This window comes from Thiobacillus sp., from assembly GCF_013693775.1.
Lineage (GTDB): Bacteria > Pseudomonadota > Gammaproteobacteria > Burkholderiales > Thiobacillaceae > Thiobacillus.
In genome coordinates, this window is the sequence record NZ_CP059257.1 from 691,837 (window position 1) to 749,507 (window position 57,671).

General features: G+C 61.3%; 53 protein-coding genes, 1 tRNA gene and 6 pseudogenes (1 of these 60 running past the window's edge). 24 read left to right on the plus strand and 36 right to left on the minus strand.

Annotated elements, in window-relative coordinates; genetic code table 11:
* Window positions 1-89 precede the first annotated feature (89 nt).
* From HZY77_RS03440 to HZY77_RS03455, 4 genes and pseudogenes are all read left to right on the plus strand, one after another.
* Window positions 90-1,061: pseudogene (locus HZY77_RS03440) on the plus strand (integron integrase); the annotation flags it as partial.
* Between the two features lie 28 nt (window positions 1,062-1,089).
* Entirely contained in the window at window positions 1,090-1,542 is a 453-nt protein-coding gene (gene tadA, locus HZY77_RS03445) for a tRNA adenosine(34) deaminase TadA (RefSeq protein WP_296818765.1), read from the plus strand.
* Window positions 1,539-2,033, plus strand: coding sequence for a L,D-transpeptidase (locus tag HZY77_RS03450; protein WP_296818767.1), 495 nt, complete (start codon window positions 1,539-1,541; stop codon window positions 2,031-2,033). Before tadA ends, HZY77_RS03450 begins: the two co-directional genes overlap by 4 nt.
* 272 nt (window positions 2,034-2,305) lie before the next feature.
* Entirely contained in the window at window positions 2,306-3,541 is a 1,236-nt protein-coding gene (locus tag HZY77_RS03455; protein ID WP_296820769.1) for an ISL3 family transposase, read from the plus strand.
* On the opposite strand, the gene HZY77_RS03460 is transcribed toward HZY77_RS03455, so the two are convergent.
* The 5 genes from HZY77_RS03460 to dapC all read right to left on the minus strand — a co-directional run bounded on the left by HZY77_RS03460 (window position 3,513) and on the right by dapC (window position 7,135).
* Window positions 3,513-3,794 carry a GIY-YIG nuclease family protein gene (locus tag HZY77_RS03460; RefSeq protein ID WP_296818769.1) on the minus strand — a complete coding sequence of 94 codons (282 nt, stop codon included), beginning with the start codon at window positions 3,792-3,794 and terminating at the stop codon, window positions 3,513-3,515. The two genes, HZY77_RS03455 and HZY77_RS03460, sit on opposite strands and share 29 nt — an antisense overlap.
* A gap of 10 nt (window positions 3,795-3,804) precedes the next feature.
* Entirely contained in the window at window positions 3,805-4,143 is a 339-nt protein-coding gene (locus HZY77_RS03465) for a hypothetical protein (RefSeq protein WP_296818771.1), read from the minus strand.
* The gene (locus HZY77_RS03470) at window positions 4,143-4,919 is read right to left on the minus strand and encodes a M48 family metallopeptidase (RefSeq protein ID WP_296818773.1); all 777 of its coding nucleotides are present in this window, start codon (window positions 4,917-4,919) and stop codon (window positions 4,143-4,145) included. The genes HZY77_RS03465 and HZY77_RS03470 overlap by 1 nt, the downstream gene beginning before the upstream one ends.
* 31 nt (window positions 4,920-4,950) lie before the next feature.
* A complete protein-coding gene (gene dapD / locus HZY77_RS03475; RefSeq protein ID WP_296818775.1) occupies window positions 4,951-5,775 on the minus strand; it encodes a 2,3,4,5-tetrahydropyridine-2,6-dicarboxylate N-succinyltransferase in 825 nt (274 codons plus the stop codon).
* 163 nt (window positions 5,776-5,938) lie between these two features.
* Window positions 5,939-7,135 carry a succinyldiaminopimelate transaminase gene (gene dapC, locus HZY77_RS03480; RefSeq protein WP_296818777.1) on the minus strand — a complete coding sequence of 399 codons (1,197 nt, stop codon included), beginning with the start codon at window positions 7,133-7,135 and terminating at the stop codon, window positions 5,939-5,941.
* Between the two features lie 41 nt (window positions 7,136-7,176).
* On the opposite strand from dapC, the gene HZY77_RS03485 reads away from it, so the two are divergent.
* The 3 genes from HZY77_RS03485 to HZY77_RS03495 all read left to right on the plus strand — a co-directional run bounded on the left by HZY77_RS03485 (window position 7,177) and on the right by HZY77_RS03495 (window position 9,330).
* Window positions 7,177-8,079: a DMT family transporter gene (locus HZY77_RS03485; RefSeq protein ID WP_296818779.1), complete on the plus strand. Its 903-nt coding sequence runs from the start codon at window positions 7,177-7,179 to the stop codon at window positions 8,077-8,079.
* Window positions 8,072-8,449, plus strand: coding sequence for a VOC family protein (locus HZY77_RS03490; RefSeq protein WP_296632750.1), 378 nt, complete (start codon window positions 8,072-8,074; stop codon window positions 8,447-8,449). The genes HZY77_RS03485 and HZY77_RS03490 overlap by 8 nt, the downstream gene beginning before the upstream one ends.
* Before the next feature lie 137 nt (window positions 8,450-8,586).
* The gene (locus HZY77_RS03495) at window positions 8,587-9,330 is read left to right on the plus strand and encodes a ferredoxin--NADP reductase (protein WP_296818782.1); all 744 of its coding nucleotides are present in this window, start codon (window positions 8,587-8,589) and stop codon (window positions 9,328-9,330) included.
* 161 nt (window positions 9,331-9,491) lie between these two features.
* Here HZY77_RS03495 and HZY77_RS03500 read toward each other — a convergent pair whose 3' ends face one another.
* From HZY77_RS03500 to queF, 3 genes are all read right to left on the minus strand, one after another.
* Window positions 9,492-9,824 carry a cupin domain-containing protein gene (locus HZY77_RS03500; RefSeq protein ID WP_296818784.1) on the minus strand — a complete coding sequence of 111 codons (333 nt, stop codon included), beginning with the start codon at window positions 9,822-9,824 and terminating at the stop codon, window positions 9,492-9,494.
* A 59-nt stretch (window positions 9,825-9,883) separates the two neighbouring features.
* On the minus strand, window positions 9,884-11,170 hold the full coding sequence (locus HZY77_RS03505) for an FGGY-family carbohydrate kinase (protein ID WP_296818787.1): 1,287 nt from the start codon (window positions 11,168-11,170) through the stop codon (window positions 9,884-9,886).
* Between the two features lie 4 nt (window positions 11,171-11,174).
* Window positions 11,175-11,594: a preQ(1) synthase gene (gene queF / locus HZY77_RS03510; RefSeq protein ID WP_296632760.1), complete on the minus strand. Its 420-nt coding sequence runs from the start codon at window positions 11,592-11,594 to the stop codon at window positions 11,175-11,177.
* A gap of 97 nt (window positions 11,595-11,691) precedes the next feature.
* On the opposite strand from queF, the gene smc reads away from it, so the two are divergent.
* Together smc and serS are read left to right on the plus strand one after the other, a co-directional pair.
* A complete protein-coding gene (gene smc / locus HZY77_RS03515; protein WP_296818790.1) occupies window positions 11,692-15,189 on the plus strand; it encodes a chromosome segregation protein SMC in 3,498 nt (1,165 codons plus the stop codon).
* Window positions 15,190-15,259: 70 nt separating this feature from the next.
* Window positions 15,260-16,606, plus strand: a complete 1,347-nt coding sequence (gene serS / locus HZY77_RS03520) for a serine--tRNA ligase (RefSeq protein ID WP_296818793.1) — start codon at window positions 15,260-15,262, stop codon at window positions 16,604-16,606.
* Between the two features lie 15 nt (window positions 16,607-16,621).
* Here serS and mltF read toward each other — a convergent pair whose 3' ends face one another.
* Window positions 16,622-17,998 carry a membrane-bound lytic murein transglycosylase MltF gene (gene mltF / locus HZY77_RS03525; RefSeq protein ID WP_296818797.1) on the minus strand — a complete coding sequence of 459 codons (1,377 nt, stop codon included), beginning with the start codon at window positions 17,996-17,998 and terminating at the stop codon, window positions 16,622-16,624.
* A 105-nt stretch (window positions 17,999-18,103) separates the two neighbouring features.
* On the opposite strand from mltF, the gene HZY77_RS03530 reads away from it, so the two are divergent.
* A tRNA-Ser gene (locus HZY77_RS03530) sits at window positions 18,104-18,193 on the plus strand.
* A gap of 247 nt (window positions 18,194-18,440) precedes the next feature.
* On the opposite strand, the gene HZY77_RS03535 is transcribed toward HZY77_RS03530, so the two are convergent.
* From HZY77_RS03535 to HZY77_RS03550, 4 genes and pseudogenes are all read right to left on the minus strand, one after another.
* Window positions 18,441-19,979, minus strand: a complete 1,539-nt coding sequence (locus HZY77_RS03535; protein WP_296818800.1) for a SpoVR family protein — start codon at window positions 19,977-19,979, stop codon at window positions 18,441-18,443.
* 1 nt (window position 19,980) lies between these two features.
* Window positions 19,981-21,225 (minus strand): annotated as a pseudogene (locus tag HZY77_RS03540) (YeaH/YhbH family protein); the annotation flags it as partial.
* A 24-nt stretch (window positions 21,226-21,249) separates the two neighbouring features.
* Window positions 21,250-23,169 (minus strand): PrkA family serine protein kinase, encoded by a 1,920-nt coding sequence (locus HZY77_RS03545; RefSeq protein ID WP_296818803.1) that lies wholly within the window; start codon window positions 23,167-23,169, stop codon window positions 21,250-21,252.
* Between the two features lie 237 nt (window positions 23,170-23,406).
* Window positions 23,407-23,817, minus strand: coding sequence for a hypothetical protein (locus tag HZY77_RS03550; RefSeq protein WP_296818806.1), 411 nt, complete (start codon window positions 23,815-23,817; stop codon window positions 23,407-23,409).
* A 195-nt stretch (window positions 23,818-24,012) separates the two neighbouring features.
* On the opposite strand from HZY77_RS03550, the gene HZY77_RS03555 reads away from it, so the two are divergent.
* Window positions 24,013-24,897, plus strand: coding sequence for an ADP-polyphosphate phosphotransferase (locus tag HZY77_RS03555; RefSeq protein WP_296818809.1), 885 nt, complete (start codon window positions 24,013-24,015; stop codon window positions 24,895-24,897).
* A gap of 23 nt (window positions 24,898-24,920) precedes the next feature.
* Here HZY77_RS03555 and HZY77_RS03560 read toward each other — a convergent pair whose 3' ends face one another.
* Both HZY77_RS03560 and HZY77_RS03565 read right to left on the minus strand, forming a co-directional pair.
* Window positions 24,921-25,124, minus strand: a complete 204-nt coding sequence (locus tag HZY77_RS03560; protein WP_296818812.1) for a hypothetical protein — start codon at window positions 25,122-25,124, stop codon at window positions 24,921-24,923.
* Between the two features lie 431 nt (window positions 25,125-25,555).
* Window positions 25,556-26,587 carry a L,D-transpeptidase family protein gene (locus tag HZY77_RS03565; protein WP_296818815.1) on the minus strand — a complete coding sequence of 344 codons (1,032 nt, stop codon included), beginning with the start codon at window positions 26,585-26,587 and terminating at the stop codon, window positions 25,556-25,558.
* A 65-nt stretch (window positions 26,588-26,652) separates the two neighbouring features.
* On the opposite strand from HZY77_RS03565, the gene HZY77_RS03570 reads away from it, so the two are divergent.
* Window positions 26,653-27,210, plus strand: coding sequence for a L,D-transpeptidase (locus tag HZY77_RS03570; RefSeq protein WP_296818818.1), 558 nt, complete (start codon window positions 26,653-26,655; stop codon window positions 27,208-27,210).
* 106 nt (window positions 27,211-27,316) lie between these two features.
* Here the strand turns inward: HZY77_RS03570 and HZY77_RS03575 are convergent, their stop codons facing one another.
* The 6 genes from HZY77_RS03575 to HZY77_RS03600 all read right to left on the minus strand — a co-directional run bounded on the left by HZY77_RS03575 (window position 27,317) and on the right by HZY77_RS03600 (window position 32,452).
* Window positions 27,317-27,781: an alanine-zipper protein gene (locus HZY77_RS03575; protein WP_296818820.1), complete on the minus strand. Its 465-nt coding sequence runs from the start codon at window positions 27,779-27,781 to the stop codon at window positions 27,317-27,319.
* Window positions 27,782-27,858: 77 nt separating this feature from the next.
* Window positions 27,859-29,379 carry a DHA2 family efflux MFS transporter permease subunit gene (locus HZY77_RS03580; RefSeq protein WP_296818822.1) on the minus strand — a complete coding sequence of 507 codons (1,521 nt, stop codon included), beginning with the start codon at window positions 29,377-29,379 and terminating at the stop codon, window positions 27,859-27,861.
* A gap of 4 nt (window positions 29,380-29,383) precedes the next feature.
* Entirely contained in the window at window positions 29,384-30,214 is an 831-nt protein-coding gene (locus HZY77_RS03585) for an HlyD family efflux transporter periplasmic adaptor subunit (protein WP_296818824.1), read from the minus strand.
* On the minus strand, window positions 30,154-30,525 hold the full coding sequence (locus HZY77_RS03590) for a biotin/lipoyl-binding protein (RefSeq protein ID WP_296818826.1): 372 nt from the start codon (window positions 30,523-30,525) through the stop codon (window positions 30,154-30,156). The genes HZY77_RS03585 and HZY77_RS03590 overlap by 61 nt, the downstream gene beginning before the upstream one ends.
* A complete protein-coding gene (locus HZY77_RS03595) occupies window positions 30,522-31,946 on the minus strand; it encodes an efflux transporter outer membrane subunit (RefSeq protein ID WP_296818829.1) in 1,425 nt (474 codons plus the stop codon). The genes HZY77_RS03590 and HZY77_RS03595 overlap by 4 nt, the downstream gene beginning before the upstream one ends.
* Window positions 31,943-32,452 (minus strand): MarR family transcriptional regulator, encoded by a 510-nt coding sequence (locus HZY77_RS03600; protein ID WP_296818831.1) that lies wholly within the window; start codon window positions 32,450-32,452, stop codon window positions 31,943-31,945. The genes HZY77_RS03595 and HZY77_RS03600 overlap by 4 nt, the downstream gene beginning before the upstream one ends.
* 435 nt (window positions 32,453-32,887) lie before the next feature.
* Here HZY77_RS03600 and dsrA point away from each other — a divergent pair, with 435 nt between their 5' ends.
* On the plus strand, window positions 32,888-34,192 hold the full coding sequence (gene dsrA, locus HZY77_RS03605; protein WP_296818834.1) for a dissimilatory-type sulfite reductase subunit alpha: 1,305 nt from the start codon (window positions 32,888-32,890) through the stop codon (window positions 34,190-34,192).
* A 126-nt stretch (window positions 34,193-34,318) separates the two neighbouring features.
* Here the strand turns inward: dsrA and HZY77_RS03610 are convergent, their stop codons facing one another.
* The 6 genes from HZY77_RS03610 to HZY77_RS03635 all read right to left on the minus strand — a co-directional run bounded on the left by HZY77_RS03610 (window position 34,319) and on the right by HZY77_RS03635 (window position 40,020).
* Window positions 34,319-35,032 carry a (5-formylfuran-3-yl)methyl phosphate synthase gene (locus HZY77_RS03610; protein WP_296818836.1) on the minus strand — a complete coding sequence of 238 codons (714 nt, stop codon included), beginning with the start codon at window positions 35,030-35,032 and terminating at the stop codon, window positions 34,319-34,321.
* Complete coding sequence (locus HZY77_RS03615; protein ID WP_296820812.1) at window positions 35,029-35,595, minus strand: DUF447 domain-containing protein; 567 nt, start codon at window positions 35,593-35,595, stop codon at window positions 35,029-35,031. Before HZY77_RS03615 ends, HZY77_RS03610 begins: the two co-directional genes overlap by 4 nt.
* Before the next feature lie 2 nt (window positions 35,596-35,597).
* Entirely contained in the window at window positions 35,598-37,001 is a 1,404-nt protein-coding gene (locus HZY77_RS03620; protein ID WP_296818838.1) for a DUF6513 domain-containing protein, read from the minus strand.
* Window positions 36,977-37,534, minus strand: a complete 558-nt coding sequence (locus HZY77_RS03625; RefSeq protein ID WP_296659504.1) for a flavoprotein — start codon at window positions 37,532-37,534, stop codon at window positions 36,977-36,979. The genes HZY77_RS03620 and HZY77_RS03625 overlap by 25 nt, the downstream gene beginning before the upstream one ends.
* Window positions 37,535-37,550: 16 nt before the next feature.
* Window positions 37,551-38,045 carry a 6-carboxytetrahydropterin synthase gene (locus tag HZY77_RS03630; protein WP_296818840.1) on the minus strand — a complete coding sequence of 165 codons (495 nt, stop codon included), beginning with the start codon at window positions 38,043-38,045 and terminating at the stop codon, window positions 37,551-37,553.
* 4 nt (window positions 38,046-38,049) lie between these two features.
* Window positions 38,050-40,020 carry a sigma-54-dependent Fis family transcriptional regulator gene (locus HZY77_RS03635; RefSeq protein ID WP_296818843.1) on the minus strand — a complete coding sequence of 657 codons (1,971 nt, stop codon included), beginning with the start codon at window positions 40,018-40,020 and terminating at the stop codon, window positions 38,050-38,052.
* A 306-nt stretch (window positions 40,021-40,326) separates the two neighbouring features.
* Here HZY77_RS03635 and HZY77_RS03640 point away from each other — a divergent pair, with 306 nt between their 5' ends.
* From HZY77_RS03640 to folE2, 4 genes and pseudogenes are all read left to right on the plus strand, one after another.
* The gene (locus HZY77_RS03640; RefSeq protein ID WP_296818845.1) at window positions 40,327-40,875 is read left to right on the plus strand and encodes an SCO family protein; all 549 of its coding nucleotides are present in this window, start codon (window positions 40,327-40,329) and stop codon (window positions 40,873-40,875) included.
* 22 nt (window positions 40,876-40,897) lie between these two features.
* A pseudogene (locus tag HZY77_RS03645) lies at window positions 40,898-41,237 on the plus strand (GTP cyclohydrolase, FolE2/MptA family); the annotation flags it as partial.
* Between the two features lie 58 nt (window positions 41,238-41,295).
* Window positions 41,296-42,551: pseudogene (locus HZY77_RS03650) on the plus strand (IS256-like element ISMaq7 family transposase).
* 29 nt (window positions 42,552-42,580) lie between these two features.
* A pseudogene (folE2, locus tag HZY77_RS03655) lies at window positions 42,581-43,155 on the plus strand (GTP cyclohydrolase FolE2); the annotation flags it as partial.
* 44 nt (window positions 43,156-43,199) lie between these two features.
* Here the strand turns inward: folE2 and folK are convergent.
* The 6 genes from folK to HZY77_RS03685 form a co-directional block, all read right to left on the minus strand.
* Window positions 43,200-43,757, minus strand: a complete 558-nt coding sequence (gene folK / locus HZY77_RS03660) for a 2-amino-4-hydroxy-6-hydroxymethyldihydropteridine diphosphokinase (RefSeq protein ID WP_296818847.1) — start codon at window positions 43,755-43,757, stop codon at window positions 43,200-43,202.
* Entirely contained in the window at window positions 43,754-43,990 is a 237-nt protein-coding gene (locus HZY77_RS03665; RefSeq protein ID WP_296659487.1) for a formate dehydrogenase subunit delta, read from the minus strand. Before HZY77_RS03665 ends, folK begins: the two co-directional genes overlap by 4 nt.
* A gap of 7 nt (window positions 43,991-43,997) precedes the next feature.
* Window positions 43,998-44,807 (minus strand): formate dehydrogenase accessory sulfurtransferase FdhD, encoded by an 810-nt coding sequence (gene fdhD, locus HZY77_RS03670; RefSeq protein WP_296818849.1) that lies wholly within the window; start codon window positions 44,805-44,807, stop codon window positions 43,998-44,000.
* The gene (fdhF, locus tag HZY77_RS03675; protein WP_296818853.1) at window positions 44,804-47,653 is read right to left on the minus strand and encodes a formate dehydrogenase subunit alpha; all 2,850 of its coding nucleotides are present in this window, start codon (window positions 47,651-47,653) and stop codon (window positions 44,804-44,806) included. Before fdhF ends, fdhD begins: the two co-directional genes overlap by 4 nt.
* On the minus strand, window positions 47,650-49,212 hold the full coding sequence (locus tag HZY77_RS03680) for a formate dehydrogenase beta subunit (protein ID WP_296818855.1): 1,563 nt from the start codon (window positions 49,210-49,212) through the stop codon (window positions 47,650-47,652). Before HZY77_RS03680 ends, fdhF begins: the two co-directional genes overlap by 4 nt.
* Window positions 49,209-49,634 carry a formate dehydrogenase subunit gamma gene (locus HZY77_RS03685; RefSeq protein WP_296818857.1) on the minus strand — a complete coding sequence of 142 codons (426 nt, stop codon included), beginning with the start codon at window positions 49,632-49,634 and terminating at the stop codon, window positions 49,209-49,211. The genes HZY77_RS03680 and HZY77_RS03685 overlap by 4 nt, the downstream gene beginning before the upstream one ends.
* Window positions 49,635-50,068: 434 nt before the next feature.
* On the opposite strand from HZY77_RS03685, the gene HZY77_RS03690 reads away from it, so the two are divergent.
* The 7 genes from HZY77_RS03690 to HZY77_RS03720 all read left to right on the plus strand — a co-directional run bounded on the left by HZY77_RS03690 (window position 50,069) and on the right by HZY77_RS03720 (window position 56,675).
* Window positions 50,069-51,457 carry a selenium-binding protein SBP56-related protein gene (locus HZY77_RS03690; protein ID WP_296818860.1) on the plus strand — a complete coding sequence of 463 codons (1,389 nt, stop codon included), beginning with the start codon at window positions 50,069-50,071 and terminating at the stop codon, window positions 51,455-51,457.
* Between the two features lie 64 nt (window positions 51,458-51,521).
* A complete protein-coding gene (locus HZY77_RS03695) occupies window positions 51,522-52,208 on the plus strand; it encodes an SCO family protein (RefSeq protein WP_296818862.1) in 687 nt (228 codons plus the stop codon).
* Window positions 52,205-53,410, plus strand: a complete 1,206-nt coding sequence (locus HZY77_RS03700) for a cytochrome c peroxidase (protein WP_296659452.1) — start codon at window positions 52,205-52,207, stop codon at window positions 53,408-53,410. The genes HZY77_RS03695 and HZY77_RS03700 overlap by 4 nt, the downstream gene beginning before the upstream one ends.
* A 107-nt stretch (window positions 53,411-53,517) precedes the next feature.
* On the plus strand, window positions 53,518-54,057 hold the full coding sequence (gene fae / locus HZY77_RS03705; protein ID WP_296818865.1) for a formaldehyde-activating enzyme: 540 nt from the start codon (window positions 53,518-53,520) through the stop codon (window positions 54,055-54,057).
* Between the two features lie 141 nt (window positions 54,058-54,198).
* Entirely contained in the window at window positions 54,199-54,375 is a 177-nt protein-coding gene (locus tag HZY77_RS03710) for a (4Fe-4S)-binding protein (protein ID WP_296818867.1), read from the plus strand.
* Between the two features lie 198 nt (window positions 54,376-54,573).
* A complete protein-coding gene (locus HZY77_RS03715) occupies window positions 54,574-55,893 on the plus strand; it encodes an FAD-dependent oxidoreductase (protein WP_296818869.1) in 1,320 nt (439 codons plus the stop codon).
* Window positions 55,894-56,039: 146 nt separating this feature from the next.
* A complete protein-coding gene (locus HZY77_RS03720; protein WP_296818871.1) occupies window positions 56,040-56,675 on the plus strand; it encodes a Rieske 2Fe-2S domain-containing protein in 636 nt (211 codons plus the stop codon).
* Window positions 56,676-56,776: 101 nt separating this feature from the next.
* On the opposite strand, the gene HZY77_RS03725 is transcribed toward HZY77_RS03720, so the two are convergent.
* The 3 genes and pseudogenes from HZY77_RS03725 to lpdA form a co-directional block, all read right to left on the minus strand.
* Window positions 56,777-57,172, minus strand: coding sequence for a rhodanese-like domain-containing protein (locus HZY77_RS03725; protein WP_296818873.1), 396 nt, complete (start codon window positions 57,170-57,172; stop codon window positions 56,777-56,779).
* A gap of 30 nt (window positions 57,173-57,202) precedes the next feature.
* Window positions 57,203-57,597 (minus strand): annotated as a pseudogene (gcvH, locus tag HZY77_RS17730) (glycine cleavage system protein GcvH).
* Window positions 57,578-57,671, minus strand: the 3' end of a protein-coding gene (gene lpdA / locus HZY77_RS03740; RefSeq protein ID WP_296818881.1) for a dihydrolipoyl dehydrogenase. It continues 1,322 nt past the right edge of the window; the window shows 94 of its 1,416 coding nt (coding positions 1,323-1,416); its start codon lies off the right edge, out of view; its stop codon occupies window positions 57,578-57,580. The pseudogene gcvH and the gene lpdA overlap by 20 nt, the downstream one beginning before the upstream one ends.

Below are 57,671 nucleotides of genomic sequence, written 5' to 3' on the forward strand. Positions count from 1 at the left end.
ATATATAGTCTCAAACAAGGTGTATAAAACCGGCATTGATTTCATGATCTCTTTGATTTTTTGAGTTCCCATTATCAATAGGGGGATATATGTCGCAAGAAGATGCACCTTCCTCTCCGGCTCCGAAATTGCTTGACCAGGTGCGCGACAGGATCAGGGTCAAGCATTACAGCATTCGCACGGAGACGCAATATGTGCAGTGGATCCGGCGTTTCATCCTGTTTCACGGCAAACGCCATCCACGCGACCTTGGGGCGTCTGAAGTCGAAGCGTTTTTGACGCATCTGGCGGTGGAGGGCAATGTGGCGGCGGCGACGCAGAATCAGGCCTTGTCGGCGTTGATCTTTCTATACCGCGAGGTGCTGGGTATCGAGTTGCCCTGGTTGGACAAGGTGACGCGCGCGAAGCGCCCGCGCCATTTGCCGGTGGTGTTGACACGCGATGAAGTGCGGGCGATGTTGGGGAAAATGGAAGGGGTGTACGGCCTGCTGGCGCGGCTGCTCTACGGCACGGGAATGCGCTTGATGGAGGTGATCCGGCTGCGGGTGAAGGACGTGGAATTTGCGCGGAGCGAGATCGTGGTGCGCGATGGCAAAGGGGCGAAGGATAGGGTGACGATGCTGCCCGAGTCGGTGAAGGCCGATTTGCGGGCACATTTGGCATGGCGGCGCGATGTGTTCGAGCAGGACAAACTGGCGGGCAAGGCCTCGGTCTACTTGCCGGACGCGCTGGCCCGCAAGTACCCGAACGCACCGACGGAGTGGGGCTGGCAATATATCTTCCCGTCGGGCAGCTATTCTATTGATCCGCGCAGCGGCGAGGAGCGGCGGCATCATCTGGACGAAAAGCTGCTGCAGCGGGCCGTGAAGCGGGCGGTGCAGGCGGTGGGCCTGGTCAAGCCCGCGACGCCGCATACGTTGCGGCATTCGTTTGCCACGCATCTGCTGGAGCGCGGCCAGGACATCCGCACGATTCAGGAACTGCTGGGCCATAAGGATGTGGCGACGACGATGATCTACACCCATGTATTGAACAAAGGCGGGCACGGGGTCCTCAGCCCCTGGATATGTGATGACGGACGAGGACTACATGCGCGTCGCGCTCGAACTGGCGCGCCAGGGGCGGGATGCCGGCGAGGTGCCGGTGGGGGCGCTGGTGGTGTGCGGCGGCGAGATCGTCGGGCGCGGATTCAACCGACCGATCTCCAGCCACGACCCCACGGCGCATGCCGAGGTGATGGCGCTGCGCGATGCGGCGGGGCGGCTGGGCAACTACCGGCTGGTGGGCTGCACGCTCTACGTAACGATGGAGCCGTGCGTGATGTGCGCGGGAGCGATCCTGCATTCAAGAGTGGCGCGGGTCGTGTATGGCGCGAAGGAATATAAGACCGGGGCGCACGGCAGCATCATCGACGTGTTCGCCGAGCCGCGCCTGAACTACCATTGCGACATCGCCGGCGGGGTGCTGGCGGACGAGTGCGCGGCGATGATTTCGGGGTTCTTCGAGTCGCGCCGGCAGCAGAAGAAGGAGACGGCGCAATGAGCGAGCTGTTCATCGAGGTGGACATGCGCCTGCAGCAGTTGTATTTGTGGGAGCCTTTTCCGGACGGCGATCTGCTCATCCGGCAGTATCCGGTTTCCACGGCGGCGAACGGGGCAGGGGAGCAGAACGGCAGCTATTGCACGCCGCGCGGCCGCCACCGCATCGCTGACAAGATCGGCGCCGGGGCGCCGCTGTGCGCCGCCTTCAAATCCCGTGAGCCGACCGGCGAGATCTGGACGCCGGAGCTGGACGCCGAAAACCCGGGGCGCGACTGGATCCTGACGCGCATCCTGTGGCTGGACGGCCTAGAGCCAGGCAGGAACAAGGGCGGGACGGTGGACACCCATAACCGCTACATCTACATCCACGGCACCCACGAGGAACACCGGATCGGCACGCCAGCATCGCACGGCTGTATTCGCATGAAGAATGCGGACGTGGCGGAGCTGTTCGATCTGGTGAAGGTGGGGACGGAGGTGAGGATTTCGTAGGGTTGGGGCGGGTAGCCCTTCGACAAGCTCAGGGCGAACGGGCTGAAAGTTGGGTGCTTGGCTGAATCCATTGGTAAGCCTGGATTAGGCTACTGGTCTTTGTTCCGTTCGTGGTGAGCCTGTCGAACCACCTCTCGGCAATGCTTAATCCTTTTTATCGGATCTGTTCCTGGCCAGCCTTGATACCTCCTCCCAGTCACCCTTTATGCCTCTCTTGAAATCCGAGTGGGTAAGCTGACGTCATATTGACCNNAACCTGGATGAGTGAATTCATGACTGCCAAGCTGTTTGAAACTGCCCTTGGAATTGCCCCGCCGTGGACGGTGGCGTCGGTCGACTTCGACGAGTCGGCCAGGACCTTGACCGTGCTGATTGACTTCAAGGCTGGCAGCCGCTTCAAGGTCTCGGGCCATGAAGGCGTGCATCCGGTGCACGACACCGTGACCAAGACCTACCGGCACCTGAACTTCTTCCAGCATGAGTGCCATCTGCAGGTGCGCACGCCGCGAGTGAAGCTGCCCAATGGTTCGGTGCGACTGGTCGAGCCTGACTTTGCCGGGCGGCTGAATGGCTTCACGCTGCTGTTCGAAGCCTTCATCCTGATGCTGGCGCGCCAGATGCCGTTTGCCGCCGTGGCGCGCATCGTGGGCGAATCGTCCCACCGGGTGCTGGCGGTGTGCCAGAAGTACGTGGAGATGGCCTGCGGCCTGGCGGATCACTCCGGTGTCACGGCGCTGGCCATTGACGAGACCTCGCGCGCCCGAGGCCACAGTTATGTCACCCTGGCCGCAGACGCCGAGGCCAGGCGCGTGCTGTTCGTCACGGAAGGGCGCGACGCCCAGACCATTGCGCAACTGGCCGAGTATCTGGGCGACCATGGCTGCCCGGCCGGGAACATCGCCTCGGCGAGCATCGACATGTCGCCAGCCTTCATCGCCGGAGTCAGCCAGCATCTGCCCAATGCCCGCATCACCTTCGACAAGTTCCACGTCATCGGCCACGCCAGCACGGCGGTGGACAAGATGCGCCGCATCGAGCAGCGCACCGACAAGTCCCTCAAGGGCATGCGCTGGACGCTGCTCAAGGATGCCTCCCGGCTCAAGCCCGAGGCTGCTGCCGATCTTGACGCACTGATTGCCAGGATGACTGTCAAGCGCACGGCGCGCGCCTGGGTCTACAAGGAGCAACTGCGCGAAATCCTTGATCGCAAACAAATCAACGTCGTGCGCGCCATGCTGGAACACTGGTGCACTTGCGTCATGCGCTCCAAGGTCGAGCCGATGAAGGAGGTTGCCCGGATGATCCGATCCCATCTGGAAGGAATCGTGGCCTGGGCTCAGACACGGCAGACCAATGGATTTCTGGAGGCGATCAACGGCTTGTTCCAGGCCGCCAAGCGGCGTGCCCGTGGCTTCACCCGCATCGACACAATCAAAACCGTCATCTTCCTGATCGCCGGCCGTCTCGATTTCCACGCCATTAACCCTCATGCAGAACAACCCACTTGAAATTCAACAGAGCCCCCTTTATCAACGCCTCTTTCTTCGCGCGGCTCCAACCCTTGATCCGCCGCTCGAATGTCAGCGCCTCGATACGTGTGGCGCACGCCTGGCTCCAAACCAGTTCAACCGGCAACCGGGTCACGGTATATCCGCCGCAGACACCGGCCACGTGTTCGCCAATGCGTTTGTCCAGATCGTCGGTATGGCCCGCGTAGTACGAGCCATCCGCGCAGCGCAGCAGATAGGCCCAGAATGCCATGCCTACAACCCTACAACGGCATCGGCTTGCCGTCGTTGAGGTTGAGCCAGCCCTTGGCGATGCGGTAGATGAACCAGATGCAGGCGACGCCAAGGACGACCCAGCCGATCAGGATGATCCAGGTGAGCCCGCCGAGGACGAACCACACCAGGCCCCACCAGAAGGTGCGGATCTGCCAGCGGAAATGGCTTTCCAACCAGGTGCCCTTGGCGTCGTCGAGCTTGATGTAGTTCAGCACGATGGCGACGATGGCAGTGACGCCGGAAAACAGCGACAGCGCGTACAGCGCATAAATAACAGTGCTCAGGGTTTTGAGGCTGGCAAGTTTGTCGTCGGTCGGCGTATCCATCAGTTACGGGCTTTCTCGTAGATTGGCATCATTTTCGGCACCAGCGCATTCAATGCCTGGATGCGGTTGCTGGGCGCCGGGTGGGTGCTCAGGAATTGCGGCGGGCCGTTGCCGCTGGCCTGGCTCATTTTTTCCCACAGGCTGATCGCGGCGTGCGGATCGTAGCCTGCGCGGGCGGCGAGTTCGATACCGTAGCGATCAGCCTCGCTCTCGCTCTCGCGGCTGTTGGGCAGGGTCAGCGCAATGTCGGCCACCGGCGCCAGCACGGTGAGGTCGACCCCGGCGAGGATGGAGCCGATTTGCAGACCGCCCTGCGTGGCCATGGCGCGCGACATGCGCTCGCGGCCGTGTCCCAGCAGCGCGTGGGAGATTTCGTGGCCCATGACCTGGGCGATTTCGTCGTCAGTCAGCTTGAGCTTGGTGATGATGCCGGTGTAGATCGCCATCTTGCCGCCCGGCATGCACCAGGCGTTGAGCGTGGGCTCGTCGATCACTGCGACCGACCATTTCCAACTGCGGCTGGGCGGGTACATGGTGCCCGCCTGCGTGATCAGCCGGTCGGTGATGCGCTTGACCCGTGCGTTCAGCGCCGCGTCGGTGCTGAGCTTGCCCTTCTTCTGGGCCTCGTTGACCGTTTGCGCATAGGCCTGCGCGGACGAGGCCTGGGCCTGTTCTTCCGAAACCAGCACCAGCTGCGAGCGACCCGACACGGGGTTGGTCTGGCAGCCCGTCAGGCCTGCGGCGAGCAATACGGTGACAGCGAGAAGTGTTTTCATGGCGTCTCCTTGTACCGGGGCATCCAGTCGGTCAGATCCCGCGCAACAGTTCGTTGATGCCGACCTTGGACAGCGTCTTCTCGTCGACCTTCTTCACGATCACCGCGCAATACAGGCTGTAGCTGCCATCCTTGGACGGCAGATTGCCGGACACCACCACCGAGCCGGCAGGCACGCGGCCGTACATGACTTCACCGGTCTCGCGGTCGTAGATCTTGGTCGACTGGCCGATGTAGACGCCCATCGAGATCACGCAGTTGTCCTCAACGATGACGCCCTCGACCACTTCGGAACGCGCGCCGATGAAGCAGTTGTCGCCGATGATGGTGGGGTTGGCCTGCACCGGCTCGAGCACGCCACCGATGCCGACGCCGCCGGAGAGGTGGACGTTCTTGCCGATCTGCGCGCAGGAGCCGACCGTGGCCCAGGTGTCGACCATGGTGCCTTCACCGACATAGGCGCCGATGTTGACGTAGGAGGGCATCAGCACGACGTTCTTGCCGATGTAGGAGCCCTTGCGCGCAGCGGCGGGCGGCACGACGCGGAAGCCGCCCTCGCGGAAGTCTTTCGAGTTGAAGTCGGCGAACTTGGAGGGCACCTTGTCATAGTAATTGGTATAGCCGCCCTTGATGAAGGCGTTGTCTTCCAGGCGGAACGACAGCAGCACGGCCTTCTTGACCCACTGGTTGGTTTTCCACTCCTGGCCTTGCACGCGCTCGGCGACGCGCAGCTGGCCCATGTCGAGCAGGTCGATCACGGCCATAACCGCGTCCTTGACCTGGGGTTCAGCATTGCGCGGGGTGATCTCGGCGCGGCGCTCGAATGCGTCTTCGATGATTTTCTGCAGGTCTTGCATGATGTTTCCTTTTTAGGAGATGGGGATAAATGAATAGGGATTAGGCTCAATGCGGTTCACTTAGCCCTTGAGTCGTTCGCCCTGAGCTTGTCGAAGGGCAGCCCTTCGACAAGCTCAGGGCGAACGGTCGAAGTGAATATACCCATACTGAACAGCATTGGGGTTACGCCGCTTCGCCGACGAAACTGAGTATGCGCTTCGCAGCTTCGACGCAGGCGTCCAGGCTGTCGACCAGCGCGATGCGGACGAAGCCCTTGCCCGGGTTGACGGTGGCGGCGTCGCGCGCGAGGTAGCTGCCGGGCAGCACGGTGACGTGCTGCTTTTCAAAGAGGCCGCGCGCGAACGCGGCATCGTCGCCGCCCGGTACGCGCGCCCACAGGTAGAAGGCGGCGTCGGGCGCGTCGAAGGCCAGCACGTCCTTCAGGATGGGCATCACGGCGGCGAATTTTTCGGCGTACTGGCGGCGGTTCTCGATCACGTGCGCCTCGTCGTTCCATGCCGCGACGCTGGCGGCCTGCACCGCCGGACTCATCGCGCTGCCGTGGTAGGTGCGGTAAAGCAGGAATTTCTTCATCACCTCGGCGTCGCCCGCCACCATGCCGGAGCGCAGGCCGGGCACGTTGGAGCGCTTCGAGAGCGAGTTGAACACGACGAGGTTCTTGAAGCCGCGGCCGAGCTGCTGCGCGGCGGTGAGCGCACCCAAGGGCGGCTGGCCTTCCTCGAAGTAGATTTCCGAGTAGCATTCGTCGGCCGCGATCACGAAGCCATGCCGGTCGGACAGGTCGAACAGTTCCTTCCAGTCGTCCAGCGACATCACCTTGCCGGTGGGGTTGCCGGGCGAACACACGTAGACCAGGCTGACCGTTTCCCACAGGTCGTCCGGCACGCGCGACCAGTCCATGCGGAAGCCGTTTTCCGGCAGGGTGTTGAGAAAGAAGGGACGGGCGCCGGCCAACAGGGCGGCGCCTTCGTATATCTGGTAGAAGGGGTTGGGTGAAACGACCGTGCGGCGGCCATGGCGGCTCGAATCGACGGCGGCCTGGGCGAAGGCGAACAATGCCTCGCGCGAACCGTTCACCGGCAGCACCTCGGTCGCCGGGTCGAGTTTCACGCCATAGCGCCGTTCGGCCCACGCAGAGATGGCAACGCGCAGCGCATCCGAGCCCTGAGTGATGGGATAATTCGCCAGCCCGCCGAGTCCGGCGACCAGCGCGTCCTTGATGAACTGGGGCGTGGGATGCTTGGGCTCGCCGATCGACAGATTGATCGGCGACAGCCCGGCATCCGGCGTGACGCCAGCGAACAGCTCGCGCAGTTTCTGGAACGGGTAGGGATGGAGTTGATCGAGACGCGGATTCATTGCTGTACGGAATTTAACCAAGCCACACATTATAAAGCCCCATGCCGTCGATTCCCTTGCAGCGCACGCTTGCCATCAGCAGTCTGGTCTACGCCGCCTCCCTGTGGGGGCTGGTATGGTATCCCTATCGCCTGTTGAGCGAGGCGGGCGTGGACGGTATCGCGTCGAGCCTGTTCACCTATGCGACGCCCCTGCTGCTGATCGGCTGGCTGCATGGCCGCGTGCTGCGCGAGGCACGCGGCCGCTGGCTGTGGCTTGCCGCGATCGGCCTGACGGCTGGCTGGACCAACCTGGCCTATGTGCTGGCCGTGCTCGAAGGCGAAGTGGTCCGGGTCCTGCTGCTGTTCTATCTGTCGCCTTTGTGGACCGTGCTGTTCGCCCGTTTCCTGCTGCATGAGAAGCTCAATCGCGCCGGCTGGGCGGTGATGGCGCTAGCTGCGGGCGGCGCGCTGGTGATGCTGTGGCAACCCGGCGAATGGCCGCTGCCGGCCAACCGTGCCGAATGGCTGGGGCTGTCGGCAGGCGTGATGTTCGCGGCGAGCAACGTCATCAGCCGCCATCTGGAGGGCGTGGCGGAGGGCGCCAAGGCCGTGTCGGTATGGGCGGGGGTGGCGGTGTTGGCCTTGGTCGGACTGGCATTCAGGCCGGCCGAGCTCGGTTTCATGGCGGATGCCGCGCCCGCCACCTGGCTGTTGCTGCTGGGGGTGGGGATTGCCATCGGCAGCATGACCTATGCCGTGCAGTACGGCCTGGCGCGCGTACCAGCCAACCAGGCCATCGTCATCTTNTTGTTCGAACTGGTGGTCGCCGCGGTGGCGGCCTATTTCCTCTCCGACGAGCGCATGGGTGTGCAGGAATGGGTGGGCGCCGTCATGATCGTCACCGCCAGCCTGTTTTCCGGCCACATGGAAAACGATCAATCGAAGGAAACGCACCATGTCTGACATCACTGCGCTACTGCACGCCGGCCTGCTGGTGACCGACCTGACGCGGGCGAAGGCCTTCTATGAGTCAGTCATCGGACTCAACGTGTTTCCCGACCGCCCCGAGCTGCCTTATCCCGGCGAGTGGTACCAACTTGGCGGCGGCCAGCAGTTGCACCTGATGCAGCTGCCCAACCCCGATGTCGGCAATGTGCGTCCGGAGCACGGCGGGCGCGATCGTCACATCGCGCTTGGCGTGAAGGACATGGCTGCGCTGAAAAGCAGGCTCGATGCGGTGGGCGTGAAATACACGACCAGCAAGTCGGGGCGCGCGGCGCTGTTCTGCCGTGATCCGGATATGAATACGCTGGAGTTCGTCCTGGTCAGTTGAGCGGATCAGGCTACACGCTCCCGCTCCCGGGCGGATCAGGGCAACGCCGGTCCGCGGCCGCATACCCTGCCGGGAGGCGGGTTGAATGCAGACCCGTGCCCCCATATAGATCCCGTATTGCCTTCGAGGAGCAGACGATGAGCGAATGGGTAGAGGCAACCGTAGTCGAGCGCATACGCTGGAACGATGCACTGATTTCGCTGCGTTTCGAGGCCGAGCTGGCCCCTTTCAATGCGGGCCAGTTCATTCGCGCGGGGATGGACATAGCCGGCGAACGCATCGCACGCCCGTATTCCATGGTCAATGCGCCCGACGAGAGGCCGCACGAGATCTATTTCAACGTCGTCCGCGAAGGCCCGCTGTCGCCCCGTCTGGCCGAGCTTCAGCCCGGAGAGCATTTTTGGGTCGTGCCCGCGCCCACTGGATTCCTCACCCTGGATGAAATCCCCAATGCCCGACACCTCTGGCTCCTCGCCACGGGCACGGCGATCGGTCCTTTCCTCTCCATCCTTAAAACCGCGGCGCCCTGGTCGCGGTTTGAGAAAGTCGTGCTGGGTCATTCGGTTCGCACACGGGACGAGCTGGGTTACCAAGAGACCATCCATGAAATACGGCAGCGCCACCCCGTGCAATTCCAGTTCGTTCCGTTCGTCACCCGTGAACCCGGCGACGGCCCTCTATGCCAACGGATTCCCGCCAGCATCGAAAGCGGCGCATTGGAGCGAAAGACCGGCCTGGATCTGACTCCGGCCGATGCCCACGTGATGCTTTGCGGAAATGCCGGCATGCTGCAGGACACCCTGGCCAGCCTGGANAAACGCGGGCTGAAGCGGCATCGCCGGCGCGAGCCCGGCCAGGTCAGCATGGAAAAATATCACTGAGCGTATCGACGGGGTTGAAGCACACCGCACCCGGACGGGTCCACCGGGAAGTCCTTGCCGGGACAGACTGGACGACGCACGGGGTGTCGGCGAATTCGAGGCTTCACTCGAGTCCGACCGCCCGTTGCATCATTGATTGGCGCCCAGTTCGAGCATCGCGATCATACGCGTCGCAGCAGGACCGTGACGAGAAGAGAGGCGTCCTCCATTGCCCTGACGGCATGTGGCTCTGCGTCGGCAAGGTAAACCATGTCGCCTGCGCGGAGGCTCTGCGTTCGCCCGTGGGCATCGAGTTCCACGGCGCCTTCCAGACATTGAAGGGTGAGGGCGCCCGACGCCTTGTGATCCGGGGCTGTCTTCCCGGCGATCAGCACGAACCGGAAGACCTCGAGGTGATCCGCTCTGACCAGCGTGCTCGAACGCGTTTCGCGCAATGCCGGGCCAAGCGGGCGGACGTCGATCAACTCGCCGGATGCTGCGTGGGTCATGGCCATGAATTCTCCTTGCCGGAACAACGAGGGTGTTCGGTTTCAAGCTTGATGCATGGTCCTAACTATAGCCCTTGACCCCGCGGCGCAAGCGAGGCGAAGGTTTGCACGCCATCCCGCGCCAGCCGCGCCGCGCCGTAGGCGGCCTCGATGTGCGCNNAGCGCGTCACTGGCAGGCCGAGCCGGCGCTGGCGAATACGCGCCCAGACGGCATTACGCGCGCCTCCGCCGGCGGTTTCGACCCGGGACACGGGCGTGGCGCCCAACGTGGCCAACAGGCCGTAGCCTTCGGCCTCGATGCGGGCGAGGCTTTCCAGCAGGCCGTGCAGGAATTCGGCGTCGTCGGGCGGGCGCGGCGCCAGGCGCGGCGCAAGCTGCGGGTCGTTGACCGGAAAGCGTTCGCCGGTGCGCGGCAGCGGCAGGTAGTCGAGCGGGCTGGCGACAGCTGGATCGATCTGTTCGCTGAGCGCGGCCAGCTGGCGGTCGTCGAAGAACTGCCGCAACACCGCGCCGCCGGCGTTGGAGGCGCCACCCGCCAGCCAGCGGCTGCCGAACCAGTGCGAATAGACGCCATGTTCGGCCGATTCCACCGGCGTGTCGGAGAGCAGTTTCAGCACCAAGGTGCTGCCGAGCGAGGTGACGGCGTCGCCGCTTTTGGTCACGCCCGCGGCCAGGAAGGCGGCGATGGAATCGGTGGTGCCGGCGTGCACCANTGCAGCCGNGGATTCACGCCGAGGTAGCGCGCGCGGGCGTGACACCGTGGCGAGCCGGGCGCCAGGCGCGATCGGCACCGGCAGGTAGTCGACGTCGGCCAGGTATTCGACCCAGGCCGGCCATTTCAGCTCGTCGAGATCGAGGCCCATCTTGAGGGCGTTGTGATAATCGGTCATGCCGACCCGGCCGGTCAGCAGGCCCGACAGCCAGTCGGCCTGGTTGAGGTAGAGCCGCGCGCCGGTAAGGCCGAGCCGCTTCTTCAGCCACAGCGTCTTGGCCAGCCCCGAGGTGACGGCGGCGGCGGGGTGGCCCGGGGTGGCGGTTTTCGCGATCAGCCGCGCTTCGTCGACCGCGCGGTCGTCGTTGTACAGCAGCGGCGGATGGCGCGGGGAGAGTTCCTTGTCGCAGGCGAGCACGGTGCCGGAGGTGCCGTCGAGCGCGATGTCGGAGAGCTGCGCGCGGATCGGCGGCGGCAGCGACGCGACCAAATCCCACAGCGCGTCGCGCCAGATGCCGGCGCGTTCGTGTTCTTCGAGCGTGCCGAAGTCGCGCGCATCCTCGGCGACGATCACGCCTTCGGCGTCGATGACGCAGCTGCGTGCGCCCGAGGTGCCGAAGTCTATTCCCAGGAAATACAATTGCTTATCCGCGTGTGTTCGACTGATGCTCGAACTGTGTCAGGTCGACGCGCGGCGCAGGTTGCCAGCCTTTCTTGCGGTGCTCGGCAACGACGTTGGTGAAGATGCCGCCACGCACATAGAACTTGGCGGTCAGGCGCATGAAGCGCGGTTTCGTCGCTTTGACGAGATCATCAAGAATCCGGTTGGTGACGTCTTCATGGAAATGACCTTCCTCGCGAAAGCTCCATATGTAGAGCTTCAGGCTCTTCAGCTCGACGCAGGTCTTGTCGGGAATGTAGTCGAGGATAAGCGTGGCGAAATCGGGCTGCCCGGTCTTGGGGCAAAGGCATGTGAATTCAGGGACTTCCATGTGGATATGAAAGTCGCGTCCCGGTTTCGGGTTGGGAAAGGTTTCCAGGGTTTTGGCGGGCGTGGAGGGCATGGGGAGGCTCGGTGTAGAATGTGTCGGAAACAGAACGCCGTAAAAATCTAACGGCGCATTGAGACGACACCCATTATAAAAGCTTAGGTCCGCTGTCTTGCGTTTAACCCACATCAAACTTGCCGGTTTCAAGAGTTTCGTCGATCCCACCGTGATTCCCGTCCCCGCCCAGCTGACCGGCGTGGTGGGGCCGAATGGCTGCGGTAAGTCGAACGTGATCGACGCGGTGCGCTGGGTGCTCGGCGAATCGTCGGCCAAGCACCTGCGCGGCGAATCGATGCAGGACGTGATCTTCAACGGTTCCGGCACGCGCAAGCCGGCGTCGCGCGCCTCGGTCGAGCTGGCGTTCAACAACGAGCTCGGCCGCGCCGCCGGGCAGTGGTCGCAATACGCCGAGATCTCGGTCAAGCGCGTGCTCGACCGCAGCGGCGACTCCACCTATTACATCAACAACATGCGGGTGCGGCGGCGCGACGTCGCCGACCTGTTCCTCGGCACCGGGGTCGGCGCGCGCGCCTACGCCATCATCGAGCAGGGCATGATCACACGCCTGATCGAGGCCAAGCCGGAGGAGCTGCGCGGCTACCTGGAAGAAGCCGCGGGCGTCTCCAAATACAAGGAACGCCGCAAGGAAACCGAGTCGCGGCTGAAGGACGCGCGCGACAACATGAACCGGGTCGAGGACATCCAGCGCGAACTCAAGGCCCAGGTCGAGAAGCTCACCGCGCAGGCCGAAGTCGCTCAGCATTACCGCAGTCTGCAGGCGGATTTGACGTTTTCGCAGCACCGTCTGTGGTTCGCCCGCAAGCACGATGCCGCTCAGCAGCGCGCGCGCATCGACAGGGATCTGACCGAAGCGCAGAACAAACTCGAAGCCGAGACGGCGCGCCTGCGCCATATCGAGTCGACCTTGGAAACCGCGCGCCAGACCCAGTTCGCCGGGCAGGACACGCTCAACACGGCGCAGGCGGCGTATTACCAGGCGCAGTCGGAAGTCGCGCGCATCGAGCAGACGATGGCGCACCAGAACGCCACCCGCGAGCGGCTGTATCGCCAGGTGCAGGATCTGGGTGCGCGCGTCGAGACACAGCAGGCACGCCGGACCGCCACGCAGGATGCGCTGCACGAGGTCAACGCGCAGCAGCCCGGTCTCGAAGCCGCGTTGATGGAAGCCGAGGCCGCCGCGCGCCAGGCCACGGACAGCACCTTGCCGGAGAAGGAAGCCGCGCTGCGCGTTGCGCAGCAAGGCGTGGGCGATGCGCAGCGCATGGTGTCGCAGCTGGACCAGTCGCGCCAGGTCGACGAAAACAGCCTCGGCCATACCCGCCGCCAGATCGAGCAGCTCGAAGCGCGACATCGGCGGCTCGAGCAGGAGCAGGCCCAACTGCCGCGTCCCGACGCCAGCGGACTGGCGGGCAAGCAGCTCGAGGTGGAGGAACTGGCACAGACCCTGGCATCCGCGCAGGAGAAACTGAAGGAAGCCGAGACCGCGTTGCCGGAACTCGACGCCGCGCGTGGACAACACATGCGCGACCTCGAAGCCGCCCGCAAGGCGCTGCACCAGACGGAAGCCGAGCTCGCCGCACTGAAGAAGCTGCAGGAAAGCCTCAAGGCCGACGAGAAGCTCGGCGCCTGGCTCGCCCACCGCAACCTGCAGCACGCTGCGCGCCTGTGGGAAAAGCTCACGGTTTCACCGGGCTGGGAGGCCGCGGTCGAGGCGGTGCTGCGCGAACGTCTGCAGGCGGTGGCGGCCGATGCGCGGCCGGACTGGTTTACCGACACGCCGCCATCGCGGCTCACGCTGTGGACAGGGCAGGGCGTGTCCGCTGCGCAGGCGCCCGCGGACACGCTCGCGAGCAAGATCATCAGCGACGACCTTGCGGCCCAGGCCGCGCTGGCCGATTGGCTGGCCGGCGTGTATTGGGCCGACGATGCCGACGCGGCGCGNCGCGCGTCGACGCTGCTGACCGGCGAGTGCGTCGTGACGCCGCAGGGCCATGTGTTCACCCCGCATAGCGTCACCTTCCATGGCCCACATACCGCGGTCGAGGGCATTCTGGCGCGTGGTCGCGAGCTCGAGCGGCTGACCGCCGACGCCGAGCGTCTGCGCGAGGAAACCGTCCAGTTCGAAGCTGCCTACGGCGAGGCGCAAGCGCAGGTTGCCGAACGCCAGCGCGAGATCCAGGCCTTGCGCGCGCAGACCGGCCAGACTCAGGGCCGTCACCATACCGCGCAGATGGAACTGCTGCGCCTGCAGCAGGCGGTCGAACGGGTGCAGACCCGCGCCGCACAGATCGGTCAGGAACTCGAGGAAGTCACGTTGCAGCTGGAAAGCGAACGGGCATCGGTCGAAGGGCTGGAAATCCGCCTCAGGGACTACCGTGCGCAGGAGGAAGGCGCACGCGAGGCGCTCTACGCCGCGCGCCAGCAGCGCGACCAGGCTGACCGCGCCGTGTTCGACGCGCGCGAACTGCAGCGCGCGGCCGAGCGGCGGCATCAGGAAGCCGGCTTCGCGCTGACCACCTGCACCAACAAGATCCGCGAGCTCACCGAGACCCTGGCGCGCATCGAGCAGGAAATCGCCGATGACGACACCCGCCTGACCCAGGCGCGCGAGGAGCTGGCACGTCTGCCAGCCGACGCGCTCGACGCCGAACTTCAGACTGCCCTGGAGACGCGCACCGCGGCCGAAGCCGCGCTGGCCGCCGCGCGCGACGCGCTCGAAGGGCTGACCGCGCAACTCAGAGGACATGACGAGGCGCGGCTGGCCTGCGAGCAGGGCCTCGACCCGCTGCGCCGCACGATCGAACAGCTCAAGCTCAAAGACCAGGAAGCCATGCTGATGCAGTCGCAGTTCGAACTACAACTGCGCGAAGCAGCGGCGGATGAAGCCAGCCTCGAATCAGGCCTGGCCGACAGCCCGAAGCCCAGCCAATTGCAGGCCGATATCAACCGTCTGCAGAACGAGATCGCCGCGCTGGGTGCGGTCAACCTCGCCGCGCTGGACGAGCTCACCCAGGCGCAGGAGCGTTCCGAATACCTCGCGGCGCAGTGTGCCGACCTGCTGGAAGCCGTCACTACGCTAGAAGACGCGATCCGCCGCATCGACCAGGAATCGCGCGCGCGGCTGAAGGAGACCTTCGACACCGTCAACCAGCACATGGGCGAACTGTTCCCGCAGCTGTTCGGTGGCGGCCAGGCGCGCCTCATCCTCACCGGCGACGAACTGCTCGATGCCGGTGTGCAGGTGTTCGCCCAGCCGCCCGGCAAGAAGAACGCCTCGATTCACTTACTGTCCGGCGGCGAGAAAACGCTCACCGCGCTGTCACTGGTGTTCGCCATGTTCAAGCTCAACCCGGCGCCGTTCTGCCTCCTGGACGAGGTCGATGCGCCGCTCGACGACGCCAACACCGAGCGCTACTGCAACCTAGTCAAGGCGATGTCCGACCACACCCAGTTCCTCTTCATCACCCACAACCGTGTCACCATGGAAATGGCGCAGCACCTGGCCGGCGTCACCATGCAGGAACAGGGCGTGTCGCGCATCGTCGCGGTCGACGTGGACGAGGCGGTGGGGATGGTCGAGGCGGCCTAATTTCACGCACCTCTAGCCGATAGCCGCAGCTATCGGCGAAAATGGCGCTTTGGCGTTTCCCCATACTTCCATGCTTGATATCCAGTTGCTGCGCAAAGACGCAGTCCTCGTCGCCGAGCGCCTGGCTGCGCGCGGCTTTGCTNNCGACACGGCGCGCTTCGAAGCGCTGGAAGCTGAGCGCAAATCGATCCAGACCCGCACCCAGGAGGCGCAAAGCCGCCGCAACACCCTGTCCAAGCAGATCGGCATGATGAAGGGCAAGGGCGAGGACACCACGGCGGTGATGGCCGAGGTGGCGGGGCTGGGCGACGAGCAGAAGCAGCTGGAAGCGCGCCTGTCCGAACTCCAGGCCGAACTCAATGATTTCCTGATGGGCGTGCCGAACCTGCCGCACGAGTCGGTCGCGGTTGGCAAGGACGAAACCGCAAACGTCGAGGTGAGCCGCTGGGGCACGCCAAGACAGTTCGATTTTCCGGTGCGCGATCACGTCGATCTCGGCGAAGGCCTGGGCCAGCTCGACTTCGCCGCCGCGGTGAAGATCAGCGGCAGCCGCTTCACGGTCATGAAGGGCGGACTGGCGCGCCTGCATCGTGCACTCGCGCAGTTCATGCTAGACGTCCATACCCGCGAGCACGGCTACACCGAAGTGTATGTACCATATATTGTGAACGCCGACTCAATGTTTGGAACAGGCCAACTCCCGAAATTCGAAGTCGACTTGTTTGCGGCGTCGCGTAGCATGTTTCAATTAAAGGAACTTGTGAAAGGGCCTTTTGGCGCGGGTGATATCGCAAATTTGCTCAATGAGGAAAAATATTATCTTATCCCCACCGCCGAAGTCCCGGTGACCAACCTCGTGCGCGACGAGATCGTGCCGGCCGAAGCCTTGCCGCTGAAGTTTGTCGCCCACACGCCGTGCTTCCGCTCCGAGGCGGGTTCCTACGGCCGCGACACCCGCGGCATGATCCGCCAGCACCAGTTCGACAAGGTGGAGCTGGTGCAGATGGTGAAGCCGGAAGACTCCTACGCCGCGCTGGAAAACCTGACTGCGCATGCCGAAACAATCCTGCAGAAACTCGGCCTGCCGTACCGCAAGATGGCCCTGTGCAGCGGCGACATGGGCTTCTCGTCGGCCAAGACCTACGACCTCGAAGTGTGGCTGCCGGCGCAGAACACCTACCGCGAAATCTCTTCCTGCTCCAATTTTGAGACCTTTCAGGCGCGCCGCATGCAGGCGCGTTTCAAGGCGGGGCAGGGCAAGCCGGAACTGTTGCACACGCTGAACGGTTCGGGGCTGGCGGTGGGGCGCACGCTGGTGGCGATCCTGGAGAATTACCAGAACGCCGACGGCAGCGTGACCGTGCCGGAGGCGTTGCGTCCGTGGATGGGCGGGATCGACCGGCTGACCACCGCCTGAACGGATGCCGGCCGGTCAGCCCGGCGTCGGCAGGCCCGCTTCGCTCTTGCCCAGGTTGAACAGCGGGTTGTATTCGGGCTCCAGCCGCACCAGGATGTCGTAGTAGTTGCGGATGTTCTCGGCGAACAGCAGCGCCTCGGCGCCGCGGGCATAGCCGTATTTCATCACCTTGGCATACTCGCTTCGGCTCAGGTAGGGCAGGGCTGCTTTCACGTCCGCCCAGCTGTCCGGATTGCCGCCGCGCGCCTGCGCGATGCGACGCGCATCTTCCAGATGGCCTTGTCCCTGGTTGTAGGCAGCCAACGCAAGCCAGGTGCGATCGGGCTCGGGAATGCGGTCGGGCAGGGCATCCTTCAGCATGGCCAGATAGCGGGCGCCGCCGAGGATGCTCTGGCGCGCGTTGAGTCGATCGCTGATCCGCATGCGGTCGGCCGTTTCGGCGGTCAGCATCATCAAGCCGCGCACGCCGGTCGGCGACGTGGCAAACGGATCCCATTGCGATTCCTGGTAGCCGATCGCGGCCAACAGACGCCAGTCGATGCCGGTGAGCGTCTGGGCTTCCTGGAAATACCGGCGCAAATCCGGCAGGCGTTGCGGACGGCGCTGCATGATGCCGAGGATGTCCGTGCTGTCCAGTCGCTTGACGTGACCGAAGTAACGCTCGTAGATGCGTTTGATGGTGCCGTCCCAGCGTGCCTGTTCGATGAAGCGGGCCAGCGAATTACGCAGGATGAGCGAGCTGTGTTTCGGCAGCGCCCACACGATTTTCTGGGTGTCCGGCAGGTCGAAGGCCACGGCCAGTTCGGGATAGAAGGTACGCACGGGATCGAAATCCATGCCGTTGATGACCACCGCGTCGTATTTGCCGGCCTGCAGTTGCGCCAGCAGCTCGTCCGGCCAGACATTGTCCAGCGCGGACCAGGACAGCTTGGGATACTTGCGCTTCAGACGCATCAGCATGGGCGTATGGCCTGAACCGATGATCAATGCCAGCTTCTTGCCTGACAGGGCAGCGATGTCGCGAGGCGCCCGCTCGCTGGCGCGATAGACGATATGGACCGGCGTCTCGAATAGAACCGGGCCGGCAATCAGATGGCGATCCTTGACCACGGCTTGCGGCAAGGTCGCCGCCGCCAGATGGATCTGGCGATTCTCAAGCAAGTCGAACAGGGCTGCGGGCCGGGGCTTCGCCGTCCATACTGGCGTCCAGTTCTGCGACTGGCCGTATGCCTGGATCAAATCGTGTTCGAAGCCGGCAGCCTCGCCATTGCGGGCGATATAGTAGGTCGCAGGGCTGTTGCGTACTCCCACCTGCAACTCGCCACTGGTTTCGGGCGGTGGAATGGGACGACTACAGGCGGCCAATGCCAGTGTCAGCGCCAGTGCAGCCAATCTCCCGATCCATCTCATTGTTTTTATGATGGGCATGAATACAGTCTGAACGAGAGCGAAATTTTCGTCCAGCAAACCGCCCGACTCGGTTACAATACGCGCCCCGGAGAGGTGGCAGAGTGGTCGAATGTACCTGACTCGAAATCAGGCGTGAGCGCAAGTTCACCGTGGGTTCGAATCCCACCCTCTCCGCCAATTACCGTCCAGTCGCTTTAGGCGCTTGAATTTACTGGAAGTCTTGTAAATGAACGGACGGCATCAACGCGGCAGCTACTTCGGCATATCGCCCGGATTCGGCCAGCCGACGTAAAAACAACATTCCCGATATTGCCAAACGCGCAAACCTGTGTAGGTGACGCACGCGAGAACTCGATACCGATTCGAATATCCGCGTCGTGCTGGCCCGCTCTCGACAGTTGACTATGCCGGCAAGATGGGCGAGTTAGACCTCGCTCACGGCTGTCATGTGCGATACCCCGTTCTGGTCCACGCTGTCGATGCGTACGGTGTAGCCCCACAGACGGGCGACGTGGCGCAGCATCTCCGGTGTCGACTCGCCCAGAGGGCGGCGGTCGTGCATGTAGTGACGCAGACTGAGCGAGCGGTCACCGAAAACGTCGACTTCGTAGACCTGGATGTTGGGCTCGCGATTGCCGAGGTTGTATTGCTCGGCGAGCTGCTGGCGAACGGCGCGGTAGCCGGCGTCGTCGTGAATCGCGGTGACCTCCAGCTTCTCCTCGGTATCGTCGTCGAGCATGGTAAACAGCTTGAAGTCGCGGATCAGCTTGGGCGAGAGGTACTGCGCGATGAAGCTCTCGTCCTTGAAGTTGCGCATGGCGAAATCCAGCGACTTCACCCAGTCGCTGCCGGCCAGTTCGGGAAACCAGCGGCGATCCTCCTCGGTGGGGTACTCGCAGATACGGCGCAGATCGGTGAACATGGCGAAGCCCAGCGCATAGGGATTGATGCCGTTGTAGTGGCGGCTGTTGTAGGGCGGCTGGTAGACCACGTTGGTGTGGCTTTGCAGGAACTCCATCATGAAACCGTCGGTGAGCTTGCCTTCCTCGTACAGGTGGTTGAGCAGCGTGTAGTGCCAGAAGGTGGCCCAGCCCTCGTTCATGACCTGGGTCTGGCGCTGGGNGTAGAAATATTGCGCGATCTTCCTGACGATGCGGACGATCTCGCGCTGCCAGGGCTCGAGCCGCGGCGCGTTCTTTTCGATGAAATACAGCAGGTTCTCCTGCGGTTCGCTGGGGAAGCGGGCCGCGAGTTNTTCCTGCCCGGCCACCTGCCTGGTCGGCAGGGTGCGCCATAGGTCGTTGACCTGCGATTGCAGGTAGGCTTCGCGCTCGGTCTGGCGCAGCTGCTCCTTGGCCATCGACAGCCGGGCCGGGCGCTTGTAGCGGTCGACGCCGAGGTTCATCAGGGCGTGACAGGAATCGAGCAACTCCTCGACCGCTTCCTCGCCGTGACGCTGCTCGCATTCGGCGATGAAGTTGCGGGCAAACACCAGGTAGTCGAGGATGCCTTCCGCATCGGTCCAGGTGCGGAACAGGTAGTTGCCCTTGAAGAAGGAATTGTGGCCATAGGCGGCATGAGCGATCACCAGCGCCTGCATGGTCATCGTGTTCTCTTCCATCAGATAGGCGATGCAGGGGCTGGAGTTGATGACGATCTCGTAGGCCAGTCCCATCTGGCCGCGCTTGTAGCCGCGCTGGGTGGCGATGAATTGCTTGCCGTAGGACCAGTGGTGATAGCCCACCGGCATGCCGACCGATGAGTAGGCATCGATCATCTGCTCGGAGGTGATGATCTCGATCTGGCTGGGGTAGGTGTCAAGGCCGTAGTGCGCGGCCACCCGCGCGATCTCGCGGTCGTAGCGGTCGAGCAGTTCGAAGCTCCACTCGGAGCCTTCGGACAGGACCTGGCGCGAAGTGGTGGGCGGGGTCGGGGCGATGTCGGATTCCATTTCGGGTTCCATCTCAGGCCACCCTCTTCCTGAACAGTTCGCGGAATACCGGATAGATATCTTCCAGCGTGAGAATGCGCTGCATGGCGAAGCGCGGGCTCGCCGCCTTCACCCGTTCGTACTCGTGCCACAGGCTTTGCGGCTCCTCGGCCTCGATCTCCACGTAGGCGAAGTACTGCGTCAGCGGCAGGATGCTATGCAGCAGCTCGCGGCAGCGCGGCGAGTCATCCTCCCAGTTGTCACCGTCAGAAGCCTGAGCAGCGTAGATGTTCCAGTTGGCGCTCGGATAGCGCTCGAGGATGATGTCGCGCATCAGCTCGAGGGCGCTCGATACCACGGTGCCGCCGCTTTCGCGCGAACTGAAGAAGTCTTCCTCGTCGACTTCCTTGGCCACGGTATGGTGGCGGATGAACACCACGTCGATGCGTTCGTAACTCTTGGTGAGAAAGAGATAGAGCAGCATGAAGAAGCGCTTGGCGATGTTCTTGCGGTCCTCGTCCATCGAGCCCGACACGTCCATCAGGCAGAACATCACGGCCTGGCTGCTGGGCGTCGGCTGCTCGACCCGGTTGGCGTAACGCAGGTCCCAGGTGTCGATGAAAGGAACGGCAGCAAGCCGGGCCTTGAAGGACGCGATTTCCTCGCGCAGTTCGTCGGCCTCCGCGCTCGCACCCAGCCCGTTCGCTTCCAGTTCGGCAAGTTTTTCCTCGGCCTCCCGCAGCGCGTCGCGCGGACCGGCCGCCATGGCGAGCCGGCGTCCGATGGCCTGCTTCATCGAGCGCACCACGTGCAGGTTGGACGGGTTGCCCTGGCTGACAAAGCCGGCACGGGCCTTCTTCACTTCGGGGACGGCGGCAAGCTGTTTCTTCACCAGGTCCGGCAGCGCCAGATCCTGGAAGAAGTAATCCATGAACTCTTCCTTGGACAGCTCGAACACGAAGTCGTCCATGCTCTCGTCGGCCGGGCCTCCGCCGCTGCCGGTTCCCCTCCGCCNCTCGGGACGATCCACCCGGTCGCCGGTGACGAAGTCGCGATTGCCCGGCAGCACGATGTTGCGGCGGCCACCGGGACCATGATGGAAGATGGGCTCGGACAGATCCTTGGAGGGAATGGAAATCTTCTCGCCGCGTTCCATATCCGTCACCTTGCGCCCGGACACGACTTCCGACGCAGCCTTGCGGATCTGCGCCTTGAAGCGGCGCAGGAAACGCTGCCGGTTGACGGCGCTGCGGTTCTTGCCGGAGAGACGACGGTCTACNNAAGCCGATTCATGGCCTACCTTTCAGGACGCCTTTCTTGCGCGCAGATACCACTCGGCCAGCAGACGCACCTGCTTGTCGGTGTAGCCCTTGTCGACCATGCGCTGGACAAAGTCCTGGTGCTTCTTCTGCTCTTCGCTGGACGCCTTGGCGTTGAACGAGATCACCGGCAACAGGTCTTCGGTGCTGGAGAACATGCGTTTCTCGATCACCGCGCGCAGTTTCTCGTAGCTGGTCCAGGCCGGGTTCTTGCCATGATTCTGGGCGCGGGCGCGCAGCACGAAGTTGACCACCTCGTGGCGGAAGTCCTTCGGATTGGCGATGCCGGCCGGCTTCTCGATCTTCTCCAGCTCGGTATTGAGCTGCGCACGGTCGAGAATCTCGCCGGTATCCGGGTCGCGGAACTCCTGGTCCTGGATCCACATGTCCGCGTAGGTCACGTAGCGGTCGAAGATATTCTGCCCATATTCCGAGTAGGACTCGAGGTAGGCGGTCTGCAGCTCCTTCTCGATGTATTCGGCGTAATGCGGCGACAGATACTCCTTCAGGTAGGCGATGTAGCGCTGTTCCACCTCGGGCGGCAATTGCTCCTGCTCGATCTGCTGTTCCAGCACGTAGAGCAGGTGCACCGGGTTGGCGGCGACCTCGCTGTGGTCGAAGTTGAATACGCGCGACAGGATCTTGAAGGCGAAGCGGGTCGAGATGCCGGTCATGCCTTCGTCGACACCGGCGAAGTCGCGGTACTCCTGGTAGCTCTTGGCCTTGGGATCGGTGTCCTTGAGGTTTTCTCCGTCGTAGACGCGCATCTTGGAATAGATACTGGAGTTTTCAGGCTCCTTCAGGCGGGTCAGGACCGAGAATTGCGCCAGCATTTCCAGCGTGCCGGGCGCGCAGGGCGATTCCGACAGCGAGCTGTGCTGCAGGAGCTTCTCGTAGATCTTCACTTCCTCGGAGACGCGGAGGCAGTAGGGCACCTTGACGATGTAGATGCGGTCGAGGAAGGCTTCGTTGTTCTTGTTGTTGCGGAAGGTAGTCCATTCCGACTCGTTGCTGTGCGCCAGCACGACGCCGTCGAAGGGGATCGCGCCGAAACCCTCGGTGCCCTTGTAGTTGCCTTCCTGGGTGGCCGTCAGGAGCGGATGCAGCACCTTGATCGGCGCCTTGAACATCTCGACGAATTCCATCAGGCCCTGGTTGGACAGGGAAAGCCCGCCCGAATAGCTGTAGGCGTCGGGATCGTCCTGCGAGTATTTTTCCAGCTTGCGGATATCCACCTTGCCAACCAGCGAGGAGATGTCCTGGTTGTTCTCGTCACCCGGCTCGGTCTTGGAAATGCCGACCTGGCCCAGCACCGAAGGCCAGCGCTTGACCACGCGGAACTTGGTGATGTCGCCGTTGTACTCGTGCAGCCGCTTCACCGCCCAGGGCGACAAGACCTTGCCGAGATAGCGGAGTGCAATGCCATATTCCTGCAACAGAATGTCACCGTCCTCGTCGGCCGAGAACAGTGACAGTGGCGAGTCGTTCACCGGCGAGCCCTTGATGGCATAGAACGGGGCTTTCTCCATCAGGTGCTTGAGCTTCTCCGCCAACGAGGATTTCCNCCCACCCACCGGGCCCAGCAGATAGAGGATCTGCTTTTTCTCTTCTAGGCCTTGGGCCGCATGCCTGAAATAGGACACGATCTGCTCGATCGTGTCTTCCATCCCGTAAAAATCCTTGAAGGCCGGGTAGACCTTGATGACCTTGTTGGAGAACAGGCGAGACAATCGGGGATCCTTCCGGGTATCCACCAGTTCCGGCTCGCCGATCGCCGCCAGCATGCGTTCGGCGGAACTCGCGTAAGCCATCCGGTCCTGCTTGCAGATATCCAGGAATTCCTCGAGGGTGAATTCCTCTTCTTCTCTGCGGTAGCGTTCGATGTACTGGTTGAACAAGCTCATGGAGTCCTCCTGTCCGGTGAATCGATGTTAGGCCTGATCCTGTTGTCGCAATGATCGTGCCATGTCCTTTTAGCGGTCAAAAGTTCGACCGGGTTGAGCACAAATAGTGCGATGGGAGAAATGCAGGCCGATCAAAACCAGTGCATCGCCCGGGGGCCGCACAGGTATGGGGCGAATTTCTGCCACTCGCACCAGCAGGGCACACAATCGAGCAGAAAATTGCATCTCCCGTCCTTACTACGGAGAGTAGACCAGGGTTGATTCGGTTCCAGTAGAGATCGGTTGATCTCGGCGTGAGCCGGAATGGTGTACTGCGTGGAACTGCCTCCGCATGCTTGCTGGGCCACGGCGCATTCGACGCGAATGCCGGTGCAGGTGTGGCACCAATATTGGCGCCGGCCAGGGTTGAACGATGAACGAGTTATTTGGACTTTGTTTTTTCCTGATTTCCTGCATCCGTTCCCGCCATTCGCTCAAGGCCTCGTCCTCTATCTCCAGCTGTATCGCCACGACTTCCAACGCGCTCAGTTTTTTATCTTCGAGTCTACGCGTCAATTTCTCGCGCATTCTGGACAGTAGCCGCTCGGTTTCTTCCTTGGACAGGTGTCTGGCTTTTTCAAGATAGGCTTCGGAAGGTGTCTTTCTCATCGCAATTTATCCTTTTTGTATATTGGAAACCGCTGGTTTTAATGCTACTCGTTTATACAAGCCGTTCGCTACCTCGGCGGGGAGAAGAGGGAGTGGCGGTCAAGCCGACCAAAACCCAGCGCGCGACATTGCCTGTCCAGAATCGAAGCGGGCAGGCGAACAGCCTGAGAACGAATGACGACCGAAAGGACGGAGATGAAAATCAAATCCAGGGATTTCCAGGTACAGGAAGGGCACAAGGTCAACCTCAAGAAGTGGCCGACACGGGTAAAACCGCTTTACAAATCCAAGGAACAGTACCAAAAGCTCCTTGAGGACCAGGTATCCGAACTGAGCGCACTGCAACAGCTGCACTACGCGTCCAACCGCTATGCGGTCCTGCTGATTTTTCAGGCCATGGATGCCGCCGGCAAGGATGGCGCCATCAAGCATGTGATGTCCGGAATCAATCCCCAGGGCTGCCAGGTGTTCAGTTTCAAGCATCCGAGCGCAACCGAACTCGAGCATGATTTTCTATGGCGTACCACGCAGTCCTTGCCGGAACGCGGTCGCATCGGCATCTTCAACCGCTCCTACTACGAGGAAGTGCTGATCGTGCGGGTCCACCCGGAGATTCTCCGCAGCCAGGGAATTCCGGACGGGCTGCTCAATGAAAAAACGATCTGGAAAGAACGCTATCGTTCCATCGTCGACCTGGAAAACCATCTCCACCGGAACGGCACGCGGATCATCAAGTTCTTTCTTCACCTCTCGAAGGAAGAACAGCGGAAACGTTTCATCGATCGCATCGACGAACCCGAGAAAAACTGGAAGTTCAGTCAGGCGGACATCGTGGAGCGGGGATTCTGGGACGAGTATATGCAGGCCTACGAAGCGTGTCTGAGCGCAACGAGCACCCAGCGTGCGCCCTGGTACGTGGTGCCCGCCGACGACAAGGAAAATGCCCGGCTGATCATTGCCCGGATTGTGGTCGATGCCTTCAAGTCACTCGGGATGCAGTACCCCCAAACGGATGCCCAACACCGGCAGGAGTTGCTGTCGATTCGCCAGCAACTGGTGAACGAAGCCCCGGATAGCTGAGGCCTCGTCAGATTGATGGCATCTCAGATCCGGACGAAATAGGNGAGCGCGGTCAACGCGACCCCGATGGCGACCAGCAGGAAGGTGTTGGAAACGAAATACGGAAAAACCATGAGCGCAAGCCCGCATAATAACGGAACGATCGCTTGCTGCTTCTTCCCGTACAGGAAAAAGCCCAGCCCGATCGAGCCGAAAAGCAAACCCCATAAAAGTGACGACATGCTCATTGTGGTCTCGCGCCCTGTCCTGGGATCGAAGCGTCTATCGGGATCGACGGCGGCTGCAACATATTGAATAAATCCGTCAGATCAGTTTGTTACGGATCGTTTTTGATTACACCCTCACGATTTCCGGCGTGTGGCCTTTTCGCGCAGGTTCCCCTGCCACTGGCATCCGGGTTGCGTGCAGCGAAATCGCCGCTGCCTGACGAAGAGGCTCAGGATGCGGTCGATGAGGCGGCGGCGAATCCGGATCAATCCGTGCTGTCCGCATAGCGGGCACCAATAGGAATCGAGTTCGATAACGCAGATTGCCTTCGGATATTGCCGGAAAGAAGAAAGAGAGCGTTCGGTCACGTGGTCGGGATACGAAACATCTACAGCCTGGCTGGTTGATGGCATTGACCCGAACGCGCGCCCCCGGTTCCGGAAATCAGGAGTCAGCGCGGAACATCCGGCGGCGCCGCGTCGTTGGCCTCGATGCCATAGGGCTCGTAGCTGTAATGTTCCGGCTTGATCGACGCAATGAGGCGGTCGAGACTGGGTGCGCCAATGTTGACGGGGACAGGGACAACCTGCCTGGCATCGACGACCTGCCGCACACGATCCCAGTCGATGGTCGGCCAGGCCTGGCTTCTGGACTGCGAGACGGCATCGATCGCGCGCATGAGGAGGCTGTCCTGATCGCCGGGATATTCTCCCACCGGCGCGGATACGCTGAGATAGAGTTGATGCTTGCGGTATCCCACCAGCACCGGTTGGTTGATGATCCTCACCGGCGTGCCTTTGGGCACCCTGGGAAACAGGTAGGCCGCATTCTCGGGATACAGATGGACGCAGCCATGGCTGACTTCCATCCCCACGCCCCACGGCCGGTTGGTACCATGAATGAAGATTTGCGAAAACCCGGTTTCCAGGGCGAGCATGCCCATGGGATTGTTGGGACCGGNGGGAAAGTAATCGGGGAAATTGGCTTCACCCTGTCTATGATGCTCGGCCTGAATGTCCTTGGGAACGATCCAGGCGGGATCCTTGTATTTGGCGATGATCCGGGTGCTTCCCAGCGGTGTTGGCCAGCCGGGACGGGCGATCCCGATGGGAAAGGTGACCACCGTTGCCGCTTCATTAGCCCTGTGGCGCGGGAAATAATAAAGCCGGCGCTGGGGAATGTTCACGACGACACCCACCCACGGCCGCGGCGGCAGGATGAATTCGGTCGGAACGACGACCGGGGTTCCCTCGCCGGGCAGCCAGACCGACATCCCCGGATTGGCGCGGGTGATTTCATCATAGCCGAGGTCATAATGCCGGGCGATGTCCAGCAAGGTATTGCGGGCGTCAGCCGTCACCACCTGCAGCCGGCCGACGAGGTTGCTGCCATCGGTTGGCAGCGGAAACGTCGCGCTCCAGACTGGGGCGACCCACCACGCCAGCAGCAGGACAAATACATGCAGGCAGGGAACTGAACGCACGCTAGCGGTGGTCGGAGAAGGGGAGTGCACGATGCATTTCATGGGTTGATCAAGGAGGTCCTGAATTGCGATTCTGTTTGAAAGCATTGTTGGCTGCCGTCATCCTCGGGATATCCACGATCTCTTGGGCAGCCGGGGGAACGGAGTGGGTGCTGGTGGATACCCAGGCGTTGACCCTCACGGTGTTTTCCGCTGAAAACCATGTCCTGGCCCGCTTCCACAATATCGCGATCGGCAGCGGCGGTGTCGCCGACACCCATCGCCANGGAGACGAAACCACGCCGCGCGGCATATTCCACGTCACCTGGGTCGATCGCCACAGCCGCTTCAATACCTTCTACGGCCTCGATTATCCGTCCGCCCGCATCGCCCGCCATGCGTATGACGCCGGCATGCTCAGCCAGGCGCAATTCGATGCCATCCTGCAGGCCTTGCGACATCATCGCACCCCACCGCAGGATACGCCGCTCGGCGGCCAGATTGGAATCCATGGACTCGGTGGCGGCAACCCCGACGTCCAACAGGCAGTCAACTGGACCAACGGCTGCGTGGCGCTCACCAACCGTGACATCCGGCGGCTTGCCCAATGGATGCAGGTGGGTACGCGCGTGATCATTCGCTGAAATGCCCATGGCCGCGCCAACGTATTGGCCATTCAAGCCAGTCCGACTTGGTTGATGCCGGTGGACAGACGGTGTTCAGGCCGTCTGTCCGCCGGACCTGAACAAATTATTTCTGCATCGTTTTCTTGAACATGCGGTCGATTTTCTCGGCCAGTTTGTCGACTTCCTGCATGGCCTTGTCGGCTTCGGCCTTCGCCGCATTCGCAGTGGAGTTGGCCTGGTCGGCAGTCGACTTGGCCCCGTCGGCGGTCGCGTTGGCCTGGTCAGCCTTTTGCGAAGCCTGGGCGGCGGCAGTCTTGGCAGCATTGGCGTTGGCGTTAGCCTCATCGGCTTTTTCGACGCCTGGTCTGCCGTGGTCTGAGCCTTGTTCAGTGCGTCGGTCGTGGCGCAGCCGCCCAGCAAGGCCGCGAAAACCAATGACGTGCCGATAAGGGAAAACATTTTGTACGAGCGTGCTTGGTTCATTTTTTTGCTCCAGAATTATTAAAGGTCTTGGAAAGCGCCGCACAAGCCAGAACGCGGCGCGACAATCAGTCGGACACTGCCGGAGCGGTGCGGCTGATGTGCTCATCTTAGAGAATGGGCAGCATGTAGAAATGAAAATCGGATTTTGGTTCCGTAATCGCCCAGCCGGAATAGGATTCCAGTTCAATGAGCACCACTGGCGACCGGTGCGCNCCNCCGTTTGGGCGGCCGGGCCAGCCAGACCATCAACATCAGGGCGACGAAGAAGCAGCCTGACAGCCAGAAGATGTCGTTGGTTGCAAGCAGTACCGCCTGCTGGTTGATGATCCGCTCCAGCATGACCGGGTCCGTGGCCGGGTTGGCCAGGCTGCCGAGGGCTTCAGCCGCCGACGGGTCGAAAGCCGAGACATGCGTGGTCAGGGTGCTGTGGTGGAACGCGGCGCGGCGGTCCCACAGCGTGATGCTGAGCGAGGTGCCGAAGCTGCCGGCCAGGATGCGCGAGAAATTCGACAGGCCGGTGGCGCTCGGCATCAGGTGCGGCGGAATGTCGGACAGGGTCAGGGCGGTCAGCGGCACGAAGAAGGTCGCGACGCCGAAGCCCATCAGCAGGCGCGGGATCACGATGTGCTCGAAGGTGACATCGGTGTTGAACTGGCTGTTCCAGAACGACACCGCGGCGAACACCATGAAGCTGAAGGTGGCCCAGACGCGCAGGTCGACCTTGTGCATGTTCTTGCCGACCACGGCGGACAGGAACACCGGCAGGATGCCGATGGGGGCGGCGGCCATGCCGGCCCAGGTGGCGGTGTAGCCCATATTGGTCTGCAGCCACAGCGGCAGGATCACGACGTTGCCGAAGAACACCAGGTAGCCGAAGCTCAGGATGACCGTGCCGACCAGGAAATTGCGCTGGGCGAACAGGTGGAAATCCACCACCGGGTGGCGGTCGGTCAACTCCCAGACCACCAGCACGCTCAGCGCCACCGCGGAGACAGCCGCCAGGGTGACGATGGTGCCGGACTCGAACCAGTCCAGTTCATTGCCCTTGTCCAGAAGGATCTGCAGCGCCCCCACGCCCAGCACCAGCAGCACCAGCCCCATCTTGTCGATGGGCACGACCTGGGTCGTGCTGGAACGCTTGCCGAGGATCGTCCAGGTCAGGAAGGCCGACAGCAGGCCGACCGGCAGGTTGATGTAGAAGATCCACGGCCAGTTGATGTTGTCGGTGATCCAGCCGCCGAGAATCGGCCCGAGGATGGGCGCGACGATCACGGTCATGGACCAGAGCGCCAGCGCGAGTCCTTTTTCCGGCGGGTAATTGTTCAGCAGCAGGCTCTGCGAGAGCGGGATCATCGGTCCCGCCACGGCGCCCTGCAGCACACGCGCGGCAATCAGGACCGGCAGGCTGGGCGCCAGGCCGCATAGCCACGATGCCAGGGTGAACAGCAGGGTGGACAGCACGAACAGGCGGACGTCGCCGAAGCGGCGTGACAGCCAGCCGGTGAGCGGCAACGCGATGGCGTTGCTGACGGCGAAGGAGGTGATGACCCAGGTGCCCTGGTTCGGGCTCACCGCCAGGTCGCCCGAAATCGCCGGCAGCGAGACGTTGGCGATCGACGTGTCCAGCACCTGCATGAAGGTGCCCAGGCTCAGACCCAGCGTCAGCAGGACCAGGGTGGGACCGTGCAATGGTGGGTGGGCCATGGGCTCAGCCCGTATGGACCTGGTTCGCCCGCAGAATGGAACGGATCAGGGCATCCGCGCCGGACGCGTCTTCCACCGGCGTGACGTAGCGGGTTGCGGGATGCGAGTCCGTCTTGCCGGCCGCGGCGGTATCCACTTCAACTTTCATCGACAGCCCGACCCGCAAAGGATGTTCGGCCAATTCCTTGGTGTCGAGCGCGATGCGTACCGGCAGGCGCTGCACGATCTTGATCCAGTTGCCGCTGGCGTTCTGTGCCGGCAGCAGCGAGAACACGCTGCCCGTGCCGGGTGACAGACCCGCTACGGTGCCATGGAAGGTCGTGCCGCTGCCGTAGAGATCGGAAACCAGTTGCACGGGCTGACCGATGTGCATGCCCTTGAGCTGGTCTTCCTTGAAATTGGCCTCCACCCACAGCTGGGTCATCGGAACGATGGCCATGAGCGCCATGCCGGGTGCAACCTGCTGTCCGATCTGGACCGAGCGCTTGGCCACTTGGCCATCGGCAGGCGCCCGGATTTCGCAGCGACTCAGGGCCAGCCAGGCTTCGCGCAGCCGGGCTTCGGCCTGCTTGACGGCCGGATGGGTCGCTACCGAGGTGCCGCCCACTTCAGCCTTCGAAGCGGCCAATTGGGCGCGCGCCAGATCGAGCTCGGATCGGGCCTTGTCGCGTGCGGCGCGGGCATGCTCGGCTTCCTCGCGCGAGATCGCATCGACGGCGACCGCCCGTTCGCGCCGCACCAGATCGGCCTCGGCCTGTTCCAGGGTGCGTTGCTTCACGGCCAGATTGGCAGCCTGCTGGACGTGGGCCTCGAAGGTCTGGCTGATCCGGCGCACGATTTCCCCAGATCGGCCTCGGACTTGGCGAGGGCCAGCCTGGCGTCAGTATCGTCCAGCTTCACCACGACCTGGCCCTGCTTCACGAAATCGGTGTCGTCGGCCAGTACTGCCACCACCGAGCCGGCGACACGCGGCGTGGCCCGCACCAGGTTGCCGGCCACATAGGCGTCGTCGGTACTTTCGTGTCCGCGGCTGTGCAAGAACCAGCGTACGCCCCAAATCGTCGCCGCAACAAGAAAAATCAGGGCCAGAATCGTCAGCAGACGTTTGCGCTTGGCCGGATTGGCTTCTGGAGGATCAATGGTCATGGGGCAGGGTCCTTGTGGATGGCGTCACCGCCCAATGCCTTGAACAGCGCCACACGGGCGCGCAGGCGGGCGGCCTGGATCTCGATCTCATTCATGCGCTGGGTGAGGACGGCGCTGTTCGCTTCGAGTGCGTCGAGCGGGCTGGCCAGCCCGATTTGTTGGCGCTGTTCCGCCAGGGAACGGGTCTGTTCGGTTTCCTGCAGGGCCTGTTGCTGGGCCTGGCTTCTATGCTCCAGGCTCGTAATCAGGGCATAGGCATCGGCGGCCTGGCGGGCAGCTTCCAGTATGGTGCGGTTATAAGCCGCCACAGATGCGGCGTAATCCGCTTCGCGCATGCCCAGTTTCGCGCTCAGGGTCTGGCGGTTGAAGATTGGCAGATGCAGAGCAGGACCGATCGATGCGGACAGGCTGTTGGCCTGGAACAGCTTGCTAAGGTCGAGGGTTTCCAGGCCGATCATCATGCGCAGATCCAGATTGGGATAGAAATCCGCCTTGGCCGCCGCACTTCGGTCGGAAGCGGCCTCAACCTGGCTGCGTAACGCCGCCACATCGGGTCGGCGGGCCAGCCAGTCAATCGGCAGACGGGCTGGCAGGGCTGGGAGCCGGGCGCCGAGTTCGGGTGTCGGCAGACTGGCGGCGTGGTCCGGATCGCTGCCGACCAGCGCGCTCATGCGATAGCGCAGTGCACGTGCCAGATAGTCCAGGCTGCGGGTCCGGTCCTCGTCCAGGTCCAGCTCTTTGCGCGCATCGATCAGCGGCTGTGCCGAATCCAGGCCCAGATCGAAACGTGCCTTGACCAGCGCATGCGCCTTGCGGTGGCTCTGGGTCAATGCGCCGGCGGCTGCCAGGCGAGCCTCGACATCGGCCCAGGCAAAATACGTATCGGCGACCGCTGCCGCCAGGGTCTGGCGAACGGCTTCAGCTTCGTCGCGTGCCGCCTGCCGCTCATTGCCCGCCGCCTGGATCAGCGCCCGATTCTTGCCCCACCAGTCGAGTGTGTAGGACAGGTTCTCGGTGATATCGGTCTGGGTGAAGGTACTGCCGCCGATAGGAGGCGGAAACAGTCCATTCTTGCTTAGGTGTTCGCGGGTGACGGAAGCATTGGTTTCATAGTGCACCTGGGCATCCAGGCGAGCCAGGCGTACAGATTGATCGGCCACGCGCAGACGCGCCTGCGCGGCAGCCAGATCAGGGGCATCCCGCAAGGCGGTGTCGATCAACTGATCCAGGCTGGCTAACCCGAAGGACGTCCACCAGTGTTCTTGGAGAAGCGAGCTATCCGTGCCCGCGGACGGGTTGGACAAAGCCGACAGCGTGGCCGCCGTCTCGGGTGCCTTCAGCGCCGGCCGGGCCGGCAGGTCGTGCGGCAGTTCGGCACAACCGGCAACCAACAGGAACACACCAGGCAGCAGCCGCTTCATGAGGCCATCCTGAAGTGCCGCAGGCCTTCCAGCATCTTCCTCAGCAGGCGGTCGAACTCGGTGATCTCGGCCGGGCTGAAATCGCTCCATTGCTGCTCGATCCGTTGCCAGATGACTGGCAACACGGCCAGGATCAATTTCCGTCCTGACGGCGTCAGCGACAGTTCCACCCGTCGGCGGTCTTGCGTGCACGGTTTACGACTGACCCAGCCGGAACCGACCAGGTCATCCGCCAATCGGGTCACATTGGTACGGGATGCAATCAACGCGTCGCTCAAATGGCTGGGATTCAACCGGTTGTCCTCGCTGCTCAAAATCATGGCGAGCGCCAGGAAGCTCGAACTGTTGAGCCCAAACTCTGAAAGATGTTGGTTATAAACATCGTCCAATTCCTTGAAAACATAAAAGAACAGACGGTTCAGCACAACTCGGTCCTGGGGCATGCCAGGCAGTTGCCCGGATATGCGACCGATACCATTCTCGAAATAGGTGAAGTCCAGATTCACGTCTTTGCCATGCCAGCCAGTGGGTTGGTTAGTATCATAGCGCTGGAAATAGTTTCAAATGTAACTATTTTTATTATTTAACATAATATACATTATGCGAATTATTAGATTCGGGCTGACAAGTTCAGCCGGTTAGTGTCTGGACAACGGAATTTCGGTAACCCTCGAAGAAATTCAGCTATCCACTCGCCCACGACCTGAAATCCACCCCAAGCCTGGGCAGTCATCGATCTTTGCGATGGGCAACACATTCACACATCTTATCGGTTTGGCCAACCTCGTTGGCGCGATCACGCTTACGATTATCGATCGAATAAATCGATATATAACAATAAAAAATATCGTTTGTTAAATAGATGAGAAAACTATCTTTGCTTGATGAGGCAATGGCAGAGCAATCCCTGCAACAGGCATTTACCCCCGAAGGAGATCGACATGAGCAAGCCCCAGTTCGCCACCCCTAATCTTGATGAACTCGAGAAAGGTCCATGGCCAAGTTTTGTCACCGGCCTCAAACGCCTGGCAAAAGAGAGTGACATGATGCATGACCTGCTTTGCCAATTGGAAACGTCGTACAAGACCAAGACCGGCTACTGGAAAGGTGGCACTGTCGGCGTATTCGGCTACGGNGGTGGCGTGATTCCACGTTTCACCGAACTGAAGGATGAGCACGGCAAGCCTGTATTCCCCGAGGCAGCCGAGTTCCACACGCTGCGTATCCAGCCGCCAGCCGGCATGCACTACACCTCAGACCTCCTGCGCAAGATGTGCGACGTCTGGCAGGAAACGGGCGGCTCGGGCTTGATCGCTTTCCATGGCCAGTCTGGCGACATCATGTTCCAGGGCATCCGCACCGAGAACGTCCAGAAAGCCTTCGACGCCCTGAACGAGATGGGTTTCGACCTCGGAGGCGCGGGGCCCTCGCTGCGGACCTCGATGTCCTGCGTCGGCGCGGCGCGTTGCGAAATGTCCTGCTACGACGAAGCCAAGGCGCTGCGCACCGTCATCAACAACAACATAGACGACATGCATCGTCCTTCGCTGCCGTACAAATTCAAGTTCAAGTTTTCNGGGTGCCCGAACGACTGCGTCAATGCCATCATGCGCTCCGACCTGGCAACCATCGGGACCTGGCGCGACAACATCCGGGTCGATGAAGACCTGGTTCAGGCTTACTACAAGGTCCACGGCATGGAGGATCTCATCAACGACGTTATCACCAAGTGCCCGACCAAGGCCATCACCTTGGTGTCTTCCGACAAGTTCAAGGCCAGCGAACATGTGTCTGCCGCCGACCTGGGCGACGGCAAAACCCTGTGTATCGACAACAAGAACTGCGTGCGCTGCATGCATTGCCTGAACGTCATGCCTGGCGGTCTCCTGCCAGGAAAGGACAAGGGCGTTACAATACTCATCGGTGGCAAGGGCGTGCTGAAGATCGGCGCGACCATGGGCACGGTCGTGATCCCGTTCATGAAACTGGAGACGGATGAAGACTTCGAGAAACTGAACGAACTGGGCCGCAATGTCATCGACTTCTTTGCGGAAAATGCGCTGGAGCACGAGCGCACGGGCGAGATGATCGAGCGCATCGGGCTGACCAATTTCCTCGAAGGCCTGGAGTTGCCGGTCGATCCCAACATGATCACCCAGCCACGCGCCAACCCCTTCTTCCGTTCAGACGACTGGGACGAGCAGGTCGAGAAATGGCTGGAGTACAAGGCCGGCAAAACGGCCTGACTGTCGTTTTGAACGGGTTTGAGGGCCTTGGCTTGGCGGTGTCGGTCTGCCAGCCCTCCCCTTACCTGTCCCGCCAATCGTAACCGCTCATGGAAATGGCCAGAAAGTCCGAGGGCTTGCGCAAGCTCATACGCAGGCCATTGTTTGCTCGGACATCCCTCGTATATTCACAATGGCATCGGAGACGGCAAGCATGGCCTCCGTATCCAGCGACTGGGTACGGGCATGATTGCGACACAAGGCACCACGAAACCCCAGATAATCCGCACCAAGCGGCGCGAGTATGGGAATGTCCGTTACCCGCAAGGATCCGGCAAGGCCGCTGATCAGACCCCGCTGTCTGGCATGGTCAACAAAGCGGGCGAGACGCGCGACAGGCTGATGCCGAAGCAGGCCGCCCGCAGTCTTGTCCAGCGTGTCCAGCATGATGCCCGCAAATCCATATTCGGCAAGCCGATCGGCAAGCCCGATGTCCGGGTTGCGGTCGGCGAACAAGACGGCAACCAGACGGTGCTGGCCGCACAGGGGCGCCAGTGCCGCGAGGCAATCATGCAATGCCGGGGCCGGGAACAGTCCGATCTTCACGAAATCGACGCCGGTAGCGGCCATCATGTCGACGGCCCGGGCGACGGCATGCGGCTCCATGTTGGGGAAATCGCCCACTGTCGCGCTGACTGGCGCCTGCCCGCCCACGGCGTTGACGATGGCACGTACGGTATCCAGGGGCAAGGCGCCCAGTGCGCCGGCATGGGGATTCTTGGCATCGACGATGTCGGCGCCCGCGGCAAGCACCAGCCGCGCCTCATCGGCATCCGTCACGCTGGCGAGCCAGCCCGTCATGCCGCCTGCTCCTGCTGGCGGTGCGCGTCGATTTTTTCCTTCAGCCAATTCCAGGCCTCCCATTCGCGTGGTCCCGCCGTCTTGCCGATCGCGATGGCGAGATAATCCATTTCCTGCTTTACCTTGTCGGCTGGCAGCATGCCGAGCCGGCTGACCAGGATGCAGGCCTCGATGACGGCCGCCTGCGCGCGGTTGTGACCGGGAAAGGCTTCATGGTTGGCGTGGATCAGTTCACGACAGATGAAGCGGGGCCGAACCGCGTCTTCCTCGACCCGTTCCACGATCAATTCGCTGTGACTGAGCGCGTCGGCGAGCCGGCCGCAAGCGATCTGGGTGCATGGGACGAGCGGCCAATCGCGCCGTCCCGTGAGGCAGCCGGCGAATACGCGCACGTCGGTGGGGTGGCTGATCGCAGCCACGCCGGTGGCGCGCAGGTTGTCGAGCGTGCGTGAGGGATGGAAAGGCGACAGGACGATATATCCGTTTTCGCGCCGGAAACCCAAAGGGGCGATGTGCGTTCCGCCATCCGGCGTGGCGGTGGTCAGGATGGCCTCCAGGATCATGCTCATGATGGCTCCGTAGGAGAGGTTGTGCGCGTAGTGCCGGGTCCGCATTGAACCGTGAGATTTTCTTCCTCACGGCGCAGTCCCATGCAGCCCCAGGTCAATTCTTCGTCCTGGCTGTAACGCTTACCGAGTTGCCAGGCGATCTGCGCCCGGGCCAGTTCGACACCCAGGTAAAACGCGTGGCCGCCATCCTGCTCCAGCTTGAGATGCGGCCACAGCGTAAACGGATCGGTCGCACTGTGCATGCCGTCGCGGTTGTATATGTGCAGGCCCTCCTCGCTGATCTGGATACGGAAGCTGGGGTCCTTCACGGCGCTCGCCATCGCGGCGATTTCTTCCCGGTCGTACGGAAACGGCCTGCGGTGATGCAGGCCGAGCAGCGCATCGGACAAATCGCGCGGCAGGCTCTGCCCTTCACGGGCGGCGAACATCATCCGGCGTGCGGCATCGATCTCGCGTACCGCGCTGCGGCAATGCGGACTGACTTCGGTGGTCAGCAGCGCCCGAATGTTCAGTTCCGCCATGACGCCCAGCAACAAGGCATGGATACCGGCAGTGTCGGCATCCGTGAGCTCGGAGAGGTTACCGGTGCCCATCAGGATGTCGGCCTCCGGCATTCGCCGGCGCAGTTCATGGTAGCGTGCCAGCGATGCCGCGAATCCGAACGGCAGCGGATCCAGAATGGGATCGGCGAAATACGGGCGATTGTTCGCCTCCATCCGTTGCATGGCTTCGATCAGGTTGTCCAGGTCACCATGTTGCGCGGGAATCAGGATGGGCGTGGCTGCCACTTCGTCGGCCAGATACAGGGTGTCCGTGGTGAGCGACAGCAGATAATCCGCGCCCGCCCGGCCGCCGCGCAACAATTCGTCCGGATCGAGAGAATCGACACTGACCCGGTAACCCGCCGCCTTCAGCGCCTGCACCGTTTCTTCCAGATGGGGAAACGGTGTCTGCGGCAAGCCGCCGATATCGATCACGTCGGCGCCATCGCCAACATAGCGGGCAGCCTGAGCCAATATGGCCTCGATACGCATACGCGGTGCATCGACCAGTTCGGCGAACAGGAGGACATCGTGGCGCGACAGATCGGGGGCACGGCGTTGCCGACCGANAAACGCCGGCAAATCCATGAGTTCGTCGGGCCCTCGTTCGACAGGGATGCCGAAATGCTCGGACAAGGCCGCCAGGTCGCCGCGGCAACGGCCGGGCAGCAGGATGCGGTCCGCCCNCTGGGTATCCGTCAAGCGGCGACGGATCATGTCGCCCGTCAGCAAGGCGGCCACCTGTACACCCGGCACCTGCACGTCCCAGGTAAAACCCGCGTCGCCCATTTCCGTGAGTACACGCCTCAACTGCAGCTCAGCCAAGCGGCCCGTCAGGAAGAGGATGTGCTCAGACATGTCATTCTTTGATCAATGGCAGATTTCAGTGCCTCGATGCTTTCCGCCACCTCGGTATAGGGGAAACGCTTCAGCCTTTCGGTGTTTTCAAGGTCGATGGGCCGGGGATAGAGCGTAACGGTCTGGCCTGGCGCTTCGGTGATCACCGTTGGCTCGCAATCGCAAGCAAACACAATACTGGGAATACGGCATTTGCCTGCCTGGGCATAAAGGTTGGTGACCAGCGTGTCGGAGATTCCGGCCACGCATTTGGCCACGGTGTTGGAGGTGGCCGGGCCGATGATCAGCGTGTGGTAGTGGCCGCTATAGAGAAAGCCTACCGGCACGCTGCTGGCCGTGTGGTCCTGAAAGACGCGCATTCTCTCGCGCAGGCTCTTGAGCGGAATGCCATACATTCCGAGCACCTCGGCTGCAGCCCGCGTAACGAAAAGGTCGACATCCGGAAGCGTCTCGATAATTTCCAGACTTTCGCGAAGGTAATGTCCCGAACCCGTCAGTCCCCAGGCAATGCGGGGCGTTTCTTGCACTAGCACGGCTTTGCCTCAGGGTTCATTGCGGGAAGACGTGTCGGGAGAACCNCCATTGGCGATCGGCCTCCTCCACCCCGACTTCCAGCAAATGGACGCCTCCCGCCAGGTTTTCCCGGTGCAGCGCCTCGGTCAGGCGTTCGCCGATATGCCGGGCGAGCAACTCCGCTGTGGCATTGGGTATCTGCAGAATGGCGCAGCTTTCCTTCTCGATCCAGAAACGCTTGCCGAAACTTTCCACCTTGACCAGGCCATCTTCCTCGGTCAGTCGGACGACAGGGCTGGTGGCAGGCAAGATCACGCGATCGGACAACTCCTGGCAGATTTCCCGCGCCAGGCGGGTCAGTGCGACAAAATCCAGAACATAGCCTTCGCCCGTATCTTCGCCGTGCGCCGTCACGCGCGTGTGAAAGTTATGGCCATGCAGGTTTTCGCAGACATTGCCATAGGTGATGAAGTGAGCGGAATTGAAACCCAGATCGGCAGGCTCAACCCAGGTGACAAACGGGGATGGCATCAAATCATTCCTCCTTGTTGATGCGGATGTTCAGATTGTTCATCTTGCGATACAGCGTGTTGCGGCTGATTTTCAGATTCCGAGCCGCGAGCGTGACGTTCCAGCGGCTCTNTTCCAGGTTCAGCAAAATCGTTTCCCGTTCCGCCGTCTCAAGCGCCGACAACGGGGTCTCCTTACTGCTGCCAGCGCTGTCATCGGTTTCCGACCGGGGTGCTTGTGTACAGATTTCTTCAGGCAGATCGTAAATCGTGATTTCAGGGCCGTCGCACAGAGCCAGAGCCGTTCTCAGGACATTGCGCAACTGGCGGATGTTGCCAGGCCAGGCATACGATTCAAGCTGCCGTAAGGCACCTTTGCTCAATCCCACCCGTTCCCTTTCCCCGCATTCCAGACTCAGGATATGGTTGATGAGCTCGCGCTTGTCTCCTCGTTCGCGCAAAGGCGGGAGGTTCAGCGTAATGCCCTGCAGGCGGTAGTACAGATCTTCCCGAAAGCGCCCTTCCGCCACCAGTTCCTTGAGGTCGCGGTGGGTGGCACTGATCAGCTTGATGTCGACCTTGACGGGCGTTTCGCCACCCAGCGGAATCACTTCGCGTTCTTCCAGTACCCGCAGTAAACGGGCCTGTAACATCACGGGCATGTCGCCGATTTCATCCAGGAACAGGGTACCGCCGTTCGCCTGGAGAATTTTCCCGCGACGACCCTCACGATTGGCGCCGGTGAATGCCCCCGACTTGTAACCGAAAAGTTCGCTCTCGATCAAGGTTTCCGGAATGGATGCGCAGTTCACTGCCACGAAGGGACGCTTACCGCCAGCCTGTTCCTGGTGGACCCCCTGGGCAAACACTTCCTTGCCCGTCCCGGTCTCGCCCAGCAGCAGGATTGGGATATCCCGGCCCAGCACGCGTTTGGCGCAGTGAACGTTATGTTCCATGGTCTGGTCTCCGAACTGGAGTTCACTCAGACGGATAATCTTGTCTTCGCCCACAGGCGGGCTTTCGGGAACACTCTGTCGCGACGCCCGGCCTGACAGAACGGAACCGCGGGCCTCGGGCGGCTGGACAAGGCCGAAGAAACGATTGCCCCGCTTGGCTTCATAGAGAGCGACCGGGTTGAGCCATCCCTGATTGTTCCGTCCGAGCAGGGCATCCATGCCCGTATTGAAGAGATCACGCAGTTGCAGTCCCGCCAAGTCAGCATGCTTCTTGTAGCCAAGCTGGAACAAGGCGCTCCGGTTGGCGGCCAGGATATGGCCTTCCTCATTCAAGGCCAGCGCGCCTTCCCAAAGTGTCCCGATGAATTCGGGCCGGCTGTGGAAGCGCAATGCGTAATGGTCGCGGAAATTGCACAGGAAGGCGCGGTTCTCGATCATCTGCGCCGACATGTTCACCAGGACCAGGGTGTGCTGTTGTGCCAGGTGGGAAAAACTGGAGGCATCCAGGACGGCCATCAGCCGGCCTTCATGGTCGAAGATCGGAGCGGCCGAACAGGTCAGCCCGACGTTGCGCGACAGGAAATGCTCATGGTGATGGACCAGCAGGGGACGTTTCTCGATGGCACAGGTGCCCATGCCGTTGGTACCCTGGTACTGCTCGCTCCACAGCGCGCCTTCGATCATCCCGCACTGCCTCGCGGCCTCGGAAAACGAAGGATCGCCCAGATAATCCAGCACCACGCCTTCCCGGTCGGTCAGCAACACTGAAANACCGGATCCCGACAACTGCTGGTATAGCGTCGCCATTTCGCCTTGCGCGATCGCACGCAAGGACTCCAGGGGCTCTTGTCTATCCTTGAGTTCACGGCTGTCAAGAATGACCACCGGCTCATCGCGAACCGGATCCAGGCCAAAGTCTCGCACGCATCGATTCCATGACTGGGCAATCGCCGGCCCGACTTCCGTCGTATCCATGGCGCCGCGCGACTCGACCACAGCATTCACAATACGGGCGTGTTCCAAGATTTCGTGCCTTTCCATCGCTAAATCCTTACCGAGACTATGGAAGCAATATCTGAACCAACACTATAAAGGTGCCCAACGTGCACCGTATTTCGCTGTCCATCCCCAAAAAACAGGGACAAAATGAAAACGTCGCCCATCGAAATATAGATCGCGTGAAATACATGGTACAGGTTGTACCGAAACTGGAACGTTCACAATATCTTTATCACATGTCATTCCGAGTGTACTGATCATCTGTCACCTGATCCAGGAGACATCTGACCACATGGCACGGTTCATGCAGCAGCATTTGCCACTGGTATTGATTGGCAATGAAGAAATATGAAATCTGTGCGCTATTGCATCGTGTCCCTCTTCCTGTTCTGCACGTCCATCGCATGGGGTGGGTCCCATACCTTGGGCGGGGATTTCACGCTGCGTACTCCGCAAAACCAGGAGGTCTCGCTTTCCTCGTTCAAGGGCAAGGCCGTGCTGCTGTATTTCGGCTTCACTTATTGCCCGGACATGTGCCCGACAGAACTGCTGCAGTTCAAGCAATTGCTGGCCATGCTGCCTGCCGACAAGCGTCCCCTGGTTCAACCGATCTTTATCAGTGTCGACCCGAAACGGGATACCGCCGATGTCCTGGAGCCCTACGTGGGCTTTTTTGACAAGAGCATCTTGGCGCTGACCGGCAGTGAGCAGGAGTTGCACAAGGTGGCAGGCCAGTATGGCGCACACTTCCGCTATGTGCCGACAGGCTCCAGCTATACCGTCGATCACACCGTGAACGTCTTCCTCATCGACACCCAGGGCAAGCTCGTGAGAATCATTCCCTACGGCACACCCACTCAAGATGTATTGAAACTCGTCACGGCCTTGCTGCCTTGATCGAACCAGACCAAGGAAACCCATGACCTCCTGCGACAGCGTTTGCGAAACCGATCTGCCCTGCCCTTCAACCCTGCCGGACCGAAAGTCTGCCCGGTCGGTCGATACGGCCATCCCCGATGTCCAGAACACGCCGGATGTCCGCCGGATCGCCATCGACAAAGTCGGCATCAAGGCCATTCGCCATCCGGTCAAGGTGCGGGATAAAAGCAGCGGTACCCAGCACACCATCGCCACCTTCGGCATGTACGTGCATCTGCCCCACCAAGGGCACGCATATGTCCCGCTTCATCGAGATCCTGAACAGTCAGGAACGCGAGATCGAGTTATGGTCATTTCTGGTGTACGGGAAGGTAGAAAGGATGGCGTATCCTGTTGATTGATCACGCCAGATCAACAACCAACAGAAGGTGATACGCCATGGCCAAGTCTACCCTGAAGACTCTTCCACAACCAGAAAAAGACGTTATTGATCCGCTGACCGAGCTGCTGCGGACTGGGGCACGGGAGCTGATCGCACAGGCCGTCGAGGCCGAGCTTCAGGCGCTTCTGGATCAGCATGCCGAGCACCGGCTCCCGGATGGCCGTCAGGCCGTCGTGCGCAATGGCTATTTGCCTGAGCGTACTGTCCAGACCGGCATCGGCAATGTCGACATCAAGGTGCCGAAAGTACGGGATCGGAGTGGTTCCGGGGTTCGCTTCAACAGCACCTTGCTGCCGCCGTACCTGAAGCGAGCCCGGAGTGTGGAGGAAGTGCTTCCCTGGCTGTACCTGAAGGGTGTGAGCACCGGCGATTACCAAGAGGCACTGGCCGCGTTGCTGGGTGATCAGGCCAGGGGCTTGTCGGCCAACACCATCAGTCGCTTGAAGCAGCACTGGATCGATGAGCACCGGGAGTGGTGTCAGCGAGATTTGAGCCAAAGCCGCTACGTGTACTGGTGGGCCGACGGCGTATACAGCAACGTGCGCATGGATGACCGCCTCTGCCTGCTGGTGATCATCGGCGTGACGGAGCATGGGCGCAAGGAGCTGGTTGCGGTTGAGGACGGCTACCGAGAGTCGGAGGCCAGCTGGTCAGAACTGCTGTCGGGACTGCGGGCCCGGGGCCTGACGACCAGCCCGAAGCTGGCCATCGGCGACGGCGCTTTGGGCTTCTGGAAAGCACTGGCCAAGTGCTATCCGGACACCCGCCATCAGCGCTGCTGGGTGCACAAGACGGCGAACATCCTGTCCGCGCTGCCAAAGTCGGTGCAACCGAAAGTCAAGGCGGCGCTGCATGAGATCTGGATGGCCGAGACGCGGGCTGACGCACACAAGGCCTTTGACCGGACTCTGGTTCGCTTCGAGTCGAAGTATCCCGGCGCCATGGAACGGCTGCGCAAGGATCGTGAGGAGCTGCTGGCCTTCTANCGACTTCCCGGCAGAACACTGGATCCATATCCGGACGACCAATCCGATCGAATCGACGTTTTCGACGGTGCGCCTGAGAAGCAAGAGAGCGCGGAACTGCGGCTCCCGAGAGACCACGCTGGCGATGGTCTACAAGCTACTGGAAACCGCGCAGAAGCGCTGGAAACGGATCAAGGGATTTGATCTGCTGGCCCTCGTGGTCAACAACGTGANAGTTCAAGGACGGCGAGCAAGTACAGGATCAATCAGACAGGAACGCGGCTTGATGCCCATACACCAGATTTGACAATAACTCCGCGAGATCACGGTGGAATCGTTCGAAAGCATGCTTCGCCAGATGGTCGAGCGTCTGGAAGCCCGCTCCGGGTACATCGAGATGAGCTTCCCTACTTCATCAACAAGCAGGCACCGGTCTCGGGCGTGAAGAGCCTGCTCGATTACGAAGTCACGTTCATCGGAGAAATCCGGGACGGCGCATATCACCAAACCGTCAGGATCCTGGTGCCGTGCACCAGCCTGTGTCCCTGTTCCAAGGGCATTTCGAAATACGGCGCCCACAACCAGCGCTCGCACATCACGATCACCGTCAAGACGAATGATTTCATCTGGATCGAAGACCTGATCCACATCGCCGAGGTGAATGCTTCCAGCCAGCTCTATGGTCTCTTGAAGCGGCCGGATGAGAAATACGTCACCGAGAAGGCCTACGAGAACCCAAAATTCGTGGAGGATCTGGTGCGCGATGTGGCCGCCGCGCTAAACGAGGATGCGCGTATCGAATCCTACGTGGTCGAATCGGAGAATTTCGAATCGATCCACAACCATTCCGCCTATGCGCTGATCGAGCGCACCGCACCGCTTTCCGCATAAAAATCAGCCCGCATTGGGACTGGCGTGGCCAACAGTCGGATAGGTCAGGCGTAGGCGTGGGGCATCAATCCCTGGCCGAGTCTGCGCAGAACCTGCAGACCGTCATCCAGACCGGGGAAATCGATGCGGCGGACCTCATCGCGGTCCGTCATTTNTTCGAGGAGCGAAGCCGCCCGGCCGTGACCAGGCAACACGCAATCGGGCGCGATTTCCACCAGCGGCGCCAAGACAAAAGACCGTAGGTGCAGACGCGGATGCGGCACAATCAGCGCCGGATCGCCGTCCAGGACCAGGTCATCGTACAGGAGCAAATCGAGATCCAGCGTGCGCGGCCCGTTGCGCACGTGTCGCACACGGCCATGGCGCGTCTCCATCGCCAACAATTCGCCCATCAGCGCATCCGGCGACAGTCCGGTTTCCAGCAGGACGACCGCATTGATGAAGTCGGGCTGGTCGGCATAGCCTACAGGCGCAGTCCGATAGAGCGACGACGCACGCAACATGCGGGTATGCGGCAGAGAATCGAATTCGCCCATGACGGCAAGCAGGCGGGCTGCGGGTCCACCGACATTCCCGCCCAGGGCGACGAAGGCCCGACTCATTGGGGTTTTCCCAGGATCCGCTCGCGATGCCGGGTCAGGGCATCGCTGACCAATGGCGCCAAGGTGCTGTCCTGCGCCGAATCCAGGTAGGCGTAAAGACTCTGGCGCATGCGCTTCTCCCAGAAACGGGCCAGATGATCCGCAACGCCCGCGCTTGCGACCGCCCGATCGGGCTCGGCCTCGAAATAGGCGCCGATCTGATTGGCCATGTGGATCAGGTGTTCAATATTCATGTGCTGCTCAGGTTTCGATTCGTTCGGGGGTTGAGTAAACGGTGTAACGGCCCTGGCGCACGAAGCCTGCCAGGGCCAGCCCCACTTCCTGGGCCAGCCGGATCGCGTAGCCTGTCGGCGCGGAGACCGCCGCCAGAATGGGGATGCCCACGCTGGCCGCCTTCTGCACCATCTCGAAGCTGGCACGGCTGGTGACCAGTGCGAAGCCGGCGGCAGGATCGCGCCGGTCTTTCGCCAGTGCGCCGATCAGCTTGTCCAGCGCATTGTGGCGACCCACATCCTCGCGCACCATCAGCAGATCGCCTGCAGCGTCGGCCCAGGCGGCCGCGTGCACACCGCCGGTGCTGGCATGTAATGGCTGTTTCTGCTGCAACTGGGCCAGCGCCCGATGCAGTGCCGCGGCTGCGATGGCGGGGCCGGCCGGCAATGGCGCCAGGGTGCGGGCCACCTGATCCAGGCTTTCCACGCCGCACAAGCCGCAACCCGTACGACCGGCCAGCGCGCGGCGGCGGTTCTTGAGTTCGACGAACCGCGCTTCGGCAATACGCATCTGCACGACCACGCCGCGGGTTTCGATCTCCAGCTCCAGGTCATACAGCTCGCTGGGGTCCGCCAGGATGCCTTCGCTCAGGCTGAATCCGAGGGCAAAGTCCTCAAGATCGGTCGGACTGGCCAGCATCACGACATGCGAGATGCCGTTGTAGGACAAGGCGACCGGTACTTCTTCCGGCACCGAGTCCATTCGTATGCCACCCGGTCCGCGCGCGGCGGTTTCCACCAGGGGGACGGCAACGTCATGGAGGGTCGGGCAGATCACACAGACGCACCGGCCGGCTCCTGCTTCAGCAGCTTCATCTGTTCCTCGCTGAATTGCGCAAACTGTTTCTGCCAGGTCGAGGGCTGTTCCACGCGCGACAGCTGCACGGCGGTCACCTTGTACTCCGGGCAATTGGTGGCCCAGTCGGAGTTCTCCGTGGTGACCACGTTGGCGCCGGATCCGGGCCAGTGGAACGTGGTGTAGACGACGCCGGGCTGCATGCGCTCGCTGATTCGCGCGCGCAGCACGGTCTCGCCAGCGCGGCTCTGCACGCCAACCCAGTCGCCGTCGCGGATGCCGCGGTCCTCGGCATCCACCGGGTGCAGCTCAAGGATGTCTTCCGGATGCCACGCGTTATTCGCGGTACGCCGGGTCTGGGCGCCGACGTTGTATTGCGACAGGATGCGGCCAGTGGTGAGCAGCAACGGGAAGCGACGGTTGACGCGCTCGTCCGTGGCAACGTACTCGGTCAACATGAAGCGTCCCTTGCCCCGCACGAATTCCGTCACGTGCATGGTCGGCGTGCCGTCCGGATGCGCCGCGTTGCAGGGCCACTGGATGCTGCCCAACTGGTCCAACTTGGCGTAGGACACGTCGTGAAAGGTGGGCGTCAGATGCGCGATCTCGTCCATGATCTCGGACGGATGGCTGTAATGCATCGGATAACCGAGTGCGTTCGACAGCATCTGGGTCACTTCCCAGTCCGCATAGGTGGCAAGCGGACGCATCACCTTGCGGATGCGCGAAATGCGCCGTTCTGCGTTGGTGAAGGTGCCGTCCTTTTCAAGGAAGCTGGCGCCGGGCAGAAAGACATGTGCGAATTTTGCGGTTTCGTTGAGGAAAAGGTCCTGCACCACCAGACACTCGAGGGATTCCAGCGCATGGGTGACATGCCCGGTGTTCGGGTCGGACTGGGCGATGTCCTCGCCCTGTACGTAGAGCCCCTTGAAGCTGCCAGCGATGGCCGCGTCGAACATGTTCGGGATACGCAGGCCGGGTTCGTCCGAAAGCGGAACACCCCAGACCGACTCGAACAGCTCGCGGGTGGCGACGTCCGAAACGTGGCGATACCCGGGCAGTTCATGCGGGAAGGATCCCATGTCGCACGAGCCCTGCACGTTGTTCTGGCCGCGCAGCGGATTGACGCCGACGCCGGGGCGCCCGATGTTGCCGGTGGCCATGGCCAGGTTGGCGATCCCCATGACCATGGTGGATCCCTGGCTATGCTCGGTCACGCCCAAACCGTAGTAGATGGCCGCATTGCCGCCCGTCGCATACAGTCGCGCAGCCGCGCGTACCTCGTCCGCCGGCACGCCGGTGACGGATGCGGCCGCTTCCGGCGAATGACGCGGATCGGCAATGAAGGTGCGCCATTTGTTGAAGGCCTCCGCCTCGCAGCGATCCACGATGAAATCCTCGTCGACCAGCCCCTCGGTCACGACGACATGCGCCAGGGCATTGATCAGTGCGACATTGGTGCCGGGCAGCAGTTTCAGGTGATGGGTGGCACGCACATGCGGTGTGTCGACCAGATCGATGGCGCGCGGGTCGGCGACGATCAGCTTGGCCCCCTGACGCAGGCGCTGCTTCATGCGCGAACCGAATACCGGGTGGCCGTCGGTCGGGTTGGCACCGATCACCATGATCACATCCGCCTGCATCACGGAATCGAAGTCCTGGGTCCCCGCCGATTCGCCCAGTGTCTGCTTGAGACCATACCCGGTGGGCGAATGGCACACACGAGCGCAGGTATCGACGTTGTTGACGCCAAAGGCCGCACGGGTCAGCTTCTGGACCAGATAGGTCTCCTCGTTGGAGCAGCGCGAAGAGGTGATCGACCCGATCGATTCAGCCCCGTATTNTTCCTGCAGGCGCCGCAGCTCGCTCGCCGTGTGGGCGATGGCCTCCTCCCAACTCACTTCGCGCCAGGGATCACGGATCGAACTGCGGATCATCGGCGTGGTAATACGGTCGGCGTGCGTGGCATAGCCCCACGCGAAGCGGCCCTTGACGCAGGCATGGCCATGGTTGGCGCCACCATTGAGGTCGGGCACCATGCGGATCACCTTCTCGCCTTGCAACTCGGCATTGAGCGAGCACCCCACGCCGCAATAGGCGCAGGTGGTTGTGATGCTGCGCTGAGGCTGCCCCATCTCGATGACGGATTTTTCCATCAGCGCCGCTGTGGGGCAGGCCGCGACACAGGCGCCGCAGGACACGCATTCGGACGACATGAAATCCTCGCCGCCCGCTGCCGCGATGCGACTGTCGAATCCGCGCTCGGTGGTGGTCAAGGCGTAGGTGCCCTGGATGTCGGAACAGGCCCGCACGCAGCGCGAGCAGACGATGCACTTCGACGGATCGTAGGCGAAATAGGGATTCGAGGTATCCGTCGCTTCCTGCAGATGGTTTTGACCGTCGGCGTAACGGACCTCGCGAAGGCCGACGCGACCGGCCTGGTCCTGCAGTTCACAGTTGCCGTTGGCGGAACAGGTCAGGCAGTCGAGCGGGTGATCGGAGATATACAACTCCATGACGCCGCGACGCAGACGGAACAGGGCATCGTTCTCGGTGGTGACCTCCATGCCCTCCTCCACCAGCGTGGTGCATGAGGCGGGGTAACCACGCCGGTTCTTCACCTGGACCACACAGAGTCGGCAGGAGCCGAATGATTCCAGCTGTTCGGTCGCACACAGCTTGGGAATATCGATTCCCGCTTCGGCTGCGGCATGCATCACCGAGGTTCCGGCCGGAACGGTAACGGGAACGCCGTCGATGGAGAGTGTGACGTGTTGGGTGGATGTGCGTGCCGGGGTACCCCGGTCGTGATGGCAATGCAGGCTCATGTGGAGGCCTCCTCTTGCTTCGGCGACAGGCCGAAATCTTCAGGATAGTGATCAAGCGCGGACAGAACCGGATACGGCGTCATCCCGCCCATGGCGCAAAGCGACCCTTCCAGCATAGTCTGGCAGAGATCGCGCAACAGGGTGTCGTCGTTGGAGCGTTGCGGACGCGCGGCCAGCATGCTGTCCAACAACTCCACCCCGCGAACCGAACCGATGCGGCACGGCGTGCATTTGCCACAGGATTCGATGGCGCAGAATTCCATGGCATAGCGGGCCATTTTCGCCATGTCGACGCTGTCGTCGAAGGCAACGATCCCGCCATGGCCCACCGTGGCGCCGACTGCCGCAAACGCCTCGTAATCGAGGGGCAGGTCGAAACGCGACTCGGGCAGATAGGCGCCAAGCGGTCCGCCCACCTGCACGGCACGGATCGGCCGCCCGCTGGCAGAGCCGCCGCCGAAATCGTAAAGCAGTTCGCGCAGGGTCATGCCGAAGGCGACCTCGACCAGGCCGGGCCGCTTCAGGTTGCCCGCGAGCTGGAATGGCAGCGTACCGCGCGAACGACCGCTGCCGTGCGCTTTGTAGGCCTCGCCGCCATGCGCCAGGATCCAGGGAACGCTGGCCAGTGTGATGACATTGTTGACCACCGTGGGCTGGCCAAATAGACCCTGAAGCGCAGGCAGCGGCGGCTTGGCGCGGACCAGACCGCGCTTGCCCTCGATACTCTCCAGCAACGAGGTTTCCTCGCCACACACGTAGGCCCCGGCACCCTTGAAAAGATTCAGTTCGAAGCGTCGTCCGGAACCGAGCACATTGGCGCCCAGCATGCCTTCACGCGTGGCCGTGACGATGGCATCCTCCAGCACGTCCCAGGCATCCGGGTATTCCGAACGCAGGTAGATGTAACCGGTGTCCGCCCCAACTGCCAGGCCGGCGATGATCATGCCTTCGATCAGGCAAAAGGGATCGCCCTCCATCAGCATGCGGTCCGAGAAGGTACCGGAGTCCCCCTCGTCGGCATTGCAGACGATGTATTTCTGTCCGCCATCCGCATTCATCACGGTACGCCACTTGATTCCCGTGGGAAAACCTGCGCCGCCGCGGCCACGCAGGCCACCCGTATCGACGGCGTCCACGATGTCTTCGGCCTTCATGTCGAGCGCACGCTCCAATCCCTTGAGTCCGCCATGCGCGCGGTAATCCTCCAGCGAAAGAGGATCGGTGACACCCATGCGGGCAAAGGTGAGCCGGGTTTGGCGCTTCAGATAGGGAATCTCCTCACTGGGACCGTGGAACAAGGCATGCGCGCCGCCCCGCAGCCATCCAGCCTCGAACAGGCCAGGCACGTCCTCTGGAGCAACCGGCCCATAGGCGACGCGTTGTCCGTCGATCTCGACCTCGATCAGCGGTTCCAGCCAATACAATCCGCGCGAGCCGTTGCGCACGATTTCCACATCCAGCCCGCGGTTCCGGGCCTCGTTCTCGATCGTTCGGCACACACGCTCCGCGCCCACCGATACGGCACTGGCATCGCGAGGCACAAAAATCCGTTGCGTCATACCCCTCGTCCTTCTGCAAGCATGGCGTCGAGGCGCTCGGCGCTGACCCGGCCGTGCAATTCGTCGTCCAGCATCACCGCCGGCGAACAGGCACAGTTGCCGAGGCAATACGCTGCTTCCAGCGTCACCTCGCCATCGGCTGTAGTGGCGCCAAACTCGACGCCGAGCTGCGTGCTGGCATGCATGGCCAACGCATCCGCGCCCATAGCCTGACACGACTCTGCGCGACATATCCGAAGGCGCTGACGGCCGGGCGGCGTACGACGAAAATCATGATAGAAGCCGATGACACCAACCACTTCGGCCTGTGCCATGTTGTGGGCTTTTGCCAGGTCGGCAATGGCATGGTCGGGGATATAGCCGAATTTTTCCTGTAGCCGGTGCAATGCGGGCAACAAGTCGGCTTGATTTGTACTAGACATAAATCCTCTGTAGCAATCAAGAAACCATTGGAGTGGGGTGTTTGACTGTTCTCAGCAATTCGCGTGCCAATTGGACTTGGCAGCCAAGACAGCGATCAAGCACATTCATAAACAAGAACTTAATCAACCACAAGGCATACGAATCCGGCCCAGGCAGAGCCGGCACTGTGACAGAGTGTCATGTACGAGTAGACAAAAATGTGGCCTAGAGCTGAGACAAATTGTCACACCGTCCTAGTCTGTTCAGAAGCAATCTGTTTGAGGGTAAACCCTTAACCACAAACGGAACTCGCTGATTTATATATAAAAGCATTTCTGGCACGAGGGTTGCTTTACGTAAGACGCGAACTTCGCTCTAGCCTCCCAACGAATTATTGGATTTATCAGGAGCGTTGCGCTTGTACGTTTGTCCGTTCAAAGATAAGGAGACCGATATGCCCAAATGTAATAACCGCTTTTCACTGAAGGCCCTGGCGGCCGCCGTTTCTGCCACCGTGGCGTTGGGCGTCGTCGCCCTGCCGACCCTCTCGCATGCGGACGAAACTGCCTGTTCGCCTTTCACNCCTCTCATCAAGGGACAGGAAGACCTGGTCTATGTCTGGACGCTGGGCGTCGAAGGCATCGGCGACGGCTCGGACAAGCTCGTGACCGTGGACGTGCGTCCCGGTTCCAAGACCTTCGGCAAGGTCATCAATTCGCTCTCCGTGGGCGGACGCGGCGAAGCGCACCACATGGGTTTCAGCGACGACCGCCGTTACATGTGGGCAGGCGCACTGGATAGCAACAAGATGTTTGTGTTCGACATCGGCACCGACCCGAGCAAGCCGAAACTGGTCAGGACCATCACCGATCTGGTCGAGAAGACCGGCTATGTGGGCCCCCATACGTTCTATGCGCTGCCCGGCCGCATGATGATCCAGGCCCTGTCCAACGCGAAAGACCATGGCGGCGTGACCGGCATCGCGGTCTACAGCAATGACGGGAAATTCATTTCGAAGCATGATATGCCCACCACCAAGGTCGGCGGCGTGCAGGGGGACGGCTATGGCTATGACATCGGCATCAACCCCCAGAAGAATGTCCTGCTGACGTCCAGCTTCACAGGCTGGAACAACTACATGATGGACTTGGGGAAAATGGTCAAGGACCCTGACGCCATGAAGCACTTCGGCAATACCATGGCGATGTGGAATCTGAAAACCATGGAGCCCATGAAGGTCTTCGATGTGCCCGGCGCACCGCTGGAGATTCGTTGGTCCTTGAAGAAAGGCGACAACTGGGCCGTGACCGCCACCGCCCTGACCTCGCAGCTGTATGTCATCAAGCAGGATAAAAATGGTGAATGGCAGTCACATGACGTCGCCACCATCGGCAACCCCGCCGATATCCCGTTGCCGGTGGATATTTCCATCACGGCCGACGGCAAAGGCCTGTGGGTCAACACCTTCATGGACGGCATGACCCGCTACTGGGATTTCCACGACCCGATGCATCCGAAGGAAGTTTTCAAGGANAAAATCGGCTCTCAGGTCAACATGGTGTCGCAGTCCTTCGACGGCAAGCGGGTGTATTACACCACCTCCCTGCTAGGCAACTGGGACAAGAAAGGCAAGGACGACGAGCAGTTCCTGAAGATGTACAAATGGAACGGCAAGAAGCTTTCTCACGTCTTCACCATCGACTTCTACAAGGANAAGCTCGGTCGCGCCCACCACATGAAGTTCCAGGCGCTCAACCTGAGCAAGCTGAAGCCGCTGGCCGCTACCGAATCGCAGGACCTGGACAGCCTCAAGCTCGCACTGACCGAGCCGAAGGGTAAATGATTTGATGTCCAGACCGAGCACTTACATTGTTGGGGCTCTCCGCCTTGCGGGGGCGGTTTTTTCCATGCTCCTGACACTCGTTCTGGCGGGTGCCTGTAGCGCCAACGCTGCCGACACCAATCCGTCCCAGCAAATCACCGAACAAGCTGGCGTGGTCATGGATTTCAAGCCCAGCCCACCTGGCAGCTACAAGCTTTATGACATCAAAACCGCGCCCGATGGCAAGGTACTGGATATCGACGGCAAGGCGCGTTCACTTTCAGAATTCACTGGGGGTAAGATCACGCTGCTGTCTTTCATCTATTCTAGCTGCGCCGATCCGAGTGGTTGTCCTTTCGCATACCTGGTATTCCATAATCTGCAAAACCGATTGGAAAGGCATCCTGAATTCAAGGGGAACATCCGACTCGTCAGCCTTTCTTTCGATCCGAAACGCGATACGCCGGAAGTCCTCAAACTTTATGCGGGAGACAGCGGAAACGCCGATCGTGGCGTGCCGTGGGACTTTCTCACCACGGCATCGCTCCGTGATCTCATCCCGATACTCGATGCATACGGCCAGGACGTCTATATCGATGTCGATCCTGTCACCAAGAAACCGCTCAGCACCTTGAGCCATGTGTTGAAGGTTTTCCTGATCGACCGCAACCATGTCATCCGGGAGATCTACACCACGGCTTATCTGTCACCCGATGTCATCTACAACGACATCCTCACTTTGTTAATGGAAGAAGGTATCAAACTGCCATGAAAGTAATTCGTGCCCTGCGCTGGCTCTCGATGGCCAGCGTGCTGTCCTCGCTATCACCCGTCGTACGTGCCGACACCCCCGTCAATCTGCCCATCCCGCTTGGTCTGCCGCCCCTCGTTATTCCAGCATCCAATCCCCTGACTCAAGAAAAGATCGATCTCGGACGTCGCCTGTTCATGGACCGACGCCTCTCCCACAACAACACCATGTCCTGCGGCATGTGCCACGTCCCCGAGCAAGGTTTCACCTCCCATGAACTGGGCGCAGCCATCGGCATGGAGGGCCGCAGCCATCGACGCAATTCNCCCACCATGTTCAACGTCGGCTACCAGCGCAGCCTGTTCCTTGAAGGACGCGAACCGCATCTGGAAGACCAGATCTGGGGGCCCCTGCTGACCAAGAATGAAATGGACATGCCGGCCATCGGCTATGTCGTCGAGAAGGTGCGCCAACTGCCCGAATACAAGGGCATGTTCGAAGCGGCCTTCAATGGCCCCGTCACGGCGGAGCGCATCGGCCAGGCCATCGCCAGCTACGAGCGCACGCTGGTTTCCGGCAACTCCCGTTTCGACCGCTGGTACTACGGCGGCGAGAAGAATGCTCTGAACGCAACGGAACAGCGCGGCTTCCAGGTGTTCATGGGCAAGGGGCGCTGCGTCGCCTGTCACTCGATAGGCGAGAAAAGCGCGCTGTTCACCGATCACAAGTTCCATAACACTGGGCTGGGCTGGGAGCGCACCATGTTCCCCGAGCGCACGACCTATCGCGTACAACTCGCGCCCAATGTATTTGTCGACGTGAATGCCCAGCATCTCAAGTCGTTCGAACCGCCTATGCCTGACGTAGGGCGCTACGAAGTCACGTTCAACCCGAAAGACAGTTGGGCCTACAAGACCCCTATCCTGCGTAACGTGGAACTGACCTCNCCCTATATGCATGACGGGTCATTGCGCACACTGGAGGAAGTCGTCGATTTCTACGACAAGGGCGGGATCGACAACCCGGAGAAATCTCCTCTGATCGTGCGCCTGAATCTGACGCCGGACGAAAAGTCGGCGCTCGTCGCATTCCTGAAAAGCCTGACCGGCGACAACGTTGCAGCGCTGGTACGCGATGCGCGTCTCGCTCCGGAAAACCTGCCGATCCCGGACCATGACCCCAGCGATACATTCATGAGTCAGGTCAACGCCAGGCGACCCTGAGCAAGATGTCGTTCGTTTCCCTCCGAGACATATGCCAGGATCGAAGGCACCTTTGCCAACATCATGAACGCCCCCAATAAACCGCACTGAACGTCGAAAGGCAAAACATGGACCACAACACGATCATTTTCAAAACAGGCGAAGCCACCGTCCTCGCCCGGGAAGGCCAGTTCACCGACGCCATGCCGGAAATCCTGATCGGCACCGTCGACGGACCCGTCGGGCACGCCTTCGCCAACATGATGGGACAGACCGCAGGCCACACCCGCATGTTCGCCATCCGGGCCTGCAACCAGCAGGTGCGCCCCGCCACCTTGATGGTGCCCAAAGTCACCATGAAAAGCATGGCCTACGTCGACCTGTTCGGCGGCACGGTCCAGGCGGCCACAGCCGATGCCGTTCTGGACTGTGTGATCGAAGGCATCCTGCCGCGCGATCAAGTCAACGATCTGTGCATCGTCAGCCTGGTGTGGATCGANCCCCGTTGCGCGACCGATCCCAATCTCGACCACAAGGATCTCTATCGCACCAACTACGAAGCGACCAAGCTCGCCATCAAGCGCGCGCTCAACGACCAACCCGGCATCGACGAATTGATCGCCAACCGAAACAGCATTCGCCATGACATGTACGACCCCGAAGCCTGAAGCCATTTGCGGGTAATTTCCTGCCGGGAGTAGGTAGTTCTCCGGATAGGAATTTTTCTGTCAACGCGCAGAATAACGGCATGGTCTACAAACGCTGTTCATGAAGATTTTCGGCTGGCTAATCAATGAAAGGAAGACACGATGAAAGTTCTCTGGAATGAAAAGATCTGTTGCCACAGCGGAAATTGCGTCAAGACGCTGCCGCAGGTATTCAAAGTGGAAGACGGAAAGTTCGTGATCCAGCCCGAGAATGCCACCGAAGAACAGGTGCGCCAGGTGGTTGCGGCGTGTCCCGCGAAAGCCCTGCAAATGGAATGAACGATCGGTTTTGTTTTAACGGGCGGCCTCTCCTAACTCCTCCTGCCCGTTGATTTTGGCGGCCCTTCCGGGCCCGCATTTTTGGCTCTAGCTGCTTGCGTAGCTTGGTTCCGGTGCCCTGGCGCCAAGCATTTACTTGTCGTCATTTGGGAGGAAACAAGAATGGAAGAGAATAACAGTAGACGTCATTTCATGAAAATGAGCGGCGCCATATTTGCTGCGGGTACGGCGGGTCTTGCCGGCACAGTACGCTCGACCGTGGCCAATGCCGCACCTGCGATTGCCACCCACACCATGGCGGCACTCCCGAAAGCCAAGGGCCCGCGCCTGGTCGTTGTGGGCGGNGGAACCTCCGGCCTGACCATCGCCAAATACGCCAAGAAGGAATATCCGAAATTTGACGTGGTCCTGGTGGAAAAGCGCGACATGTATTCGTCCTGTTTTTCCAGCAACTTGTGGTACGCCGGCCTCATCAACCTGGAGTTCCTGGCCGACCACAGCTTCCTGGACGCGGCCGTCAACAACAACTATATCTACTTCAACGCGACGGTGACCGGCCTGGATCGGACCAGCCGTACCCTGTCCACCAACGAGGGCGACATCCAGTACGATTTCCTGGTCCTGGCACCCGGTATCTCGTACGACTACGACAAGATCGGCGTAACGGACGTGGACGCGATGACCGCGCTGCGTCAGATCTATCCGGGCGGTTTCATCTCACCAACCGAACACGTCACCATTCATCGCAAGGTCAAGGAATTCGAAGGCGGCGTCTTCGTGCAAACCGTGCCGTCCGGCAATTACCGCTGCCTGCCCGGCCCCTACGAACGCGCCTGTCTGCTCGCCTCCACCTTCAAAAAGAACAAGATCAAGGGCAAGGTTCTGGTGCTGGATGCCAACCCGGAAATCACCATCAAGAAGGATGGCTTCCATGCGGCCTTCAATGAGTTGTACCGGGATTACATCGAATGGCTGCCATCCAAGGCAGTGACGGGCGTCGATGTGGACAGGAAAATCATCAAGACCGAATTCGATGAATACAAGTTCGACGACGCGGCCATCTATGCCAACGTCCGCGGTTCCACGCTGATCGAGCATCTCGGCTTGATGGCGCCATCGAGCAAGAGCAACCAGAAGGAAGCCCACATCGACACCCGCTTCTACAACATCATCGGCGANCCCCACGTCTACGTGACCGGCGACTCGCGTCCGCATCCCTATTCCAAGAGCGCCAACACCTCCAACACCGAAGGCCATTTCATCGCCAAGGTGCTGGCGGCACGCGCCCAAGGCAAGGAAATCTCCTGGGTCAGTCCGCGCACCATCTGTTACTCGATGGTGAATGCTCATCCGATGGAAGCCATCAGCGTCGATGCCGGCTACGACTACAGCACCGAGAAGGACATCATCACGGGCTTCTCCAAGGACACCAAGACCTTCGAGAACCGCGATGCCGCCAAAGGCGAGGCAACGCTGGAATGGGCACGCGGTATCTATCGCGATATGTTTAACGCCTGATTCGGAGTACCGGGTCTCATCGGCAACCAATACAACCGCCCTTCGGGGCGGTTTTTCCTGCGGGAGAACAAAACAAGATGGACAGACGTGGATTCGTGAAGGTGTGTGCGGGTAGCGCAACGCTGGCTTCGGCCAACTGGGGCCGGATGGCCATTGCCGCCGACTTCGAAGCATTTCCCGCCGCAAAACTGACTGATCGATCCGGCGCCCCGCTCAAAGGGGCGGCCATTCCCACCAGCGAGGCACTGGTGTTTTCCTACCCGCTCGCTGGCGTGCCCTGCTTCCTGATCAATCTGGGAGATCGGCCCACCAAGCCGAATATCGCCCTGAAAAATGAAGAGGGCGATTATCGTTGGCANGGGGGAGTCGGCCCCAAGGGACAGTTCGTGGCCTTCGTGGCCATCTGCACCCACCAGATGAGCTATCCCCAGCCCAAGGTCTCCTATCTGCGCTATGCGGCCAGCGGTAGCGAGTTGGCCGGCGGCCCCGGCAGGATCGTGTGCTGCGCGCATGGCAGTGTGTACGATCCCGCCGATGGCGCCAAGGTCGTGATTGGGCCGGCTCCCATGCCCCTGATGCCAGTCCGTCTGGTCTATGACCCGGGCACCGACGAACTGTCCGCCGATGGGATCATGGGCATGGCCTACATCAAACGTTTCTTCACAACCTACAAGGCCGACCTCATTGCCCGCTTCGGGCCAGGGGGCTATCGCCAAGCGGTCGGCGANAAAACCGTCTGCATACCGATCAGCCAGTACAGTGGGCTAGTTCCCACTTGCTGAGCAAACCCTTGACCGACCTGCCCCTGTCCGACTGGATCATTGAAAAGAAATTTCTCATGTTTCAAGCGTGACATTTCCCTCGCGGCACGGAAGGGAAGCCATCAGGAGATCTGTGGCGCAGCGGCACTGAAGCCACTTTCCTTCCATGATTCGATGCCGCCGGCAAGCGAAATCACCTTGCCATACCCCAGCTGCTTGAGTGTATGTGCGGCCAGGGCACTGCGTCCGCCGGTCTTGCAGTACACGAGGATTTCCAGGTCGCGGTCCAACAAGGCCTTTTCGCAGGCCGGATAGCTGGGGTCGACCTTGAATTCGAGCACGCCGCGCGGGACATTGCAGGCATTGCCGATGCATCCCTCGCTGAATTCGGCCGGTTCGCGTACGTCCAGCAGCACAATATCGCGGCGGGCAGCCAGTTCACGTGCTGCCGTGGTTGCATTCCACTCGACTATGTGGCTCTTGGCGTGAGCAATCAGATCCTGGGTCGTAAAATTCATTTCATATTCCTTGGTTCGGGTGTGAGATATTCAGTCGCTCAAACCCATGTGCGAGAGATAGGCCGCGGCGTCGTGCAGATGCCCGATATCGCCTGGCGAGGTCAGGCGGATGCGCAGTGTCCATCCCTCGCCATAGGGATCGCTGTTGACCAGGGTGGGCTCATTGCGCAGCCGGGAGTTGATTTCCAGAACCGTGCCATCTACCGGGGCGATCATGTCCGACACGGCCTTGCGAGATTCGACGGTACCCAGGGAGTGTCGCACCGGATCGTCGCGCCTACGCGCGGCAGATCGAGAAACACGACTTCGCCCAGGCTATCCTGGGCATAGTGGTTGATCCCAACCAGGGCTTCGTCGCCCTCCAGCAGTTGCAGCCAGAGTGCGTCGCGATGGTAGAGACGGTCTTCAGGGTAATGCGTGGGCATGATGCGTCTTTTNTCGTTTCATGGGTTTATGTACAGCCTGTCCCAGCGCATCCTCTGCTGCCTCGTGTATGGCT

Excerpts from the sequence above, each read along its gene's own strand:
- HZY77_RS03595 (WP_296818829.1), bottom strand. The coding sequence starts at position 31,946 with ATGAAGCGGCTGCTGCCTGGTGTGTTCCTGTTGGTTGCCGGTTGTGCC.
- dapC (WP_296818777.1), bottom strand. The coding sequence starts at position 7,135 with ATGAATCCGCGTCTCGATCAACTCCATCCCTACCCGTTCCAGAAACTG.
- HZY77_RS03725 (WP_296818873.1), bottom strand. The coding sequence starts at position 57,172 with ATGAATTTTACGACCCAGGATCTGATTGCTCACGCCAAGAGCCACATA.
- HZY77_RS03500 (WP_296818784.1), bottom strand. The coding sequence starts at position 9,824 with ATGGCCATGACCCACGCAGCATCCGGCGAGTTGATCGACGTCCGCCCG.
- HZY77_RS03465 (WP_296818771.1), bottom strand. The coding sequence starts at position 4,143 with ATGGATACGCCGACCGACGACAAACTTGCCAGCCTCAAAACCCTGAGC.
- HZY77_RS03450 (WP_296818767.1), top strand. The coding sequence starts at position 1,539 with ATGAGCGAGCTGTTCATCGAGGTGGACATGCGCCTGCAGCAGTTGTAT.
- HZY77_RS03665 (WP_296659487.1), bottom strand. The coding sequence starts at position 43,990 with ATGAATATTGAACACCTGATCCACATGGCCAATCAGATCGGCGCCTAT.
- HZY77_RS03615 (WP_296820812.1), bottom strand. The coding sequence starts at position 35,595 with ATGATCCTGGAGGCCATCCTGACCACCGCCACGCCGGATGGCGGAACG.
- HZY77_RS03590 (WP_296818826.1), bottom strand. The coding sequence starts at position 30,525 with ATGACCATTGATCCTCCAGAAGCCAATCCGGCCAAGCGCAAACGTCTG.
- HZY77_RS03640 (WP_296818845.1), top strand. The coding sequence starts at position 40,327 with ATGAAATCTGTGCGCTATTGCATCGTGTCCCTCTTCCTGTTCTGCACG.
- HZY77_RS03470 (WP_296818773.1), bottom strand. The coding sequence starts at position 4,919 with ATGAAAACACTTCTCGCTGTCACCGTATTGCTCGCCGCAGGCCTGACG.
- HZY77_RS03710 (WP_296818867.1), top strand. The coding sequence starts at position 54,199 with ATGAAAGTTCTCTGGAATGAAAAGATCTGTTGCCACAGCGGAAATTGC.
- HZY77_RS03455 (WP_296820769.1), top strand. The coding sequence starts at position 2,306 with ATGACTGCCAAGCTGTTTGAAACTGCCCTTGGAATTGCCCCGCCGTGG.
- HZY77_RS03680 (WP_296818855.1), bottom strand. The coding sequence starts at position 49,212 with ATGACGCAACGGATTTTTGTGCCTCGCGATGCCAGTGCCGTATCGGTG.
- dapD (WP_296818775.1), bottom strand. The coding sequence starts at position 5,775 with ATGCAAGACCTGCAGAAAATCATCGAAGACGCATTCGAGCGCCGCGCC.
- HZY77_RS03695 (WP_296818862.1), top strand. The coding sequence starts at position 51,522 with ATGCTCCTGACACTCGTTCTGGCGGGTGCCTGTAGCGCCAACGCTGCC.
- queF (WP_296632760.1), bottom strand. The coding sequence starts at position 11,594 with ATGCCCTCCACGCCCGCCAAAACCCTGGAAACCTTTCCCAACCCGAAA.
- HZY77_RS03610 (WP_296818836.1), bottom strand. The coding sequence starts at position 35,032 with ATGACGGGCTGGCTCGCCAGCGTGACGGATGCCGATGAGGCGCGGCTG.
- HZY77_RS03685 (WP_296818857.1), bottom strand. The coding sequence starts at position 49,634 with ATGTCTAGTACAAATCAAGCCGACTTGTTGCCCGCATTGCACCGGCTA.
- HZY77_RS03490 (WP_296632750.1), top strand. The coding sequence starts at position 8,072 with ATGTCTGACATCACTGCGCTACTGCACGCCGGCCTGCTGGTGACCGAC.
- tadA (WP_296818765.1), top strand. The coding sequence starts at position 1,090 with ATGCGCGTCGCGCTCGAACTGGCGCGCCAGGGGCGGGATGCCGGCGAG.
- HZY77_RS03555 (WP_296818809.1), top strand. The coding sequence starts at position 24,013 with ATGAAAATCAAATCCAGGGATTTCCAGGTACAGGAAGGGCACAAGGTC.
- HZY77_RS03575 (WP_296818820.1), bottom strand. The coding sequence starts at position 27,781 with ATGAGCACATCAGCCGCACCGCTCCGGCAGTGTCCGACTGATTGTCGC.
- HZY77_RS03460 (WP_296818769.1), bottom strand. The coding sequence starts at position 3,794 with ATGGCATTCTGGGCCTATCTGCTGCGCTGCGCGGATGGCTCGTACTAC.
- HZY77_RS03550 (WP_296818806.1), bottom strand. The coding sequence starts at position 23,817 with ATGAGAAAGACACCTTCCGAAGCCTATCTTGAAAAAGCCAGACACCTG.